Annotated in this window: 56 protein-coding genes and 2 riboswitches (2 of these 58 running past the window's edge); of the genes, 38 read left to right on the top strand and 18 right to left on the bottom strand. The window is 52.4% G+C overall.

Annotation, left to right across the window (positions count from 1 at the left end; all coding sequences use genetic code 11):
* On the top strand, positions 1-726 hold the 3' portion of the coding sequence (locus KP806_RS10900) for an SDR family oxidoreductase (protein ID WP_224723628.1). The gene continues 57 nt to the left of window position 1, outside the view; only the last 726 of its 783 coding nucleotides appear in the window; its start codon lies beyond the left edge, outside the window; the stop codon is at positions 724-726.
* A gap of 123 nt (positions 727-849) precedes the next feature.
* Here KP806_RS10900 and KP806_RS10895 read toward each other — a convergent pair whose 3' ends face one another.
* Entirely contained in the window at positions 850-1,095 is a 246-nt protein-coding gene (locus KP806_RS10895; RefSeq protein WP_224723627.1) for a NifU family protein, read from the bottom strand.
* A gap of 86 nt (positions 1,096-1,181) precedes the next feature.
* On the opposite strand from KP806_RS10895, the gene KP806_RS10890 reads away from it, so the two are divergent.
* Positions 1,182-1,454, top strand: a complete 273-nt coding sequence (locus tag KP806_RS10890) for a YuzB family protein (protein ID WP_224723626.1) — start codon at positions 1,182-1,184, stop codon at positions 1,452-1,454.
* 16 nt (positions 1,455-1,470) lie between these two features.
* On the opposite strand, the gene KP806_RS10885 is transcribed toward KP806_RS10890, so the two are convergent.
* Entirely contained in the window at positions 1,471-2,538 is a 1,068-nt protein-coding gene (locus KP806_RS10885; protein ID WP_224723625.1) for an NAD(P)/FAD-dependent oxidoreductase, read from the bottom strand.
* Positions 2,539-2,608: 70 nt separating this feature from the next.
* Positions 2,609-3,712 (bottom strand): aminofutalosine synthase MqnE, encoded by a 1,104-nt coding sequence (gene mqnE, locus KP806_RS10880; RefSeq protein WP_224723624.1) that lies wholly within the window; start codon positions 3,710-3,712, stop codon positions 2,609-2,611.
* A gap of 240 nt (positions 3,713-3,952) precedes the next feature.
* Here mqnE and erpA point away from each other — a divergent pair, with 240 nt between their 5' ends.
* The 3 genes from erpA to KP806_RS10865 all read left to right on the top strand — a co-directional run bounded on the left by erpA (position 3,953) and on the right by KP806_RS10865 (position 5,405).
* Positions 3,953-4,315, top strand: coding sequence for an iron-sulfur cluster insertion protein ErpA (gene erpA / locus KP806_RS10875; RefSeq protein ID WP_224723623.1), 363 nt, complete (start codon positions 3,953-3,955; stop codon positions 4,313-4,315).
* A 135-nt stretch (positions 4,316-4,450) separates the two neighbouring features.
* Positions 4,451-4,951 carry a response regulator transcription factor gene (locus tag KP806_RS27800; protein WP_397376383.1) on the top strand — a complete coding sequence of 167 codons (501 nt, stop codon included), beginning with the start codon at positions 4,451-4,453 and terminating at the stop codon, positions 4,949-4,951.
* Between the two features lie 25 nt (positions 4,952-4,976).
* Positions 4,977-5,405, top strand: coding sequence for a hypothetical protein (locus KP806_RS10865; protein ID WP_224723622.1), 429 nt, complete (start codon positions 4,977-4,979; stop codon positions 5,403-5,405).
* Positions 5,406-5,486: 81 nt separating this feature from the next.
* Here KP806_RS10865 and KP806_RS27960 read toward each other — a convergent pair whose 3' ends face one another.
* Positions 5,487-5,738 carry a transporter gene (locus KP806_RS27960; RefSeq protein WP_397376382.1) on the bottom strand — a complete coding sequence of 84 codons (252 nt, stop codon included), beginning with the start codon at positions 5,736-5,738 and terminating at the stop codon, positions 5,487-5,489.
* A gap of 300 nt (positions 5,739-6,038) precedes the next feature.
* Here KP806_RS27960 and KP806_RS10855 point away from each other — a divergent pair, with 300 nt between their 5' ends.
* Genes KP806_RS10855 through KP806_RS10845 form a run of 3 tightly spaced genes read left to right on the top strand, consistent with a single transcriptional unit; the run spans position 6,039 to position 9,716 of the window.
* Complete coding sequence (locus tag KP806_RS10855; protein ID WP_224723620.1) at positions 6,039-7,508, top strand: spore germination protein; 1,470 nt, start codon at positions 6,039-6,041, stop codon at positions 7,506-7,508.
* 10 nt (positions 7,509-7,518) lie between these two features.
* Positions 7,519-8,595, top strand: a complete 1,077-nt coding sequence (locus KP806_RS10850; protein ID WP_224723619.1) for a GerAB/ArcD/ProY family transporter — start codon at positions 7,519-7,521, stop codon at positions 8,593-8,595.
* Positions 8,592-9,716: a Ger(x)C family spore germination protein gene (locus KP806_RS10845; RefSeq protein ID WP_224723618.1), complete on the top strand. Its 1,125-nt coding sequence runs from the start codon at positions 8,592-8,594 to the stop codon at positions 9,714-9,716. Before KP806_RS10850 ends, KP806_RS10845 begins: the two co-directional genes overlap by 4 nt.
* A gap of 71 nt (positions 9,717-9,787) precedes the next feature.
* Here the strand turns inward: KP806_RS10845 and KP806_RS10840 are convergent, their stop codons facing one another.
* Positions 9,788-10,138 carry a hypothetical protein gene (locus tag KP806_RS10840; RefSeq protein ID WP_224723617.1) on the bottom strand — a complete coding sequence of 117 codons (351 nt, stop codon included), beginning with the start codon at positions 10,136-10,138 and terminating at the stop codon, positions 9,788-9,790.
* A gap of 131 nt (positions 10,139-10,269) precedes the next feature.
* Between KP806_RS10840 and KP806_RS10835 the strand changes: the two genes are divergently transcribed.
* Positions 10,270-10,530 (top strand): DUF7667 family protein, encoded by a 261-nt coding sequence (locus KP806_RS10835; protein WP_224723616.1) that lies wholly within the window; start codon positions 10,270-10,272, stop codon positions 10,528-10,530.
* Positions 10,531-10,648: 118 nt separating this feature from the next.
* A complete protein-coding gene (locus KP806_RS10830) occupies positions 10,649-11,764 on the top strand; it encodes a hypothetical protein (protein ID WP_224723615.1) in 1,116 nt (371 codons plus the stop codon).
* 254 nt (positions 11,765-12,018) lie between these two features.
* On the opposite strand, the gene KP806_RS10825 is transcribed toward KP806_RS10830, so the two are convergent.
* Together KP806_RS10825 and KP806_RS10820 are read right to left on the bottom strand one after the other, a co-directional pair.
* Entirely contained in the window at positions 12,019-13,227 is a 1,209-nt protein-coding gene (locus KP806_RS10825; protein WP_224723614.1) for an MFS transporter, read from the bottom strand.
* Positions 13,228-13,509: 282 nt separating this feature from the next.
* Positions 13,510-14,661 (bottom strand): metallophosphoesterase, encoded by a 1,152-nt coding sequence (locus tag KP806_RS10820; RefSeq protein WP_224723613.1) that lies wholly within the window; start codon positions 14,659-14,661, stop codon positions 13,510-13,512.
* Between the two features lie 220 nt (positions 14,662-14,881).
* On the opposite strand from KP806_RS10820, the gene KP806_RS10815 reads away from it, so the two are divergent.
* The 3 genes from KP806_RS10815 (at position 14,882) to sda (ending at position 18,338) form a co-directional block, all read left to right on the top strand.
* Positions 14,882-17,035, top strand: coding sequence for a DNA topoisomerase III (locus KP806_RS10815; protein ID WP_224723612.1), 2,154 nt, complete (start codon positions 14,882-14,884; stop codon positions 17,033-17,035).
* Positions 17,036-17,206: 171 nt separating this feature from the next.
* A complete protein-coding gene (locus KP806_RS10810) occupies positions 17,207-17,905 on the top strand; it encodes a YheC/YheD family protein (RefSeq protein WP_224723611.1) in 699 nt (232 codons plus the stop codon).
* Positions 17,906-18,194: 289 nt separating this feature from the next.
* Complete coding sequence (gene sda / locus KP806_RS10805) at positions 18,195-18,338, top strand: sporulation histidine kinase inhibitor Sda (protein ID WP_224723610.1); 144 nt, start codon at positions 18,195-18,197, stop codon at positions 18,336-18,338.
* 378 nt (positions 18,339-18,716) lie between these two features.
* On the opposite strand, the gene KP806_RS10800 is transcribed toward sda, so the two are convergent.
* A complete protein-coding gene (locus tag KP806_RS10800) occupies positions 18,717-19,718 on the bottom strand; it encodes an NAD(P)/FAD-dependent oxidoreductase (protein WP_224723609.1) in 1,002 nt (333 codons plus the stop codon).
* A 324-nt stretch (positions 19,719-20,042) separates the two neighbouring features.
* Between KP806_RS10800 and KP806_RS10795 the strand changes: the two genes are divergently transcribed.
* The gene (locus KP806_RS10795; RefSeq protein ID WP_224723608.1) at positions 20,043-21,236 is read left to right on the top strand and encodes an NAD(P)/FAD-dependent oxidoreductase; all 1,194 of its coding nucleotides are present in this window, start codon (positions 20,043-20,045) and stop codon (positions 21,234-21,236) included.
* The gene (locus KP806_RS10790; protein ID WP_224723607.1) at positions 21,236-21,502 is read left to right on the top strand and encodes a hypothetical protein; all 267 of its coding nucleotides are present in this window, start codon (positions 21,236-21,238) and stop codon (positions 21,500-21,502) included. Before KP806_RS10795 ends, KP806_RS10790 begins: the two co-directional genes overlap by 1 nt.
* Positions 21,503-21,565: 63 nt before the next feature.
* Here KP806_RS10790 and hemQ read toward each other — a convergent pair whose 3' ends face one another.
* Positions 21,566-22,312: a hydrogen peroxide-dependent heme synthase gene (gene hemQ, locus KP806_RS10785; RefSeq protein WP_224723606.1), complete on the bottom strand. Its 747-nt coding sequence runs from the start codon at positions 22,310-22,312 to the stop codon at positions 21,566-21,568.
* A gap of 165 nt (positions 22,313-22,477) precedes the next feature.
* Here hemQ and KP806_RS10780 point away from each other — a divergent pair, with 165 nt between their 5' ends.
* The 7 genes from KP806_RS10780 to KP806_RS10750 all read left to right on the top strand — a co-directional run bounded on the left by KP806_RS10780 (position 22,478) and on the right by KP806_RS10750 (position 28,814).
* Positions 22,478-22,768, top strand: a complete 291-nt coding sequence (locus KP806_RS10780; protein ID WP_224723605.1) for a YuiB family protein — start codon at positions 22,478-22,480, stop codon at positions 22,766-22,768.
* Between the two features lie 105 nt (positions 22,769-22,873).
* Positions 22,874-24,397 (top strand): replication initiation and membrane attachment family protein, encoded by a 1,524-nt coding sequence (locus tag KP806_RS10775; RefSeq protein WP_224723604.1) that lies wholly within the window; start codon positions 22,874-22,876, stop codon positions 24,395-24,397.
* Between the two features lie 20 nt (positions 24,398-24,417).
* Positions 24,418-25,374 (top strand): primosomal protein DnaI, encoded by a 957-nt coding sequence (dnaI, locus tag KP806_RS10770; protein WP_224723603.1) that lies wholly within the window; start codon positions 24,418-24,420, stop codon positions 25,372-25,374.
* A gap of 291 nt (positions 25,375-25,665) precedes the next feature.
* Positions 25,666-26,775, top strand: a complete 1,110-nt coding sequence (locus tag KP806_RS10765) for a sulfate ABC transporter substrate-binding protein (RefSeq protein ID WP_224723602.1) — start codon at positions 25,666-25,668, stop codon at positions 26,773-26,775.
* A 35-nt stretch (positions 26,776-26,810) separates the two neighbouring features.
* On the top strand, positions 26,811-27,644 hold the full coding sequence (gene cysT / locus KP806_RS10760) for a sulfate ABC transporter permease subunit CysT (RefSeq protein WP_224723601.1): 834 nt from the start codon (positions 26,811-26,813) through the stop codon (positions 27,642-27,644).
* A gap of 12 nt (positions 27,645-27,656) precedes the next feature.
* Positions 27,657-28,541, top strand: coding sequence for a sulfate ABC transporter permease subunit CysW (cysW, locus tag KP806_RS10755; protein ID WP_224723600.1), 885 nt, complete (start codon positions 27,657-27,659; stop codon positions 28,539-28,541).
* 36 nt (positions 28,542-28,577) lie between these two features.
* On the top strand, positions 28,578-28,814 hold the full coding sequence (locus KP806_RS10750; protein ID WP_224723599.1) for a YezD family protein: 237 nt from the start codon (positions 28,578-28,580) through the stop codon (positions 28,812-28,814).
* Between the two features lie 114 nt (positions 28,815-28,928).
* Here KP806_RS10750 and KP806_RS10745 read toward each other — a convergent pair whose 3' ends face one another.
* Positions 28,929-29,075 (bottom strand): YqzM family protein, encoded by a 147-nt coding sequence (locus KP806_RS10745; RefSeq protein ID WP_224723598.1) that lies wholly within the window; start codon positions 29,073-29,075, stop codon positions 28,929-28,931.
* Between the two features lie 205 nt (positions 29,076-29,280).
* Between KP806_RS10745 and uvrC the strand changes: the two genes are divergently transcribed.
* Positions 29,281-31,173 (top strand): excinuclease ABC subunit UvrC, encoded by a 1,893-nt coding sequence (gene uvrC / locus KP806_RS10740; protein WP_224723597.1) that lies wholly within the window; start codon positions 29,281-29,283, stop codon positions 31,171-31,173.
* Here uvrC and KP806_RS10735 read toward each other — a convergent pair.
* Positions 31,142-32,767: a CPBP family intramembrane glutamic endopeptidase gene (locus KP806_RS10735; protein ID WP_224723596.1), complete on the bottom strand. Its 1,626-nt coding sequence runs from the start codon at positions 32,765-32,767 to the stop codon at positions 31,142-31,144. The genes uvrC and KP806_RS10735 overlap by 32 nt on opposite strands.
* Positions 32,768-33,012: 245 nt before the next feature.
* A riboswitch (cyclic di-AMP (ydaO/yuaA leader) is annotated at positions 33,013-33,212 on the top strand.
* 93 nt (positions 33,213-33,305) lie between these two features.
* On the opposite strand from KP806_RS10735, the gene KP806_RS10730 reads away from it, so the two are divergent.
* Positions 33,306-34,646, top strand: coding sequence for a TrkH family potassium uptake protein (locus KP806_RS10730; protein ID WP_224723595.1), 1,341 nt, complete (start codon positions 33,306-33,308; stop codon positions 34,644-34,646).
* Positions 34,647-34,658: 12 nt separating this feature from the next.
* The gene (locus tag KP806_RS10725; protein WP_224723594.1) at positions 34,659-35,327 is read left to right on the top strand and encodes a potassium channel family protein; all 669 of its coding nucleotides are present in this window, start codon (positions 34,659-34,661) and stop codon (positions 35,325-35,327) included.
* 61 nt (positions 35,328-35,388) lie between these two features.
* Here the strand turns inward: KP806_RS10725 and KP806_RS10720 are convergent, their stop codons facing one another.
* Positions 35,389-36,297, bottom strand: a complete 909-nt coding sequence (locus tag KP806_RS10720; protein ID WP_224723593.1) for a LysR family transcriptional regulator — start codon at positions 36,295-36,297, stop codon at positions 35,389-35,391.
* 199 nt (positions 36,298-36,496) lie between these two features.
* On the opposite strand from KP806_RS10720, the gene KP806_RS10715 reads away from it, so the two are divergent.
* From KP806_RS10715 to KP806_RS10700, 4 genes are all read left to right on the top strand, one after another.
* A complete protein-coding gene (locus tag KP806_RS10715) occupies positions 36,497-37,168 on the top strand; it encodes a succinate dehydrogenase cytochrome b558 subunit (protein ID WP_224723592.1) in 672 nt (223 codons plus the stop codon).
* 23 nt (positions 37,169-37,191) lie between these two features.
* Positions 37,192-38,949, top strand: coding sequence for a succinate dehydrogenase flavoprotein subunit (sdhA, locus tag KP806_RS10710; protein WP_224723591.1), 1,758 nt, complete (start codon positions 37,192-37,194; stop codon positions 38,947-38,949).
* A gap of 2 nt (positions 38,950-38,951) precedes the next feature.
* Positions 38,952-39,716 (top strand): succinate dehydrogenase iron-sulfur subunit, encoded by a 765-nt coding sequence (gene sdhB / locus KP806_RS10705; protein WP_224723590.1) that lies wholly within the window; start codon positions 38,952-38,954, stop codon positions 39,714-39,716.
* A gap of 185 nt (positions 39,717-39,901) precedes the next feature.
* Positions 39,902-41,170: an endonuclease Q family protein gene (locus KP806_RS10700; protein ID WP_224723589.1), complete on the top strand. Its 1,269-nt coding sequence runs from the start codon at positions 39,902-39,904 to the stop codon at positions 41,168-41,170.
* A gap of 358 nt (positions 41,171-41,528) precedes the next feature.
* Here KP806_RS10700 and KP806_RS10695 read toward each other — a convergent pair whose 3' ends face one another.
* The 5 genes from KP806_RS10695 to corA all read right to left on the bottom strand — a co-directional run bounded on the left by KP806_RS10695 (position 41,529) and on the right by corA (position 45,743).
* Positions 41,529-41,837 carry a winged helix-turn-helix transcriptional regulator gene (locus KP806_RS10695; RefSeq protein WP_318153567.1) on the bottom strand — a complete coding sequence of 103 codons (309 nt, stop codon included), beginning with the start codon at positions 41,835-41,837 and terminating at the stop codon, positions 41,529-41,531.
* 80 nt (positions 41,838-41,917) lie between these two features.
* Positions 41,918-42,763 (bottom strand): DMT family transporter, encoded by an 846-nt coding sequence (locus KP806_RS10690; RefSeq protein WP_224723588.1) that lies wholly within the window; start codon positions 42,761-42,763, stop codon positions 41,918-41,920.
* Between the two features lie 153 nt (positions 42,764-42,916).
* Positions 42,917-43,726, bottom strand: coding sequence for a histidinol-phosphatase (locus tag KP806_RS10685; protein ID WP_224723587.1), 810 nt, complete (start codon positions 43,724-43,726; stop codon positions 42,917-42,919).
* Between the two features lie 26 nt (positions 43,727-43,752).
* Complete coding sequence (locus tag KP806_RS10680; RefSeq protein WP_224723586.1) at positions 43,753-44,655, bottom strand: LysR family transcriptional regulator; 903 nt, start codon at positions 44,653-44,655, stop codon at positions 43,753-43,755.
* 152 nt (positions 44,656-44,807) lie between these two features.
* A complete protein-coding gene (gene corA / locus KP806_RS10675) occupies positions 44,808-45,743 on the bottom strand; it encodes a magnesium/cobalt transporter CorA (protein WP_224723585.1) in 936 nt (311 codons plus the stop codon).
* 403 nt (positions 45,744-46,146) lie between these two features.
* Positions 46,147-46,256, top strand: a riboswitch (SAM riboswitch).
* A 140-nt stretch (positions 46,257-46,396) separates the two neighbouring features.
* On the opposite strand from corA, the gene metA reads away from it, so the two are divergent.
* The 9 genes from metA (at position 46,397) to KP806_RS10630 (ending at position 55,882) form a co-directional block, all read left to right on the top strand.
* Complete coding sequence (metA, locus tag KP806_RS10670; protein WP_224723584.1) at positions 46,397-47,314, top strand: homoserine O-acetyltransferase MetA; 918 nt, start codon at positions 46,397-46,399, stop codon at positions 47,312-47,314.
* A gap of 27 nt (positions 47,315-47,341) precedes the next feature.
* On the top strand, positions 47,342-48,502 hold the full coding sequence (locus KP806_RS10665; protein ID WP_224723583.1) for an aminotransferase class I/II-fold pyridoxal phosphate-dependent enzyme: 1,161 nt from the start codon (positions 47,342-47,344) through the stop codon (positions 48,500-48,502).
* A gap of 5 nt (positions 48,503-48,507) precedes the next feature.
* A complete protein-coding gene (locus KP806_RS10660) occupies positions 48,508-49,680 on the top strand; it encodes a trans-sulfuration enzyme family protein (protein WP_224723582.1) in 1,173 nt (390 codons plus the stop codon).
* Between the two features lie 168 nt (positions 49,681-49,848).
* Positions 49,849-50,985, top strand: a complete 1,137-nt coding sequence (mqnC, locus tag KP806_RS10655; RefSeq protein WP_224723581.1) for a cyclic dehypoxanthinyl futalosine synthase — start codon at positions 49,849-49,851, stop codon at positions 50,983-50,985.
* 187 nt (positions 50,986-51,172) lie between these two features.
* Positions 51,173-52,096, top strand: a complete 924-nt coding sequence (locus KP806_RS10650; RefSeq protein ID WP_224723580.1) for a putative sporulation protein YtxC — start codon at positions 51,173-51,175, stop codon at positions 52,094-52,096.
* Between the two features lie 409 nt (positions 52,097-52,505).
* A complete protein-coding gene (gene thrS, locus KP806_RS10645; protein WP_224723579.1) occupies positions 52,506-54,443 on the top strand; it encodes a threonine--tRNA ligase in 1,938 nt (645 codons plus the stop codon).
* 62 nt (positions 54,444-54,505) lie between these two features.
* A complete protein-coding gene (locus KP806_RS10640; RefSeq protein ID WP_318153565.1) occupies positions 54,506-55,105 on the top strand; it encodes a 3D domain-containing protein in 600 nt (199 codons plus the stop codon).
* A 62-nt stretch (positions 55,106-55,167) separates the two neighbouring features.
* Positions 55,168-55,305 (top strand): hypothetical protein, encoded by a 138-nt coding sequence (locus KP806_RS10635; protein ID WP_224723578.1) that lies wholly within the window; start codon positions 55,168-55,170, stop codon positions 55,303-55,305.
* A 187-nt stretch (positions 55,306-55,492) separates the two neighbouring features.
* Positions 55,493-55,882, top strand: a complete 390-nt coding sequence (locus tag KP806_RS10630) for a hypothetical protein (protein WP_224723577.1) — start codon at positions 55,493-55,495, stop codon at positions 55,880-55,882.
* A 137-nt stretch (positions 55,883-56,019) separates the two neighbouring features.
* Here the strand turns inward: KP806_RS10630 and KP806_RS10625 are convergent, their stop codons facing one another.
* Positions 56,020-57,126, bottom strand: the 3' portion of a protein-coding gene (locus KP806_RS10625) for an ammonium transporter (RefSeq protein ID WP_224723576.1). 192 nt of this gene lie beyond the right edge of the window; 1,107 of the gene's 1,299 nt are visible here — the last part of the coding sequence; its start codon lies beyond the right edge, outside the window; the stop codon is at positions 56,020-56,022.

The raw sequence follows: 57,126 nt of genomic DNA, 5'->3' as shown, positions 1-57,126 counted from the left end.
CGGACGGCGCTGCAGCTGGCGGAGAATGGCTGCAATGTGATCATCAATTACCAGGAGAGCGTGCTCGAGGCGGAGCAGGTGAAGCGGCAGATCGAAGCGCTTGGCTGCAAGTCGATTGCCGTCCAGGCGGATATTACGACGACCGCCGGCGTGGATAAGCTCGCCCAAACGGCGGAAAACTGGGCCGGCGGGGTGGATATATTGGTGAACAATGCCGGTCCATTCGTCCGTAAACGCCGTCTCTTCAGCGAATACGACGAAGAGACGATCGTTAGTCTGCTGCACGGAAATCTGTTAAGCGTCATGCTGCTTGATCACAGGCTGCTGCCGAGGATGCGCGAGCGCAAATGGGGGCGCATTATCCATTTCGGCTTCGGGCATGCCGGAGAAGCGAGAGCTTGGCCGCACCGGGCGGTCTATGCGGCTGCGAAGACCGGTCTCGTGTCCTTTACGAAATCCTTGGCCGTCGAAGAAGCTCCGTACGGCATTACGGTAAATTTGATCGGGCCGGGAGACATTCGAGGCGTCAACAAAGAGAGGTCCATCGACGAGGTGGAGGACGAGTACGATTCGGAATCCCCGATCGGCAGGCCCGGAGCGGGGGAAGACGTCGCACGTGTCATCCTGTTTCTGTGCGAGCGGAAATCCGCATTTCTGACGGGCAATGTGATCGACGTGACCGGCGGCTTTGATCCGATCCGCGCGAATATTAAAGGCATGTTCTAGGCGAAAACCTATATTGCGATTGCCAAACTATCCGGAAACAACAAAAAGAGTCTTAACGGTCTTCAAGAAGCTGAGCGTCCTTGAAGCCGGTAAGACTCTTTGTTAATAGCAGGTTAGCCGTGATTAGAATACTTGAACAACCTCGACTACGCCGTCAACTTCCTCGAGAAGCGCGCGTTCGATGCCTGCTTTAAGCGTGATCGTCGAGCTTGGGCAGCTACCGCAAGCGCCCATTAGGCGAAGCTTGACGATGCCGTCTTCCACGTCAACCAATTCCACGTCTCCTCCGTCGCGCTGCAAAAACGGACGAAGCTTATCTAATACGTCGAGCACTTCATCGTACATCGTGTCTTGTGCTTGTTCACTCATTGCAATCAGCTCCTTTCTCCCCTATTATAGTACAAAGTGAAGCAATTGAAAATGGATAGTAACTGAGTAAAGTTAGGTGATGCGAAATGTTTAAGCCGATGATCGAATTTTGCGCAAGCAATATGCATCATGGCACGGATAAAATCATGAAAAAATTTGAACAGGACGATGCCTACGAGGTCACTGAGTACGGTTGTCTCGGTAATTGCGGCGAATGCTATCTCAGTCCGTTCGCGCTCGTCGACGGCACAATCGTGTCTGCTGAAACGGTGGAAGAGCTGTACGACAATATCCTGAAGTCGCTAGACCAGCAGCAAGCGGACCGCGAAGCGCTCGACAAGCTGCTGGAGGATTTATAGCTTCAAGTCCTAATCGTTAGCCCAAATGGCGCTTGGAGCGCCATAGCACACCGCTCTTCACCAGGCGCGGCACGCGACCGAGAATCGGCGTCCCGCCCATAATGCCGAAACCGCTTTTTTTGCCCAGCGAGCCGAGCACGCCTTTAAGCTTGATTTTGCCAAGTCTCGGGGTTTTATTCTGCCAAGCGGCTTGAAGCACCTCCGCGATTTGTTTGCCTTGCGCGCCTGCGGCCTGACCGCTTGGCGACAACGGCAGGGAAGCGCAATCCCCGACAATGAACACCTCGTTATAGTCCGGAAGCTGATGGTACTCATTGATGATCAGACGGCCCTGATTATCCTTTGGCAAATCGATTCGCTGTACAAGCTCAACCGGCTGAATGCCAGCCGTCCACACCGTCACGTCGGTGTAAATCGGGTCGGGCGAATTGCCGTCGTGCAAAATGCCGCCTTCCAGCCGGGTTAAGCCGACATGTCCACACATTTCCACTTGATGCTCCTGGAACCATTCCGTTACAAACCTTTGAAGCTTGCCGGGGAAGGCGGACAGCACGCTAGGCCCGCGGTCCAAAATGCGGATATTCAAATCCTGCCTGCTTTCCCTAAGTTCGGCGGCAACCTCGACTCCGCTTAGACCTCCGCCCACGATCGTCACTTGTCCGTAAGGCTTAATGTCGTTCAGAAGCGCATATGTTTTTCTTGCGGCGGAAAACGTCTGGATGCTGGTCGAATACTGCTCGGCCCCTTCGATGCCGTGATATTTGTCGGTGCAGCCAAGTCCGATAACGAGCCAATCGTAGGCGATCGGATCCTGCCCCTCCAGATGAACAAGGCGAAACTCCATATCGATATCCGTTACTTCGCCATAAGTCAGCTCAACACGCGGATCGTTCGGAAATTTGACGCGCAGCTCCAAATCCGATACGGTGCCGGCGGCTAATGCGTAATATTCGGTTTTCAGTCCTTGAAACGGCATGCGGTCGACGAGAACGATCGATACATCATGCGGGATTTGCTCCTCAAGCAGCTCGTTGACGATGGCAAGTCCGCCGTAACCGCCGCCAAGAATAACTAATTTTCTCATATGATCTCCAACTCCAACCCAATGTTTCTATATGATGTCTATATTGTATGTTACCCGCATTGCGGGATTGTCACTCATATACTTTGATTTCGTTGTAGAACGTGTCGCGCTCGACCGGAATGCGGCCTGCGCCTTTGATCAGCCAGATGAGATCCTCTCTCGTAATGCCTTCCGGCGTGAGAGCGCCCGCAGCGTGGCTGATCTTCTCCTTCACGATGGTGCCGTGTGCGTCCGATGCGCCCATTGTAAGCGCAACCTGCGTCAGCTGCACCCCGATGTTGATGAAATACGCCTTGATATGCTGGAAGTTATCGAGCATCAGGCGGCTGATCGCGATCGTCTTCAAATCCTCGAAAGCGGAATTGCGGCGGCGGATGCCTGCTTTCGGATTGATCGGCTGCATGGACAGCGGGATGAACACGAGGAAGCCGTTTGTCTCGTCCTGCAGCTCGCGAAGCTGCATCAGGTGACGGATGCGGTCCTCCTTCGATTCGATGGAGCCGTACAGCATCGTCGTATGAGTCCGCAGACCAAGCTCGTGCGCGGTCCGGTGAACCTGCAGGTACTGGGTCACGTCGGCTTTATCGACGCGCATTTTTTTGCGGTAATGGTCGGATAAAATTTCGGCCCCGCCGCCCGTCAAGGACTGCAAGCCGGCTTTTATCAGCTCCTGAAGCACCTCCTTGTAGCTAAGTCCGCTGATGCGCGAGAAAAAGTCGATTTCAGCTGCGGTATACGCTTTAAGCGTAACTTCCGGAAAGCGCTCCTTCAGAGCTTTCAGCGAATCGACATAATATTGGAACGGCACATGAGGATTGTGTCCGCCTACGATATGAAACTCGCGTACGCCAGGATGGTAATGCTGCTCCACATATTCGATCATTTGCTGGCCGCTGAGCGTATAGGCGCCTTCGTCGCCTTCGTCCTTGCGGAAATTGCAAAACGCGCAGTGAGCTTCGCAGACATTCGTGAAATAAAGGCTCATGTTTTCGATAAAATAAACCTTTTTGCCGTTTTTGCGGAGCGCGACCTCGTTAGCCAGCTGTCCGATCGTCAGCAGATCATCCGATTGGTATAAAAAATTGCCGTCTTCCAGCGATAAGCGCTGACCATGACGTACTTTTTCGATAATGTGCTGCATCTGTGAATCTTCTGTCGGTATTACGACGTTCATGGGGTGAGCCTCCTTGAGTGCATAGATTGTGAAAAAAATAACTTGCTGTTCCGATTAAGAAGCTGTAACTATTATAATCCTCATACGTAGCATGGGCAATAAGAAAAGTATTTGCATGGAATTTATTGGATGGAACGGCATAGTAGGCACGCTTCTCTTGAGCGTCCGGTGAAACTGGAGTATACTATAAACAAGTAAGTGAACTTTATTTGATCAGACGGATAAATGGAGGGATGTATCATGATCACGATCAGTGATATTGCATCTGACAAAATAAAAGAAATGCTTGAACAGGAAGGAACGCCGGGCCTATTTCTCCGCATCGGAGTGAAGGAAGGCGGCTGCAGCGGTTTCTCCTACGGCATGGGCTTTGACGATGAGCAGCACGAGGGAGACCGGGCGATGGAGATGCAAGGGCTCAAGGTCGTAGTCGATGAGGACAGCGTCAAATATTTGAACGGACTTGTCATCGACTTCAAGGAATCGGCAATGGGCGGCGGCTTCACGATCGAGAATCCGAACGCCAGCGCTACATGCGGCTGCGGCAGCTCGTTCCGTACCGCTACGGATGCAGGGAAGCCGGCGGCTGCGGGCGAGTGCTGATCGCGTAAGAGTAAATCGGTTTTGACTGAAATCTTCCGTGCCGGTGAATGGACACATTTGCCGGTACGGGAGGTTTTTTTGCATTTCTGCAGATTTGAAGCGGGCCTATTCACCGTTAGACGGGAGGACAAGCGATTGTACCGGGTATTTATCGTCGAGGGCGACGCGAAAATTGCAGCTATTCTGAAGAGCAGCATGGAAAAATACGGCTTCGAAGCCGCCGCCGCCTCCGAATTCCGACAGCTCATGCCCGAGCTTGAGCGGTTTGCTCCGCAGCTGGTGCTGCTGGATATTAATTTGTCGTATTATGACGGCTACTACTGGTGCCGGCAAATCCGCGTCCGTTCGAGCATGCCGATCATCTTTATTTCGGCCCGGGCCGGCGAAATGGACCAGGTCATGGCGATCGAAAACGGGGGAGACGATTACATAACGAAGCCGATTCATCTTGATTTGCTGATGGCGAAGGTGAAGGGCGTGTTACGGCGGGCGTACGGGGAATACGCTTCGGCGGCAGCTGCGGGTTTGCGGCAGGAAGGCGGCGGAGGGCAGGGCACCGCAGAGCTGGCCGCTTCGGGGCTGCGCTGCATTGGAACCGGAATGAGCTTGAATGGCAGGGAAGACGCATCGAGCTGACCAAAAACGAACAGCTGCTCGCCGAATGCTTTATCCGGAGCGCCGGAGAGGTGGCGACGCGCGAGCATCGATCGCAATTGCGGTCGGCATCGGACTCGGCATGCTGTTCAGCAAGCTGTTTTTTATGGCGCTGGCCGTTCTTCTGAATATGGATGAAACGATCCGCTTCACTGTACCGTTGAAGGCGGTATGGATGACAGCGGCAGGCTTCTTTGCGCTGTTCCTGGCGATATCGGGCTGGACGGCGCTGCGGATCGGCCGTGCTGTTGTTCCCGTCGTCGTTGCCATTTACCATGCTTTGTTCGCGATGGCGGCATTGGATAACATGATGGAGTCATCCAATTGGATCTATTCGTCCGTCATTATCGGCATCTTCATCGTGATGCAGACGCTTTATTTCTTTATTGCATGGGGCAGCTATATGAAAAGCATGCTCCGCGGCGCGGCCGTCTGAAAGGCGGTCCCGTACGTCGAATAAAAAACGAACCGCCAAGCGAATCGCCGGCGGTTCGTTTTTTCTTTTCGGGAGTAAATGTCAGAAGCAGGTAAACGAGCTGATTTGCCGTAAATCCATGCCGCTGTACATCCAGAAAAATCCGTTCCATCTAAAGCCGGAGACGGATGTCCGGCCTACGAAAACGGGATAAAACCAAAAGCCCGGCCCCCTCACGGGCCATATATACGTGTTGCGGAACAAACAGCCTGAAATTGAACCCGGATCAACGGCAAAGAGAGAAGCCTGCTGCTGCGGAATGAATTGCGGCGGAGGCGCTGTCGGAGCTTGCAAGCCTTGCGGCCCTCCTGGAGGTCCACCTGGAACTCCTCCCGGAGGTCCTCCTGGAAATCCTCCTGGAGGTCCACCCGGAGGTCCTCCTGGAGGTCCACCCGGAGGTCCTCCTGGAGGTCCTGGAGGTCCAAACGGGCTAAACGGGCCTAACGGCGGCATAAATGCCATTTCATATCACTCCTTATAGAATAGGCTAGAGCATTGTATGCCGTCGTCTATGAGGAGGATTGGGCGGCGGAATAAATCCATCCATATTGACCACATTAAGGAGTATAAAGGCAGAAAGGGCGAGGTGGCATAATGTCCCTGTTTAAACGTGTGCGGCATGGTAAGAACAAGCCGATAGGTCAACCGGATAAGCCTGACGTACTGCCCTCGCTCCAACAAACGCTGGACGAATTCAAGGACTGCATCGATCTTGTTCATCGAACGATGCCGGAAATCCAGGTGGAATTCGTCTATTTCGGCCATTTGGTCGGCAGCGATCCGTTTACGAGAGAAATAGCTGTTCCTTTTTCCAGCATAAGCGCCGATGAGGTACCGAGTCTGCTTGCTCGTACGCAATACGTCGAAACGCAATCCGCCAAGCATCTGATTAAGGAAATACTGGACGGCGCGGTTGCTATTTTTTATGGCGGCAAATGCTATGTCGTTAATGTATACAAACCGGATAACCGCTCCATCGAGCAGTCGGAAACGGAGGCCGTCATTACCGGTCCGCATGATTCGTTTATCGAAACGGCAGAGGTCAATTTATCCCTGATTCGGCAGAGAGTCAAGAGCTCGCATCTGAAGGTGATGAAGTATGAAGTAGGAGAGGTTACAAAAACCGACGTGTACGTGTTATACATAGACCGTATTACGAATATGGGCTATGTCCGGGAGCTGTCCAGACGCATTCAGAACATCGAGATCGATGCTGTCCATGACGGGAATATGCTCGTTCAATATATCGATGATCATCCGAATTCGGTGTTTCCGCTGTTTCCGACAACGGAGAGAACGGATGCGGCCGTCTCGAAGCTGGTATCCGGAAGAGTGCTTGCTATCGTTGACGGCAGCCCTTCCGTTATCTCCGCACCTGCTTCGTTTTTTGAATTTTTCTCGTCGCCGGACGATTATTACCAGCGGTGGATGCTTGGCACCGCGACAAGACTGCTGCGGTTTAGCGCGTTTATCATCACAATTGCGTTTACGGCTTTGTACGTATCCGTTACGACTTTTCACTATGAAATGATACCGGAGGATTTGCTGCTAACTTTAACGGAATCGCGAAGCAGAGTGCCTTTTCCTCCCATTTACGAAGCATTGCTTCTTGAAACGACGATCGAGCTGCTGAGGGAAGCGGGAGCCAGGCTGCCGACCAAAATCGGCCAGACCATCGGCATCGTCGGCGGTATCGTAATCGGGCAAGCAGCCGTACAGGCAGGCCTGACCAGCAATATTCTTATTATCGCGGTCGCTTCCTCGGCCATAGCCTCCTTTGTCATTCCCAGCTACGTAATGAGCGCTTCCATCCGGCTGATCCGCTTCGCTCTGATTATACTGGCGGGTATGCTGGGCAATATGGGACTTATAATGGGAATGGCCCTCGTCGTGATTCATCTCTCCGGGCTAACGAGCCTGCAAAGCTCTTATTTGACGCCGGTAGCGCCGGGTCGGTTCAAGGATTGGCGGGACGTGTTCATCAGGGCTCCTTTTTGGATGCTGAAGGAGAGGCCGACACAATCGAAATCTCCGAACGAAATGAAAAACAAAATGAAAGAATAAGGGGAAGCCAATGGTAAAAGAAAAACTGTACCCCTTTCATATCGGAATTCTGATCTATATGACCCAAACGGGGGTACTCGTTCTCAGTCTCCCGCGCATGCTGGCCGAAACCTTCGGCTATAACGGCTGGCTGGCTCTCCCCATCCTCGCGGCCGTCGCGAGCCTGAATATCGGCTTAATCGCAATCGTTCATCGGATGGGGAAAGGCAAATCGATTTTCTCCATATTGGAGAGCGCGCTGCACAAAGCCGTCTTATTTCCTTTATACGCGGCATTAAGTGCCGTATGGGCGCTGACGGGCTGTATGACAGCGAAAAACTACGTGTATATTTTTCAGATGCTGTCTTTTAATACGACGCATCCGATGCTGTTTAAGGCTTTGCTGGACATTCTGATCTACTTGTTGATGATTAAAGGAATCTACAACATATCAAAGGCGTCGACCAGTTTTTTCTGGATGATCCAGTGGATGCTGCTCCTGCTCATTTTTTTCGTTAAGGATTTCAGCTGGGTTAGAATGACGCCTTTTTTTTTCAAGGGAGGAACGGATGTGCTGAAGGGCGGTATGTCCGTATTTACCGCTTTTCTGGGGTACGAGCTGTCCATCCTGCTTTTTCCGTACAGCGACTCAAACAAAAAAGTGATGCGCGCCGTATTTGCCGGACATTTGTTTACAACGTTCAATTATATTGTGCTCAGCTTCATTTGTTTCGGCTTTTTCAGCTTCGAACAGTTGAAGAAATTAATGTATCCGGTCATTGATTTATTATCTTATATTCAGCTGCCGTTTATCGAACGGGTTGAAAATCTGCTGTTTGCCTTCTTTTTATTTTCGACAGTCGCTACTGTCGTGATGTATTTGTGGGCTGCGCAGGAATCGATGCGGCAAATGATGCCCGGCGTTCCACAAAAGCTTCTCGCCTTCATCATCGTCACGGCTTCCTTCATCGTGTCCTGGGTGCCGGATACGCTCGTAGAAGTCGGTAAATGGCTGGAGTATTTGGGGAATGCCAGTTCCGGTATCGCTTTCGCTCTGCCGATGTTGTTGATTCTCATCCTTTTGATCAAAAAAGGAGCAAAATTATGATGCGGCTACTGAAGGCAATCGTCACGCTGCTGCTGGCCGGCTTGCTTGCCGCAGGGTGCGGCCAACAGAGAATATTGGAGAAGCTCGGTTTTATCCAGGCTACCGGCTATGATCTGCCATCGGAACAAGAGCGGGAGAAAGGGCGCGAGCTGCTCGTCACGATCAATGTTCCGAAAGCCGATCCGCAAGGCAAGATGAAGCTGGAAACGTTAAGCGCATCCGTCAAATCAAGCAAGGAGGCCCGCATTGAATTTGCGAGGCAAACGGAATTATCGCTCGTAAGCGGACAGCTTCGGAATACGTTGTACGGTGTCTCGCTGGCCAAAATCGGGTTTATGAATCACATCGACACGCTCGTACGGGACCCCTCCATTTCGCAGCTGGTGAAGGTCAGTGTCGTAAACGGCAGCGCGCATGATTTATTGATCAAGCGTTATCCCGAGCATCCCAATACAGGCCAATATGTGGACCGACTGCTCGAAAAGGAGTCGATCTCCATGGCGATTCCCCGGATCACCGTATATGATTTTACGCGCGATTATTACGATGACGGGATTGATCCCATTGCCCCCATCCTGAAGCAAAATGCGAAAAACATAGCGGTTGACGGCATCGCTTTATTCCATAACGATCAATACAAGACGCGCATTGAGCCCGACAAGACCCTTATCTTCGCGATTATAAGACAAAATTTCAAATATGGCGAGATGAGCATTAATTTAGCGGAGGATAAAGGGGAAGAAGGTCAAGTTATATTCAGCTCCGTCATCAATCACCGGAAAATCCGCGTGACCCGCGAACAAACGGATCGCTTTTCAGTAGTCATCGAGATCGTGACAAGAGGCTCAGTTCATGAGTATACAGGCAATCTAAAGCTAAGCGACGACGCGGACCGTAAAAAGGTGGAAAGCCTCATCGCCGGACATATAGAGCGTGAGGCGGGGGACATGCTCGTCTTGATGCAAAAAAACAAAGTCGACAGTATAGGTATCGGACAATATGTAAGGAACAGCATGAGCTACTCCGAGTGGAAAAAGCTGAATTGGGAAGAGGTATACCCGAGGATCAGCATTGCCTGCAAAGCCAAAGTCATTATTCAGGATTACGGCAAGTTCAAGTGACGGCTCGGAAGCCCGCCAATGGCTGCAAGCCGGACAGCGATCGCGGCTGTCCGGCTTTGTTATTCCTGCCCTCAACGGTCATACCCGGGGTAATTGTAATCGGTATCCTGAAGCTTGCCGAGAATATTCATTTGGCGGATATGCTCTCTGGTCTTATAGGTGCCCAATTGATAGATCGCCTGGTAGACCTTCCGGATATCCTCGTTGAATTGGTCGGTCGCCTTATCGTGATCTGCGGACTTATAAGGAATAGGCGCTCTTAGATGGGTAATCTCGTCGTCCTTTTGGATGCGATCCAGCAGCTGCTGAAGCTGCCCGATCTCCTCCTCCGTCCCCAGCACCTCCAGCTGTTCATTCACGGAAAAATCGGATTCAATGCTTTTCCCGGAAACGGATACGTAATACGTTTGTTTGTTTTCCATGTCGTTCACTCCCCGTTTTTTTGGTTAATACTCTTATAACACCTTGCAGCGATGCCGAAACAAGGGCTAAAGCGGATGAAACCGGGCGATAATGGGAAAGAATGCAATCATAATCGAATGGGGCGATAGACATGATGCATATTCACTGGAGACTTGCCGAGCTGTGGCTGCTGCAGCAGAAGCGGGCGCTTACGGAGCTGGAAAAGTCTGAAATGGACAGTTGCCTAAAATTGAACGCCAAATACGCGCAAAGGCTTGCCGAGCAGTACAATTTCGGGCAGCTGGCCAGCTTGACGAACGATACGGAGTGGCTCCGGGAGATTTCCGGAGAAATCGATAAACTGGAGCGTTTTTATGAGAGCAAGAGGCCTTCTTATTTTGAGATTGAATGAGGCTGAGAAAGCGCAAAAAATAGAATAGAAACATAGAACTCTATGACGCGGCTGGTATAATAGGCTTATATTGCCAGCGAGAACATCGCAGGACGACAGGCGCATGGAGGGATGGCTGATGGAGAGGCAGCGACAAATAATAGAGATTTTACACGAGATTAGTTTGCTTGATGAGAAGAACAGGGGGCAAGTGAGTCGGATTCTGGAATCCCAATTCGGATTTAAAGGCGAATTGACCCGCGAGGAGCTTGCGGAATGGAACGACGAAAACTTCGGCATGCTTTACGGAATGACGTCGGGAATGAAGCTGACCCGTGAATTTGTACCGGACATATTGAAGGTGCATGGCCATACGGAGCCGTTGTCCTCGAAGGTGTCGTTTGGCCGACCTAAGGCAGCGGAGAATGAGGAGAGAGGCGTTCACCACATTCATCGGCAATACGGCCGGTACGCCGTTCCTAAGACGATAGAAAGGCTGTACGAACTGGAGGCGGAGCTTGGCGATCAAATGCGCTTGAAGCTTGGTTTGATGCTGGATAAGCAAGGAGACCGATATCCGTGTACGCCGCCTGATTTTATTCCCTTCGCATGGCCGGGCATGGACGGCATCCATTACTGTTTCGTAACCGATTTCGGCACTGTCCCGGATTTGGAGGACGCTTATATCGCCGTCGTGTCCCCGATGGATTTCGGATCGAGAATTTGGCTGGCAGCCAGAAACATCAACGATTTCCTTCGTATCGTTTGTACGGAGCGCTCTGTGCTGTTCAATCATTTTCCGGATGCAGGCGTTTATTTAGAGCATTTGGACAAAACAAGAAGGGACCGCGCGGATGACCGGGATCCCGAACGGATGGAAGCGATCCGGAGGCTAAAGGATGCGTTTGCGCTGACGGAGATCGACGACATGGCCGTTTACATACGCAAGCTCCGTGAAGAGAGGGATCGTGCCATTTGCATCCGCACCTTCGATACGGTTGGCGTCGTTCTGCTTTCAGAGTCAGGCGGCGTTCGTGACGCTGCAAGTTATTTGCCCTTTCAGCTTGAGGATGCTGAGGTGCTTGAGCAAATGCTCCGACATGCTTCGCCGGAGGTGAAGCTTGCCGTTATCCGAGAATTGCAGCATAGGAACGCAGTTCCCGATGACAGCGAATTTTTCCGGCTGTGCGACGACATTCTGACGGAGCTAGAGCTTTACCACGAACGCTTTAATTTGCGGGAGCTGCTCTTTTGAAAGCGGCCGGTCTCGTTGAACGCTTTAACTTTCGGCTAATCAACTGTGCTAACTGTAATTGATACATTTATTTTTTAAAGAAAATTAGGTTTTTGAAAAATAACGGGATTCACTACATTTAAATCGGGTGTCTTCATCAAAATCGGTTGAATTCTACCTTTTAGATGTACCCAATCCAGCTATTTCATGAATAAGCATCATTTTGCTGGAATTAGCTGTATGAAATCCATTTAACTTCGCCGACCGCCGCAAAATTACTGCTGCTTCAACAGAGCCGCCTCCCGCCGTCTCCGCGCGACCGTTTCGCTGCCGAAGAAAACGATGGCGGCAATCAGCGATACGACCGAAGCGAATACGTACATGCTCGAGCCGCCGTAACGGTCCTCCAGCCAGCCCCCGATGCTTCCGCCCGAAATGCCGGCAAAGCCGAGAAATACCATGGCCAGCAAGGACTGCCCGGTAGAGGTAAGCTGCTTCGGAAGAATGTTCACCGTATAATGAACGACCGTTATCCAGAATACCGCAAAAGTGACGGCAGCGCCGGCCTGCAGGGCGAACAGGATCCACGGGTCCTTTGCTATGGCATAGGCGAGCCACCTGACCGCATACAAGAGACATACGAGTCCGATTAAGTTGAATTCGCGCACCCGGTGCAGGTATCTGCTAAGCAGGGCGAATGCGGGAATTTCCGCCGCAGCCGCCAGCGCCCAGGACCAGCCGACGAGTGAATCCGACCCTCCGGCCTCGGTCAAATACAAGCTGAACATGACGTCATGCATCCGATGAGGGACCGATATGATAAAGACCAGCAGGAGGAACCACAGGAACGATTTATTTTTCAGGATGGGCTTAAGCGACTGCAGGGACATCCGTTCGCCGGACGCCGGCTCGTCGCGAAGTTTGAAAAGAAGTACGAGAGGGACGACCCAGGCCGCCCAGAAAATAAAAGACAGATTCGAGATGCCGAGCCACTTGCCGAGCAGGATGCCGCCAACGATGAGCACGACCGTATAGCCGATCGAACCGAACACGCGAACGGAGCCGAAGGATTTCCCTCTCCTCTCGGTCGCCCGGATCGTAATGCTGTCCATGAGCGGAAGCGACGGAAGCCAGAAAAAGTATAGCAGCGTCACAAAAACCAATGTTGTACCGTAACCGTTCGCGGCAAACAGCCCGATGCTGCTTAAAATGCTTAAGCTCCAGAGAAGAAAAACGATTTTTTTCACCGTACCCAGACGGTCGCTCAAATAGCCCCATACCGGCTGAAAAAAGACGGCCAGCAGCGGTCCGAGCATCATCATAAAGCCGATTTGGCCGGAGGAATATCCCTTTGTCTGAAAGTAGACCGGAAGAAACGGGGACAGCACGTTCGTGGCGTAAAGCCAAAACTGCAGTCCGCGTAAAGTGGTCAGTTGAGTATCCGTTTTCAAGCTCATGTCGAGAAGGGCTTCTTTTTGTGTCATATCCGGATTCCACCTTGCCTGGATTACAGGCGCCGCACGCCTGCGCTGATTCTCAGTATAGTGATTTCCGGGTATTCGGAATAGGCTCGATTCTGTTATTTTTTTATCCAATCATGCTTTGTTTTGCGGGTCGGAAAACGAATTCAAGCAAAAGGCCGCGCAGGCTGAAAACCTGCGCGGCCTCTTATTGTTTCATGCGGAATTTGCGGTACGCCGTCTTTGTTCATTTTATTGATAAACGTTTGCTGCCCGGTCTCGCTTAAGGCAAATTGTTCGCTGGAGTTACACCGGCGAGCCGAACTCAACGTCGATCTGGACGACTTCCGAGCGGCTGCCGATCCTGACGGGCGGTCCCCACGTTCCGAAGCCGGACGAAACGACGGCGTGAAGCCCGCCTTTTTTCAAATACCCCCAATCCAGCTCGAACAGCCTTCTCGTAATCAAATGGTTCGGCATCATTTGTCCGCGGTGCGTGTGGCCGGAAACGGAAATATCGATGCCGTTCTCGGCTGCTTTGGCGATGTCCGAGGGCTGATGGTCGAGCAGAATAAGCGGGAGGGAGAGGTCAAGCGGCGCGGTCAGCTCTTCGATTGAAAGTCTGCGGTCCCCCGCGAAGCCGCCGGAAGCTTTGTCCTTGCGGCCGACAACGTAAAAGCTGTCCGCCACCAGCGCGGTCTCGTCCAAGAGCACCCTGATTCCGATCGCATCCATGGCGGCAACGAATTCGGGAACTTTTCCGCCGATATATTCGTGGTTGCCCGTCACGGCGTACACGCCGAGCGGCGCCTTCAACTTGCCCAGGACGGCGGACATGTTTTTGCGCAGGTAAGGATCGATGTCATCGTCCAAAATATCGCCCGGAAGCAGGATCAGGTCCGGGTTTATTTGTTCCACCTTCGCTATCAGCCGCTCCAGATGCCTGTTGCCGACGATGCTGCCCAAATGCAGATCGGACGCCATCGCGATTCGCAGCCGCTGCAGCTTTCCGGACTGCTTCGGCACATGGACGCGGTAGGTTCGGATAACGGGACTCCATGCATTGCGGCTGCCGCGGAGGAGCAGCGCCGCCATTACGGCAAGAGCGGATAATCCCACCCCTGCGATATAGACGGTTTTGCCGACCCCGGCTGATTTGAGCACGAGAGAAATCGCATTAGCGGCAGGCAAAATCAGTACGGAATATTCCAATACGGCAAACCAGTACGAACCGATTACCTTCAGCGCTTCGGCCGCAGGACGGAGCGGCGTGCTGTAGGCGGCTCTGCCGATCAAATATGCGTAGGCGAAGACGGCTATGACGATCGCGTAAACGCCTGTATTTTTGAAATCGAATAAATAAGACAGCAGCAGCCACCCGTTCCAGCCAATATAAAACGACAGGCCGCTGTAAATAAGCAGAATCACGAAAAAAATAACGAGAAAACGCGGTTTCATTAGCAACGCTCCTTAAGGCGGAATCTGGGAAATTAGATTGCACACAATCTACTATAGCATATGGAATCCTCCCGTCCAAATGGAAGCGATATGGCAGTTCTCGGGGCCGGAGCGTTGCGAAGACGGAAAGCCTATGGTATCGTTTCAGTCATAGAATAAGAGATGGACGGGCTTTGCGGGACGCAGGCCCTGCATCGGACGAAATGGAGCGAACAACAGCATGAAATCGCTTGTACTTGCGGAGAAGCCGAGCGTAGCCAAGGAGATTGCGCGCGTTCTCGGCTGCGGCCAAAAGCATAAAAGCCATATGGAAGGACCTAAATACGTAGTTACGTGGGCGCTGGGGCATTTGGTGACGCTGGCGGAGCCGGAGGAGTACGATCCGAAATATAAAACCTGGAACCTGGAGGACTTGCCGCTGCTCCCCCGCAAAATGAATCTGAAGGTGATGAAGGAAACCTCCCACCAGTTCCGCGCGGTCGCGCAGCTTTGCAAGCGCCAGGATATTGGCGAGCTGATCATCGCTACGGATGCCGGGCGGGAAGGGGAGCTGGTTGCCCGCTGGATTATGGAGCTGGTTCACTGGCGCAAGCCGTTCAAGCGGCTGTGGATCTCCTCGCAGACCGACAAAGCGATTAAAGACGGCTTTGGACAGCTGAAGCCCGGCAAGGACTACGATAATTTGTACGCATCCGCCGTTTGCCGCGCGGAAGCGGACTGGCTGATCGGCTTGAACGTAACCAGGGCGCTGACGACCAAATACAACGCACAGCTGGCGGCCGGCCGCGTACAGACCCCTACACTGTCAATGCTTATGGCACGCGAGGAGGACATTCAAAAATTCGTCTCGCAGCCGTATTGGAACGTATTCGCGGACTTCGGCGGCTTCTCGGCTGTCTGGCGGGAGCAGGAACAGCATGACGGAAGGCTGTGGGACGGGGCTGAGGCCGAGAAGGTGGCCGGCAGGCTGAAAGGCGAGGCGCGCGTCGAGAAGCTGAAGACGGCGGAGAAGCAGGAGCCGCATCCGCAGGCTTACGACCTGACCGAGCTGCAGCGCGATGCGAACAAGCGTCTCGGGTTCTCGGCCAAGCAGACGTCGAACGTTTTGCAGAAGCTTTACGAGCAGCACAAGCTCGTCACGTATCCGCGCACGGATTCGCGGTATTTATCGAGCGATATGACAGGAACGCTAAAGGGCAGGCTTGAAAGCATCGCCGTCGGCCCTTATGCGGCAGCGGCCCGCAAGCTGCTGAGAGCGCCCCTCAATGTGACGAAGCGCATCGTTGACGACAGCAAGGTTACCGATCACCATGCGATTATCCCGACGGATCAGTTCGTGAATTTGTCCGCCCTAAGCAGCGACGAGCGGAAGCTTTACGATTTGATCGTGAAACGGTTTATCGCTTTGTTCTACGGCCCTTACCGTTATGATGAGACCAGCGTCGTGCTCACGGCCGGCAAGGACCGGCTTTATGCAAAAGGCAAGATCGAGAAGGACAAAGGCTGGAGGGAAGTCTATCAATCCGATCAGGCATTCGTCTCCGATGAAGAGGAAGACGAGGACGGCTCCGGACAGAAGGCCGACCGTCAGCCCGCTCAGCTGCTTCCGCCACTGAACGTAGGCCAGACGCTGCCGATCAGGCAATCCAAGCTGCGGGAGCTTCGCACGCTTCCACCGGCCCGATTCACGGAAGCGACGCTGCTTACCCAAATGGAGAAGCACGGACTCGGTACGCCGGCCACACGGGCCGATATTATCGAGAAGCTGCTGTCAACCGACACCATTACCCGTACGCAAAACCGGCTTATGCCGACCGGGAAAGGAAAGCAGCTGGTCGAGCTTGTGGTGGACGAGCTGAAAAGCCCGGCATTGACCGCCAAATGGGAGCAGGAGCTGGAACGTATCGCCAAAGGGAAGGGAGACCCGGCCTCCTTCATGAAAAATATCCGCGAGCAGGCGGCGAAATGGGTATCGGAGGTAATCGCGGTCACGAAGGAATACAAGCCGCATAATGTGACGCATTCCCGCTGCCCCGAATGCCAGAAGCCTCTGCTTGAAGTCAAAGGCAAACGCGGCAAATCGCTCGTATGCCAGGACCGGGAGTGCGGCTACCGCCGCGCGGCCGAGCCGGTGCTCTCGAACAAGCGCTGTCCGCAATGCCATAAGAAGATGGAAATCCGCGACGGCAAAGCAGGCAAATTCGCGCAGTGCAGACCTTGCAACGTAATCGAGATGCTGGGGGACAAGCAGGGCGGCCGCGCCGGCGGCAGGCAGAACAAAAAGCTGATTGAGCAATACAGCGACAATGCCGTGCTTTCGAACAGCTTGGCCGACAAGCTGAAGGCGGCGCTTGAGAAGCAATCGGGCAAATAACCGCATCGCAGCAACAAACCGGCAGGCAGCCCGCAGGCAGCTTGCCTGTTTTTTATTGTCCAGACTAGTTGCCCGTCAAGAAAGGCTATTAACCTCGGTCATTCATCCAAGAGATAGATAGTCCTCCGTCATATGCTATGAAGGAAGAAAAAGGAAAGGGGATGAAGAGCATTGGGAGGACATAAGGGCAGGCAGCTGGCTAGCAAATGGGTAAAAACAGAGGCATTGCTGTCTCATATAGACATTGCTCCGCATATACCGCCGACGAAGCGCTTTACCGCCGAAAATCTAAGAAGCATGCTGGATGCCCACCATATGGTTGTTGTGAAGCCGGTTGTGGGAGCCGGAGGGCATGGCGTTATTAAAGTGACGAAACGCTCTAGAGGCTCCAAGAGCGCAAGCGGAGCGGAGAGCTACGCCTTTACCTATTATGCGCAGACGAAACGATTTGCTAGTTTTGCGGCTTTAATAGGCGCCCTGAACAAAAAGCGGAAAGGCCGCGCCTATTTGATTCAGAAGGGGATCGACCTGGCTACGGTTGACGGCAGGCCGATCGATTACCGCGTCAAGTATGTGAAAACGGAAAAAGGCTGGGTATATCGCGCGATCGTGGGCAGAATAGCGAAGCCGGGGCTGTTCGTCACGAATTTGTGCCGCGGCGGCACGCTCGTGAAATCGGCCTTTGGCATCAGCCGTTCTATCTCTCCCGCTGAAGTGGCTGAGAAAAAATCGAAGATGAGAGAATTAACCGTTTTATCGACCGGCGTGCTGGAGAAGAAGTATCCGGGAATCGGACAGCTTGGCTTTGATTACGGCATAGATAAGCAGGGGAAAATATGGATTTTCGAAGTGAATACCCGTCCGCAATAAGCCCTTCACCGGGCTTTTTCCCCGCTTGAGAACCCTTTTGCAATATATTCCTTTAATAGATTTATAGATTTCAATTAAAGTTTTTTATAGCTTTTTGGATATCCACGCCTGTGGATAAGTGTATCCACATTATACATACTGGTAATCCTACCCAAAGCATACAATATACACATGCTGTTAACATCGTATCCACAATATGGTGTGTATAAGGGGCACCGTTGTCCATCCGATAGGGCTATGCTACTATGAAAAAGCAGTAACCAAAGGATGGAAGAAAGGGTGTGTAGTAATGGAACTACTATCCGATGAAATGCTTGTAGAAACCTATTACGCCGCGATTCAATACGAGCTGGAGCCGGAATTTATCCGTATGCTGGTGCTGGAACTGAAGCGTAGAAGGCTTAACCCCGAAACGGACAAAATAACCGCTTAACAGCCGCTTAACCGCACGAAGGCGATCGTTAATCATACTCTGCGACTACTGTCTCGGACGTTTGCCCGCAAGAAGGGCAAAACAGGAGATGCTTGCATACAAATTGATTTTGCATATTGGAGCTGGTTTGATGTTGATCAAACTCTATCTGCTCATAAGGAGCATACGGACCTGCAAAATCCGACGATCGGCCGTAATCCTGCACGGAGCCTCCGCAAGAGGGGCAGCTTTCCTGCAGCAGTTGCATTCCATTGCAAACCGGACAAAACATAAGGGTATCCTCCTGGGCTCACCTTGCATATTGATGCAATAGGTGTTTGTTAATGATTTTGCCCAGACGGGGATACCCTTATGTTTATTTTTTGCATCACGTTACATTTAAAGCTTCATATTGCTGCTGTGCCCAGGCGACAGCTTAGCCCCCGGATCGACATATACCTTTGCGTTGTTGACAGCGGTAGGGGCCTCCCCGAAGCCGACGGCAATCAGCTTAAGCTTGCCGGGGTAGGTCGTAACGTCGCCTGCTGCAAAGATGCCGGCGATATTCGTTTCCATGCGCGTATCGACGGCGATGGAGCCGTTCTCGATACGTATGCCCCAGTCGGCGATCGGCCCGAGCGACGAGACGAAGCCGAAATTGATGATGACGGCGTCTACGTCAAGCTCCGCGGTTTGCTTTGTTTTGACATCGCTCAACGTTACTTTACGAATAAATTCGTCCCCGTGCAGAGCTGTAATTTCTTTAGGGGTTAGAATCTGTACTTTTGATTTCATCAGCGTGTCGACGCTGTGCTCATGGGCTCTGAACTTATCCCGGCGGTGAATGAGCGTTACGCTTTCGGCGATCGGCTCGAGCATAAGCGCCCAATCGACTGCGGAATCTCCGCCTCCGCTGACCAGAACCTTTTGACCCTTGAAACGCTGCAAATCCCCAACGAAATAATGAAGATTTTTTTTCTCATATTTGTCCGCGCCAGGCAGTTCCAGACGGCGGGGCTCAAAAGCCCCGACGCCTGCCGTTATAATGACGGCTTTCGCGTAATGGACGGATTTGTCCGTCATGACTTCGAACAGCCGCTCATCGCGCTTGACGACGTTCGTCACCTTTTCCTCCAAACATATTTCCGGCTTGAAAAGCTCAAGCTGCTCCTTCAAGCGGTCGACCAATTCCTGTGCGGTAACCTTCGGAAAGCCGGCGACGTCATAAATGTATTTTTCCGGATAAAGGGCTGCCAGCTGTCCGCCCAGCTGCGGCATGCTCTCGATGAGCTTAACCGACGCTTGGCGCATGCCGCCGTAGAAAGCGGCGAACAAGCCGGCGGGGCCTCCCCCGATAATGACGAGATCGACTGGATCGAGCGATGTTTCAGGTTTGAACATAGACGACACCTCCGCGATATGGGCGATTCCTTTTCATTATAAGCATACGTGCCAAAAGAAGGAAATGATTAATTTGTATAGACTTCTAAACAATTTCGTACATTTTGCCCTTGAACTTTTCATGAAAACTATGTAATAATTCTGATGTATGTTAATCATGGGACTGGCTGCATTCTGATGGCGATTCACGCCCTCTGACAGCCGCAGCTTCATAGATAAAACAGCATCAACAGGACACACTGAACATAAAATCCTTATTTTACGCATCAGCTTGTGTAATATTTCACAATATAAATAGACAAGAAGAATGGATGGGATTATTCGATGAGTAACATACCTAAAATTGTTATTCTTGGAGCGGGTTACGGAGGCATTTTGACTGCCCTGCGCCTGCAAAAGGAATTGAATTACAATGAAGCCGACGTCACTTTGGTCAATAAACATGACTATCATTATATTACGACTCATCTGCATATGCCGGCTGCCGGCACCGACAACCCGGAAAATGCCCGCGTCAGCATTTCGAAGCTGATCGATGAGTTCAAAATCGATTTCGTCAAATCCACCGTCGTACAAATCCGCCCTCAAGACAAAAAGGTTATCCTCGAGGACGGCACGCTTTCCTATGATTATCTCGTGATCGGACTTGGCGGCGAGCCTGAAACGTTCGGCATCCCGGGCCTTGGCGAGTATGCGATGAATATTCGCAGCATTAACTCGGTTCGCCTTATCCGCGAACATATCGAATACCAGTTCGCGCGTTACAAGCGCGAGCCGCACCGTACGGACTACCTGACATTTGTTGTCGGCGGGGCAGGCTTTACCGGCATTGAATTCGTCGGCGAGCTGTCCGACCGCATCCCGGAGCTTTGCAAGCAATTCGACGTTGATCCGTCTCTAGTAAAAATTTACAATATCGAAGCAGCTCCTACTGCGCTGCCTGGCTTTGATCCGGAGCTGGTCGAATACGGCATGGACGTCCTGACGAAGAAGGGCGTTACGTTCCGCATCGGTACGGCCATCAAGGAATGCTCGCCGGAAGGCGTTATCGTAGGCGAAGGCGAGGAAATCAAATCTTCGACCGTTATTTGGACCGGCGGCATCCGCGGCAACCGCCTGATCGAGGAAGCCGGCTTCGAAACGATGCGCGGCCGCGTGAAGGTGGACGAATTCCTTCGTTCGCCGGGCAACGAGAACATCTATATCGTCGGCGACAATTCGCTGATGTTTAATCCGGAAGGCCGCCCTTACCCGCCTACTGCGCAAATCGCAATGCAGCAGGGCGTCGTATGCGCGCACAACCTGGTGGCTTCGATCCGCAATCAGCCGCTGAAGGGCTTTACGTTCCACAACAAAGGCACCGTGGCGTCGCTTGGCAAGGGCGAAGCGATCGGGATCGCCTTCGGCAAGAAATATAAGGGCCGTACGGCTGCTTGGCTGAAGAAGCTGATCGACCTGCGTTACCTCTTTATTATCGGCGGCATTCCGCTCGTCCTCCGCAAAGGGAAGTTCCTGTAATGCGGCACTGCAGCGTTCAAGTCCGGGGGCTGCTGACCAGAGATGAGCTGGACCGGTACAATGCCTTAATGGAAGTCGGTACATTTCTGGAATCGCAGACCCGCTACGATCTGGCTTACACGGTGCAAAAGGAAGTAGATCTGCTTATTCAGCCCGCTATCGAGCGGCTCAAGGATAAAAGCCGCGCCCGCGATAAGGCGACCCAGGAGTATTTGGAAGCAAAGCGGCATGTTACGGAAGAGGACGAAGCGGAAGAGGAAGATTAAGTAAAAAGGCTTACGCCGCGTGCAGCATCGCTGCCCGGGCGTAAGCCCTTTTTATTGGGGTTTTTACAGCTTAAGCAAAGCGGTAAATTTGTCGCCGTCCAAAATATTGCCGACGTAAAAGTCGCCGAAATCCGCGAAGCGCGCGCTGACCTCGTCAAAACGCATTTCGTAGATGAGCTTTTTGAATTGAAGGGCGTCGTCCGCGAACAGCGTCACTCCCCATTCCCAGTTGTCGAAGCCGACGGATCCGGTAATGATCTGCTTGACCTTGCCGGCGTACGAACGTCCGATCATGCCGTGGCTGCGCATCATGGCGCGGCGGTCGTCCATGCTCAGCATGTACCAGTTGTCGTTGCCTGCGCGGCGCTTGTTCATCGGATAGAAGCAAATATGCTTCGCTTTCGGAAGGGCCGGCTTCAGCCTTGCGACAACCTCCGGATTTTCCATCGGATCCGAATCCGGTTTGGCCATGTAATTGCTCAGCTCGACGACGCTTACGTACGAATGAACGGGATATGTAAAGCTTGCGAATGAGGTTTTGTTGAAGGCCGTCTCGATAGCGTTCAGCTCCTCAAGCGTCTCGCGCAGATGCATAAAGACGAAATCGGCTTTTTGGCCTACGATCGAATAAACGGCTGTGCTGCCTTGCTTGCTCTCGCCGGTTTGCTCCCAATCCTTCAGGAACGATTGAAGCTCGTCCAGGGCGCGCGTACGCTCGCTCTCGTCGGCCAGGCGCCATGCCGTCCAGTCGATGCTTCTGAAATCATGCAGGGCATACCAGCCCTCTAATGTTTGTGCTGCTTCACTCATTGATTGAATGCTCCTCTCAAAGCTCCTTTTTGATGCTGCAATTATTGTATCGTAACGAGGCGATGGGGAGCAAATGGCGGTCTTGTGACATTTGATCCGCGCCGATTGACTTCCTGGGCACCATTCTTTAAACTAGGAAACGAGAGTCTGAAAGGAGAAGTTTGGATGCTTCAATTAATTATAGCGACGGTGCTGTTTCTGGTAATGATGTTTGGAATAGGCTTTATTTTGAACATGCTTCTCAAAACCACATGGTTTCCTATATATTTGTTCATTGTCGTTCTTATTCCGCTAGGCATCTGGGCTCCGTGGGACAATAACGCGACGGCTTCGATTGAAAACTTCGCTCATTACACAATTGTCGATTATGTTCCCGTATTGGGAGCGCTCGTCGGCGCTTATGTGAGCGGCTGGGCGATACGGGCGCTGCGCAAAGGCGGCTATAAAATGTTTTAACATGCAAATCCCTCATTCGGGGGATTTTTCTATTTTTCGACCGGACCCTAACAGGATGTTTTATGCTAGAATGATAGAGAGAAAGCAAGGGATGGAGTCGATGCAATGCGCATCAGTAATATATGGCAGTTTACGGAGCATCACCGCTATTACATATTCCGTGACTTTTCGCTAAGCAGTCTTGACTATAAAATGCTGTCGCTAATCTATCAGCCGATGATTGGCGCTTTTGCCGTCGCATTTTATCAGCAGCTGTATCATGGCATCGCGGAAGGCTGCTCCGGTTATTCGTCTTTGGAGCCGCAGCGGAAGCTGTTTCTCGGGCTTGGGCTGGAAATGAACGAGAAAGGCCGCAAATATTTAATCGAGCAGGCATCGAGGCTGGAAGCGGTCGGCTTGCTTCAGACCTCGAGGCTGGGTTTGACGGACAATGCGGACGTCATATACGAGTACGAGCTGGCAGAGCCGCTTTCGCCGGCCGAGTTTTTCCGCAACATGCATTTGACGATGCTGCTTCGCGACAAGGTTGGCAAGTATGCGGTCATTTCACTGCGGGAATCGTTTGGAGCGGTCGAGCCGGACGAGCTTGCGGGCGCTCAGCTGAACAAGGAAAATATTTCAACGCCTTTCTACGAGCTATTTAAGCTGAATATGCAGTCGGTTGACGATGAGTTCGAGCAGGCGCTGACGGAGGTGGCTCCCTCCAGACAGGCCTCGGCGCGCCCGGCGCTTGCGACGGCAGGCATTCCGTACGGCGAAATGATTTTGAGATTTCCGCGCAACTCGGCCAACCGGCGGTACATTGAAAGGCTGCGGAGCGACGAAGGGCAGCTAGCCCAAATTAATTATGTTGCTTATAAGTACAGCCTGACCGTCACGGATGTGTGCCGGCTGTTGGACGAGGACGGCATATTCGGGGAAGGCGGCGTCTTGAACGTCGACGAGCTGCAGCTTCGGGCGAACCAGTTTTACCGTCAGGATAAGAAGCGGGACGAGGAACGGCAGCGCACGTTAGCAAAAACGCAGCTGACGGCGGACGAAGAAACCGGCGGTCCGGAAGAGCCGGACGAGGAATTCGAGGTGCTGGAGCAGCATTATTTGCAGGTGCCGGGCAGGCTTCAGGGCCGCTGCGATATCCGGCAGTACAACATGCTTATGCGCAACGAGCCGCATACCCGGTTTTTGCAGCGGTTTTTTCCCGGCGCGGTGCCGGATTGGATCGAGCGCTCATTCGAACGCATCGATTTGAATTATAAGCTTGCGGCGCCGGTAATTAACGTGCTGGTCCATTACGTAATAGGAATGAATGATGCGCATCGGGTAACAAAAACGTTTCTCGAAGCCGTTGCGTCCAACATGCTTGTGAAGCAGATCGATACGTTCGAGAAAGCCGTTCTATACGTCAGGGAGCAAATGCAGGTCGAGAAGGACAAGGAACGGCGAAAGGAGACGGCGCAAGGATATCCGGCAGCAGGCAAAGGCACCTATTCCGGAAGGGGAGCCCGCGGCCGCGGAAGCTCCGGGAAGCCGTCTATTCCAATTGTGCAGGATGGGACATCCGGCTCGGCTGTTTCGGCGGATGAGCTGGAGGAGCTGCTGAAGCTTGCTCGCAAGCTGGACGGGAAATAAATGAAGCGGGGTGAGAGGCAATGGAGTCGTTGGGCGAAATGCTGAAAGCTTGGCCGGCGGGCCGGTCCATTACGGAACAGGCGGAGCGTAAGCTAGCGGAGCTGCTGGCCGATCCGCTTGTCGGCAAGCTGAGGGACAAATATCCGGAGCTGGACGAGCATACGATAAAAATCAACCTAAGCCGTGTTTACCAGTACGTGAAGGAATACCGAAGCTGCTCTAATTGTCCCGGACTGGACGATTGCCCGAATGATTTCGAAGGCCATTATACGCTGATAAGCTGCGATTCGGCGTATGGTTATCCGCAGCTTTACGACCGGAAGGTCGCGTGCAAGAAGTTTGTCGCGCGCCAGAAGGAGGAGCAGGTGCGCAGCCGGATCCGCAGCTTCTATATCGATGAGAAAGCTCTGCAGCGCGGTTATTCTTCGGATGAGATCTTAACGAACGATTTGGAGCGCGCGAAGGCGGTTGGCCAGCTGCTGCGGTACATCGACCGGACGAAGGAGCAGGGCTTGCAGGAGGAAGGTCTATTTTTGGCCGGGCGCTTCGGTACGGGCAAGACGTTCCTTATGTGCTATATGCTCCACGAGCTGGCGAAGGCCGGATATTCCGGCGTGATCGTCTACATGCCCGACTTCGTCGAGGATTTGAAGTCTCTGATGCATGAGCCGGGCAAGCTGAAGGAAACGGTCGACATGATGAAAGAAACGGATCTTTTAATATTTGACGACATCGGCGCGGAAAATTTGAATCCGTGGGTTCGCGATCATGTGCTGGGTGCGATTTTGAATTACCGTATGCAGCGGAAGCCGACCTTTTATACGTCCAATTATGAGCTGGATGCGCTTGAACAGCATTTCAGCTTCACGAGCAAAGACGGCGACGATCTGCACAAGGGACAGCGTATTATGGACCGGATCAGGCCGTACGTTGAGGTTGTCATGGTGACGGGCGAAAACAAACGCGGACGAAAATAACCAATGTTAGCTCCGGCTGGCAGATTCTTTCTTAAGAATCCGCCGGCCGGAGCTTTTATTTTTCTGCAGTATAACGCTTTCTTATCAGACTTATTATTTTTTCGAAATTATGTATTGACAGAACATAGGGTGCGCTGGTAAGATTCTCCCATAACCAACTAAACAGGTAGGAATAATGGTTTTCGACCGGTCGAACCGGAGCAAACCCCATTTTGACAAAGGAACGATGTCTACAAATAAACGATACGTTCCCGAGAAACCTGTCAACATTTTAAAGGGGTGTAAGGAATCATGAAGAAAATTGCACAAGTTCGTTCCGTATTTATTATTTTGGCATTGGCGCTCGTACTGGCCGCTTGCGGTCAAGGAGGCAATGCTCCGGCAAACGTCACGAATGAACCGGCGTCGTCCGGCAATGCGGCAAACGCAGCAACGAATGATCCGGCCAAGGATGAGCCGAAGCCGCCAGTTGAACTGCTTAATGTATCTTATGATCCGACTCGTGAGCTTTACGTAGACTTTAATGAAGCATTCTCGAAGCACTGGAAAGCAGAAACGGGCCAGGAAGTGACGATCAAGCAGTCGCATGGCGGTTCGGGCAAGCAGGGCCGCGCCGTTATCGACGGGTTGAAGGCCGATGTCGTTACGCTGGCGCTCGGTTACGACATCGACGCCATTGTGGAACCTGGTTTGATCCAAGCGGATTGGCAAAAGAAATTCGAGCACAACAGCTCGCCTTATACATCTACGATCGTGTTTCTGGTACGAAAAGGCAACCCGAAGGGCATTAAAGATTGGAATGATCTTGTGAAGGAAGGCGTCGAAGTTATTACGCCGAATCCGAAGACGTCCGGCGGCGCACGCTGGAACTACCTGGCGGCATGGGGCTACGCTTTGAAGCAAAACGGGGGAGACGAAGCAAAAGCGCAAGAGTTTGTAGCGGAGCTGTTCAAGCATGTACCGGTTCTTGATTCCGGGGCGCGCGGATCAACGACGACGTTCGTAGAGCGCGGAATCGGCGATGTCCTGCTGGCATGGGAAAATGAAGCGTTCCTGTCGATCAACGAGCTTGGTCCGGATAAATTCGAAATCGTCTATCCTTCGCTCAGCATTTTGGCAGAGCCGCCGGTAGCCGTAGTAGACAAAGTTGTTGACGATCGGGGCACTCGCGAAGTAGCGGAAGCGTATCTGAAATACCTGTACACGGAAGAAGGGCAAGAAATCGCGGCTAAAAACTACTACCGGCCGATTTCGGAAACGGTAGCGGCCAAATATGCCGACCAATTCAAAGCGCTTGAGCTGCTTACGATCGACGGTGATTTTGGCGGCTGGAAGGAAGCCCAAACGAAGCATTTCGCAGACGGCGGCATTTTCGACAAAATCTATACGCCAGGATCATAATTAGGCGAGATTGAGAAGATTGGAGCTGACTTCACATGAAAGGTTCCAAGTCCCGTAACATACTACCGGGTTTTGGTTTATCACTGGGCTTCACCTTGTTTTACTTGAGCGTTATCGTTTTAATCCCGCTGGCCGCCGTTTTTTTCAGAACGGCAGAGCTCAGCTGGTCCGAGTTCTGGAGTACGGTTACGAGTGCAAGGGTGATCGCGTCTTATAAGGTCAGCTTTTTAACCTCCTTTTTTGCCGGTTTCATCAACGCTGTATTCGGTTTATTGATCGCTTGGGTGCTCGTCCGCTACCGGTTCCCGGGCAAAAAGCTGATCGACAGCCTTGTAGATTTGCCGTTCGCGCTGCCTACGGCCGTAGCGGGGATCGCGTTAACCGCGATCTACGCTCCGAACGGCTGGATCGGTTCGCTGCTCGAGCCGCTAGGCGTAAAGGTTGCCTATTCGCCGATCGGGATTACGATTGCACTTATCTTTATCGGTCTTCCGTTTGTCGTGCGAACCGTACAGCCGGTGCTGCAGGATATGGAGAAGGAGACGGAGGAAGCGGCGGTCATGCTTGGTGCTTACCGCCTGCGGACCTTCTGGAAGGTCGTCCTGCCGGAGCTTGCGCCCGCGCTGTTAACAGGGTTTGCGCTCGCTTTTGCGAGAGGCATCGGGGAGTATGGCTCGGTTGTCTTCATATCCGGTAACATGCCTCTGAAGACGGAGATTACTCCGCTCCTCATTATGACGAAGCTGGAGCAATACGATTACGCCGGCGCTACGGCGATCGCGTTAGTCATGCTTATCGTTTCCTTCCTCATGCTGCTTATCATCAACCTGCTGCAGTGGCGGATGAACCGCCGCACAGTATCGGATTAAGGAGGAAAAGCAATGGCTGGAGCCATCACCGTACACACTTCCGAAGAGACATCCAAACGGCCAAGGCACATCACGGAATCGCGCCCCGTTCAATGGCTTCTTATCGGACTCGCGCTGTTGTTTCTCGGATTCATCGTTCTGCTGCCGCTCGTATCGGTATTCGTAGAAGCGTTTAAGAAGGGGATCGGCGTTTACTTCGATTCCATTACGGAGCCGGACGCCTTATCGGCGCTCAGGCTGACACTGATCGTTGCTTTGATCGCCGTCCCCGTCAATACGATTTTCGGCATAGCGGCTGCCTGGGCAATCAGCAAGTTCAAGTTCCGCGGCAAAAATATTTTGATCACATTGATCGATTTGCCGTTCGCCGTATCGCCTGTCATTTCCGGTCTCATCTATGTGCTGCTCTTCGGGGCGCAGGGCTTTTTCGGTCCATGGCTGGACGAACGCGGCATACAGATCATCTTCGCCGTACCGGGTATGGTGCTTGCAACGGTATTCGTAACCGTGCCGTTTGTCGCCCGCGAGCTGATTCCGCTCATGCAGGCGCAGGGAGTACAGGAGGAAGAAGCTGCGGCAAGCCTTGGCGCGAAGGGCTGGCAAATTTTTTGGAAGGTCACGCTGCCTAATATCAAATGGGGATTGTTATACGGCGTTATTTTGTGTAATGCACGTGCAATGGGAGAGTTTGGAGCGGTATCTGTCGTATCCGGGCATATCCGCGGAGAAACGAACACGCTGCCGCTGCATATCGAAATTTTGTACAATGAATATCAGTTTTCCGCATCGTTCGCTGTGGCTTCGCTCCTTGTGATGCTGGCTGTAGTGACGCTGATTGCAAAAAGCATAGTGGAATGGAAGTCGGGCCAGCAGAAGCGGGCCCATCAAACGGATTGAAATCCGACTAAAACACTTTAAATGGAGGGATTTAAAATGGCTAAACCGTTGGAATTGGATCAGCAGTGGCTTCAAAAAATTGCAGAGCAGGTGGACGGCATCCAATACGGGCAGGTTACGATCACTGTCCATGACGGAAGAATCGTTCAGATTGACCGGACGGAAAGAACTCGTTACGACAACCCCTCTCAGAAGCAGGTTCCGGGAAATACCAAGCAGCAATCGAAGCCGCGCGAGGCGCAGACAGCTGATGCGCTTCGCATCGTCCAATAGGGAGACACTTGCGCTCTACCAAAACGAAAAGACTCCGTCCGCCGGTGTTAAGCCGGTTGAACGGAGTCTTTTTTTGGGGGAAATAAAAAAAGAGCAGCACGCTGCTCCTTTTCCTTACGAAATGACGAATTTCACGATAACGGCGATGGCGAAAATGACGGTCATAAAACCGAGCATGCCGCCGAAGCCGAACATGACATCCATCAAGTCGTGGCGAGGCTCTTCATTGATATGCTCGCGCGGATCTCTTACGTTCTCCATGGTTGACGTCCTCCTTGAAAAAGACCGAAGCTCAAGCGACAACCTGTACAGATCGTCAATATGTAGTATCGGTTTAATCAGCTTATAATAGTATACCCAAACTCCCGAACAATTGTAAAGCCAGTACCGGTGACAATTCTAAAACAAAATGGCCCGTGACTGTGCTAAAATGTGTACATAGGTTATGGAAGCCGGAGGCGAGAGGATGACAGAACAGCATACGGAGAAGCAAGCTGAGCTGAAGCTTGCGGAAGCCAGGGAAACGATCAGAAACAAGCTCGCCTTGCTGCCGGATCAGCCGGGCTGCTATTTAATGAAAAACGGCGACGGCGTCATTATTTATGTCGGCAAGGCCAAGGTGCTCAAAAATCGGGTCCGCTCCTATTTCAACGGAAGCCACAACGGAAAGACGCAGCGGCTCGTTTCGGAAATCCGCGATTTTGAGTTTATCGTTACTTCGAGCAACATGGAGGCGCTCATTTTGGAGTGCAACCTGATCAAGCAGCATCATCCGAGATACAACGTGCTGCTGAAGGACGACAAAAGCTTTCCTTATATTAAAATTACAAACGAGAAGCATCCCAAGCTGGAAATTACCAGGCGTATCGTAAAAGACAAAGGCAGGTATTTTGGCCCGTATCCGAACGCATTCGCCGCCCAGCAGACGAAGAAGCTGCTCGACCGGTTATATCCGCTGCGCAAATGCAAGACGCTTCCGGATAAAGTATGTCTTTATTATCATCTCGGCCAATGCGTCGCACCGTGCGAATACGATGTGGAGCAGTCCGAGTACGACAGGATGATCCAGGAAATTACCCGCTTCCTGAACGGGGGGCAGGATGTCGTGAAGGCGGAGCTGCAGCGCAAAATGGAGGAAGCAGCCGAAAATCTCGAGTTCGAGCGGGCGAAGGAGTTCCGCGATCAGCTGGTTGCGATCGACGAGGTGATGGAGAAGCAGAAAATTACGATGTCCGATGCGCTGGACCGCGATATTTTCGGCTATGCCGTCGATAAAGGCTGGATGTGCGTGCAAATCCTGTATATGCGCCAAGGGAAGCTGATCGAGAGGCACGGAACGACCTTTCCTTATTACGGGGAAGCCTACGACGATTTTATGACTTTTGTGACGCAGTATTACAGCGACAACCCGGCGCTGCCGAAGCAAATTTTGCTGCCGCTGCCGCCCGAATCGGAACCGGAAGAAGGGCAGGATAAGCAAGCGGAAGAGCAGGGTGCCGGGCGGGCCGACGAGGTGATCGCATCGCTGCACAGCTGGCTGAAGGTCAAGGTGCTCATGCCGCAGCGCGGCCGCAAAAGCGAGGTCGTGTCGATGGCGGCGAACAACGCCAAGGTGATGCTGGACGAGAAGTTCAGGCTGATCGAGCGCGATGAGGAGCGCAGCGTGCGGGCATCGGAATCGCTGGCCGACTGGCTCGGACTGCCGCAGGTGCGCAGAATCGAGGCATTTGACAATTCAAATATTCAAGGGACCAACCCGGTATCCGCCATGGTCGTCTTCACGGACGGCAAGCCGGACCGCAAGGAATACCGCAAATACAAGGTGAAAACCGTGCAAGGTCCGGACGACTATGAGACGATGCGCGAAGTGATCCGCAGGCGTTATGAGCGCGTCCTGAAGGAAGAATTAACGCCGCCTGATCTGATCGTCGTCGACGGAGGCAAAGGGCAAATCTCGGCTGCGATTGACGTGCTGGAGAACGAGCTCGGCTTATACGTTCCCGTCTGCGGTCTCGTCAAGGATGCGAAACATAAAACCGCTCAGCTGATGACCGGCGACCCGGCGGAAATCGTACCGCTGCCCCGGGACAGCCAGGAGTTTTATTTGCTCCAGCGCATACAGGAGGAGGTGCACCGCTTCGCGATCACGTTCCACCGCGAGCAGCGCGCCAAATCGATGGTCGAATCGAAGCTGGATTCGATTCCCGGCATCGGCGAGAAGCGGCGCAAGCTGCTGCTCAAGCATTTTGGCTCCGTCAAAAAAATTAAAGAGGCCTCAGTCGAAGACTTCCGGCCTCTATCTATAGGAGAAAAGCTGGCATCGCAAATTATTGCGGCATTAAGGGAGGAGTCGTCCTGACGGGCGGTCTCTTCTCTTTTTTACTGCTCAGATATTGGATCATATAGGCGATCGGCACCGGCAGTACGGTGAAAAATACCGCGGAAACGATGTTAGGGGCCGAACCGACCGCCAGCAGCGACATGCCCACCGCAGCGCTGTTGAAGATGGCATGTGTGAACATCGACGTAATAAAGCCGTACCTGACAAAGATAAAGCTGAATACAAGACCGACGATCATAAGCTCGATCAGCCTGGTGGAGGACGGGTAGAACGGATACATCACATGCCCGAGCGCCCAGAACAGAGTAGGCAGCAGCGCAGCTGCAAACGTGTTTTTAAACCATTTGCGGAACAAACCGATTCCGAAAAAGCGGAACACCGCCTCCTCCGAAATGGCCGCCGCCCAGGCAAGCACCGGCATCAGCCAGAGGAACGCCATATTATAAGGTGACTGCGTGACGTCGGTTGTGCTCCACGTACCAATCGTGAATTCGAGGCCAATGAAGATGACCGATTGCAGGGCGAATAAAATGACCGCAAACAAATAGGACAGCCCCACGCTGCGCCAAACGTACTTTCCATAGCCCTGATCGCCGAAGCGGGGCCACAGGCGGCGCCCTTGAGCTTTCCATAAGCCGTCGCCCGCAACCATTGAAATATAGACGGAGGCAGCCATCGGAACGGTCATGAATACCGTAAACACAGCCGTAATCAGAACGGTTTCATCTGAACCGCCGGTTTCCCCCAGGGAGGCCCTTATGCCGTCCAACACGTTCAGGTTCATAATGATATATGTAATCAGAAAGACGACGGTCAAAATAATGCCGTATTTAAACGAAGTAAATTTACGATACAGGATCGCATACACAACGGCTAAGACGAACAGGACGAAGCTCATGAATAAATATCCGAAACCGGTAAGAAAGCCGGCGATTTTGTCCTGACCTTCAACGTAGCGGATATAGCCGGATGGTGCAGCGAAGGCGGCTTTATATTTCGTAATAACCGTTTTGCCGTTCAGCGATTCGGCTTGTACCGTCACTCCCAGCTTCGCATCCTTGATGCTGAATCCGGCCGGCTCTGCTTGCCATTCCCCGCTCTCGTTCAGCTTGCCTCCGCTAATTTCCTCTGCGCGGAACGATTGCTTAACCATAAAATCGCGGATTGCCGCGGTTTTGTCCGTATCGGACAGCTGCCCGCCATCAACTTTGAAGTTCCAATTGACGACCTCTCCGCTTTGCATATGTACGTAGACGTAACCGCTCCCGGACTGCTGAAGCTCCAAATCGACCTGGAACGTGTCGGAAGGGAACCGGGCGTCATACTGCTCGCCGTAAGTAGAAATAAGATCTTCCTTCGAAAGGTAGCCGTTCAACACCTTATCGCTTTGATGGACGGCTTTTGCATTCCGGACCTGTTGCCCGGTCAGCTCTTCGGCAAATGCGGCAGCCTTGCTCTCCGCCTCCGATTTGTCAATAACGGCGCCATAATATTCGTCCGACTCAGCGGAAGTAAACATAGGCATGACCTCAATGCCTAAATAAATGATCAGGCAGGCAAGCGCCGCCCAGAAAAAACGTTTCCATTCGTAAGGTCTTATAAATTCATTCATCGGTTCACCTCTGCAGTCTGAATGTTGGACTTCTTTCCCCATTACCTTATCATATTAATCCCTGATTTATCCAATGATAATATAAGATTTCATTCAAAAACGAGCGAAATAAAGACGCCGGACAAGCATGGAGCATACTTCTTCGGACCATTGCCCTATTTTGCTCTAAAATCGCCCGTTTCGTCCATCTTGCAAGCTTTATATATAGGCGTAATTGGGATTATAATCGTTATCGTCATGCAAACTGAATCATACAGCCGAATTTCCTATGGAAAACGGGGGAACCATAAAGCTGTCCTAACGATCCGGCAAGCTGTTATCAGCACGGAGCATTAGGCGGCATGGGGTGAATTTTAGCGGAGACGACCGTCTTTCTTGCTAAATAGGGCCGCCTGTCCAGGCCCGAATCCGTCAGCTAACCTCGTAGGCGTTATTGGAACAGGACTCACAGCACTGAGCGCCTTACGTTTCCAGTGCTTTTTTTTATGCCCGCATGCAGCTCCGCGGACCGAAGACATAGCAAAAAGAAGGCTGATTGATGAAAATTAACGTAAAAGTATGGAAATGGTCTCCACCCAGGATTTTGGTGAGCGGCTTTGCAATCATCATATTCATTGGAGCTTTTCTGCTGTCGATGCCATTTGCAAGCGCGAGCGGCGAAAGACTGCCGTTTCTTGATGCTCTATTTACTGCAACCTCGGCAACGTGCGTGACCGGTCTCGTCGTGGTCGATACAGGGACATATTTCTCTATTTGGGGTCAAATTATTCTGCTCGCTTTAATTCAGCTCGGGGGCCTCGGCTTTATGACGATGGCGACTCTCGTCGCTCTGGTGCTCCGGAAAAAAATCTCTCTGCGCGAACGGCTCATTCTGCAAGAGGCGATGAATCAGTCCAGCATGGAAGGCATCGTCAGACTGATCCGCAAAGTAATCTTTTATTCCTTAACGATCGAGCTCGCGGGAGCCGCGCTGCTGGCCGGGCGCTTTGCAGCCGATATGCCGCTCGGCAAGGCTGTGTATTATGGTATTTTCCATTCCATATCCTCGTTTAATAATGCCGGCTTTGACATATTCGGAGATTACCGCAGCCTGACGCTGTACGTGTCCGATCCCGTTGTGAACATAACCGCAATTCTGCTTGTTGTGCTTGGCGGTCTTGGTTTTGTCGTGATGTCCGATCTGCTTGAGCTCCGCAAAAACCGCAAGCTGTCTCTGCACAGTAAGGTGGTGCTCAGCATGACGGGGGCGCTCATTGCGGTCGGCTTTCTGGTCGTATTCGTATTCGAATTTACGAATCATTTGACGCTTGGAGCGCTTGATTGGGGCGGCAAGCTGTTGGCCTCTCTCTTTCAGAGCGTCATGCCGCGAACGGCCGGCTACAATTCGCTGGATTTGACGGTGCTTCGTCAGGCTACTCAGTTTTTTATCATTCTGCTGATGTTTATCGGCGCATCGCCCGGATCGACCGGCGGCGGCATCAAAACAACGACGTTTGCCGTTCTGGTCGGCTCCGTAATCGCGATGGTCAGGGGGCGCGAGGATATTGTGCTGTTCCGCTACCGGCTGGGTAAGGACCGGATTTTTAAGGCGCTGACGATTACGCTATTCGCAATGGCGCTGGTTATTTCCGTTACGATGCTGCTGTCGATGCTGGAGGACCAAAGCTTCATCAAGCTGCTGTTCGAAGCGACATCGGCGTTTGGAACCGTCGGGCTTTCGTTAGGCGTAACGCCGGAATTGTCGGAGGGCGGAAAAATCATTATAGCATTAACCATGTTTGTGGGACGGCTAGGTTTGCTGACGCTGGCATACGCCCTCGGACCTGGCGCCGATAAAGAGCTGTTCCGGTATCCGGAAGGCAAAATTACGATTGGATAGGGGATAAGGCAAGTGGGGACGAAGAAAAACCAGTTTGTTATCGTCGGCTTGGGCCGGTTTGGCTCCAGCCTCGGAAGGGAGCTCATCGCGCTCGGCAACGAGGTGCTTGGCATCGACAAGGACGAGGAAGCCGTTCAGGAGATGAGCGGCGTGCTCACGTTCGCCGTGTCGGCCGACAGCACGGATGAAGAAACGCTGCGTTCACTGGGCGTGCGAAATTTTGATTGCGGCGTCATCGCAATCGGAGACGATATTCAGGCCAGCATTCTGACAACGATTCTGCTCAAGGATTTGGGGGTCAAGAAAGTGGTGGCGAAAGCGATGAGCGAGCTTCACGGGCGTGTGCTGGAGAAAATCGGCGTAGACCGCGTCGTTTACCCGGAGCGGGATATGGGCATCCGGGTGGCGCATCAGCTGGTATCTCCCAATTTGCTTGATTATATCGAGCTGTCAAAGGATTATACGATCGCGGAGCTTGCCGTTCCGAAGTGCCTGAACGGAAAATCGCTGCACGACCTGAATCCGAGAGCGAGGTTCGGCTGCAGCATCGTGGCTATCAATAAGCCGGGCGGCATTATTATTGCGCCTACGGCCGATGACGTGCTCTCCGAGCGCGATGTGATGGTCGTGATCGGGACAAACGATCAGATCGAGGATTTCGAAGCGACGGTTATCAAGTAAGCGGCCGGTATATGGATTTTGAAGCGCTAGAATGGAAATGATGAAGGACAGCGGCCTTATTTTAGAAGGTGCTGTCCTTTTGTTTGGCAAAGCGCGCGGCCAGCTCGTTGATCCACAGCCGCACGGACGGGCTTAAAGCGGCGGAATCGGCATGGATGAGCGACGTGGTGCGCTTCGTCTCCTCCAGCTCTCTGATCGGAACGACAAGCAGTTCATTGTCTTCGAGCAGCTGGTGGCGCATATAGGAATGGGGCAGAAGCGTTCCCGCCCGGCATGTGTGCAGCAGCCGGAGAATCGCTTCGAATGAATCGATTTCCATCCGGACGTCGGGCTGCAGATGGTATTTGTCGAACAGCTCGTCCGTAAGCAGCCTGTACCAGGTGCCTTTGGAGAACAGAATCATCGGCATGCCGGTCAAGTCTTGAATGCTCAGGCTCCCCTTGTCCGTGATGATCTGATTTCGGGGCATCACAAGCGAAAGATGGTCCTCGAACAAAGGGATGCAGCGGAGCGTCGAATCTTCGATGCTTGAGGCCACGATGCCGATATCGGCTTTATGGTCGCGGACGAGCGATACGATTTCGTGCGTCTTGCCGGTAATCGCTTTAATATCGATTTCCGGATGCGCCGCGGTAAGCGTGCGGATCAGGTCCGGCAGCGTCGTCTGAAGCGTCGTCAAGCTGGCGCCAATGGTGAGCGTAGAGTGCCCGGTGGACGTAAACTCCGAAACTGTCTGCAAATATTTGCGGTGCAGCCGGCGGAGCTCCAACGCGTATTCGTACGTCAGCTGGCCGATCCGGGTCAGCTCCAGTCTTTTGCCGATTCTCCGGAACAGCGGCGCCCCGATCTCCTGCTCAAGCTTCGCTATTTTTCGCGAAAGGGCCGGCTGGGACAGATTGAGCAAGGCGGATGCCTTGTTCATGCTCGATTGTTCCACGATCACCGTAAAAACATGCATCTCTTCATTCATGGAAGATGCTCCTTATGTCGATAAGTTATAAGAAATTATAAAAAATAAGCAATTCCATTATAAGCTTAAAAGGAGTAGGATGGGAAGTGTGACTAATGTGTGTCGAGATTTGTTGACGGAGGAACATGCTGGGGTTACAATGTAGAATGATTTGTTCACAAAAGAGAGCACTTACAGTTTTGAAAGGAGAAGGAAGGACATGAAAGGAAATTCGTATTTCTCGCGCAAGCTTCACTCGCTGCTCGGGATCATTCCGCTAGGCGGCTTTATCGTCGTTCACGGTTTGACCAACTATCAGGCGTTTGAACGCGGGCCGGAGGGCTTCAGCAAGGGCGTGCATTTCATTAACAGCTTGCCGGTGCTGCCGCTGCTCGAGATTTTCGGCATTTACCTCCCGTTATTGTTCCATGGCATTTACGGCTTGTATGTCGCATACCAATCGAACTCGAATACGGGACGCTTCAAATACGGCCGCAACTGGGCGTTCACCGCACAGCGCGTTACGGGGGTTATCACCTTCGTATTCGTGTTCTGGCACGTATACCAAACGAGGATCCAGGTCTACCTCGGCAACATTACGCATGAGGAGCTTGGCTCGACGATGCATCTGATCGCAAGCAGCCCGGCCTACTTCGTTCTTTACGTGATCGGCGTGCTTGCCGCAGTCTTCCATTTCAGCAACGGCCTTTGGGCGTTCCTGATCAGCTGGGGCATCACGGTTAACCCGCGGGCTCAGCGTATTTCTTCTTATATTTGCATGTGCATTTTTGTGCTGGTTTCCGCACTGTTCATTCTTTCGCTTGTCGCTTTCAACGGCGATGAATTCAAGGAAGCAGCAAATGCCGCGCTGGCATTTGCGAATATCGGTTAGTTTCAGACAAGGAGCGAAGCGTTATGGCTAAAAATAAAATCATTATCGTTGGCGGCGGCCTTGCCGGCTTGATGGCGACCATCAAAGCGGCGGAAGCGGGCGTACACGTTGATCTGTTTTCCCTCGTGCCGGTAAAGCGGTCTCACTCCGTGTGCGCACAGGGCGGCATTAACGGCGCCGTTAACACGAAGGGCGAAGGCGACTCCCCTTGGGAGCATTTCGACGATACCGTATACGGCGGGGACTTTCTCGCAAATCAGCCGCCGGTAAAAGCAATGTGCGACGCCGCGCCTGGCATTATTCACTTGATGGACCGGATGGGCGTCATGTTCAGCCGTACTTCCGAAGGCTTGCTCGACTTCCGCCGTTTCGGCGGCACGAAGCATTCCCGTACGGCATTCGCGGGCGCTACGACCGGACAGCAACTGCTGTACGCGCTGGACGAGCAAGTTCGCCGCTGGGAAGCTGCCGGCCTGGTCAACAAATTCGAGCACTGGGAGTTCCTGGGCTCCGTAATTGACGACGACGGCGTATGCCGCGGCGTATCCGCACAGGATCTTCGTTCGATGGAAGTGCATACGGTTCGCGCAGATGCGGTAATTTTGGCATCGGGCGGTCCCGGCATTATTTTCGGTAAAACGACGAACTCCGTTATCAACACCGGAACGGCTGCAAGCGCGGTGTACCAACAGGGCGTTAACTATGCGAACGGCGAGTTCATCCAAATCCACCCGACGGCGATTCCGGGCGACGACAAGCTGCGCTTGATGTCCGAATCCGCGCGCGGCGAAGGCGGACGGATCTGGACTTACAAGGACGGCAAGCCTTGGTACTTCCTTGAAGAGAAATATCCGGCTTACGGCAACCTGGTTCCGCGCGATATCGCAACGCGTGAAATTTTCAGCGTCTGCGTCGACCAGAAGCTCGGTATTAACGGCGAGAATATGGTTTACCTGGACCTGTCGCATAAGGATCCGAAGGAGCTTGACGTTAAGCTCGGCGGCATTATCGAGATTTACGAGAAATTTATGGGCGACGACCCGCGTAAAATCCCGATGAAAATTTTCCCTGCGGTTCACTATTCGATGGGCGGCATGTGGGTTGACTACAATCAGATGACGAACATTCCGGGTCTGTTCGCGGCAGGCGAATGCGAATACCAGTATCACGGTGCGAACCGTCTGGGCGCAAACTCGCTGCTTTCGGCCATTTACGGCGGAATGGTGGCCGGACCGAAGGCTGTCGAATATATTAAAGGCTTGAAGAAATCGGCTGAAGACATTTCGTCCTCCGTGTTCGATCGGGATACGAAGCGTCACACCGACAAATATAACAGCATTCTCAAAATGAACGGCAACGAAAATGCGTACGTTATCCATAAAGAGCTAGGCGAATGGATGACGAACAATATGACGGTTGTACGCTTCAACGACAAGCTGGAAGCGACCATCAACAAAATTAAAGAGCTGAAGCAGCGTTATGCAAAAATTAACATTAACGATTCCGCAGGCTGGAACAATGCCGGTGTGGCATTCACCCGCCAATTGTGGAACATGCTTGAGCTTTCCGAAGCGATGACGCTGGGCGCTCTTATGAGGAACGAAAGCCGCGGCGCTCACTATAAGCCGGAATTCCCTGATCGCGACGACGATCAATTCATGAAATCGACTATCGCGAAATGGACGAAGGAAGGGCCGCAAATTTCTTACGAGGATATCGACGTCAGCCTGATCAAGCCTCGTAAACGCGACTACTCCAGCGATAAGAAGAAAGGAGAATAACGATGGCCCAATCTAATGTCGCTACCAAAACGGTCAAATTTATTATCACGCGTCAAGATACGCCTGATTCGAAACCTTATACGGAAGAGTTTGAAATTCCATACCGTGCCAACATGAACGTTATCAGCGGCTTGATGGAAATTCAGCGTAATCCGAAAAAAGCGGACGGCTCCAGCACGGCTCCTGTATGCTGGGATTCCAACTGCCTTGAGGAAGTGTGCGGCGCATGCTCCATGGTCATTAACGGCAAGCCCCGCCAAGCATGCAGCGCGCTTATCGATAAGCTGGAGCAGCCGATCCGTCTTGAGCCGATGAGCACCTTCCCGGTCGTTCGCGACCTGGTCATTAACCGCGAGCGCATGTTCGGTGCGCTGAAGCGTGTGAAAGCATGGATTCCGATCGACGGCACATATGACCTGGGACCCGGTCCGAGAATGGCGGAGACGAAGCGTCAATGGGCTTACGAGCTTTCGAAGTGCATGACCTGCGGCGTCTGCCTGGAAGCTTGCCCGAATGTCAACGACAGGAACAGCTTCATCGGTCCGGCGGCGATTTCTCAAGTGCGCCTGTTCAATGCCCATCCGACGGGAGAGATGAACAAGGAAGAGCGTCTGGATGCGCTGATGACCGACGGAGGCATCGAAGGCTGCGGCAACTCGCAAAACTGCGTGCGCGCATGTCCGAAAGGTATTCCGCTTACAACCTCGATCGCTGCGATCAATAAGGATACGACAAAACATCTGTTCAAAAAATGGCTTGGCGTATAGAAGCCCAAATATCGTACCGGCATTGCTTGCCGGGTTGACGCAAGGACTGCCGGCATCGCGAACGACTGCGATGCGGCAGTCCTTTGCTTCTATTAAATTGACTGGTTTATTTGATATTGATAATTATTATCAATGATAAACGATCAAAAAATGATTGTCAATGTCAACAAGGGGGAGGCGCCAGCATGTTGAATCAGCAAACGGAAGCAGGCGGCTCAGCGTCCGCGCTGCCTTTGCAATCTATTTTCGCAGATTTGCACGTGCATATCGGAAGCAGCGCCAGCGGCCTGCCAGTTAAGATCAGCGCAAGCCGGGGACTGACGTTCCGGTCCATCGCGCATGAGGCGTCAATCCGTAAAGGGGTACGCCTCATCGGCGTCATCGACTGCCATTCTCCGGCCGTTCAGGACGACATTATGAAGCTGCTTGATGCAGGGGAAATGGAAGAGGCGGAGGGCGGCGGCATCCGATACCGTGATACGGTTATCCTGCTGGGGGCGGAAATGGAAATCCGCGAGCCGGGAGGCGGACCGTTTCATTTGCTCGGCTATTTGCCGAATCTGCAAGCCATGCAGAGCTGGACGGAATGGATGAAGCCGCGGATGAAAAACGTCCAGCTTAGCTCGCAGCGAATCCATAGCACGGCAAGGGAGCTTCAGAATGAGCTTCTCGCAAGGGGCGGATTACTCGCTCCGGCGCATGTTTTCACACCGCATCGCGGATTGTTGGGCTGCTCGGCGGACCGTTTGGAGGAGCGCCTTGATCCCGGCGGTATCGCGGCAGTAGAGCTTGGGCTAAGCGCTGATACGGAAATGGCGGAGCGGTTGTCGCAGCTGGATCGTTATCCGTTTCTGACAAACTCGGATGCCCATTCGACCGGCATGATCGCGAGGGAGTGCAACGAGCTGCTGCTCAGGGAGCCGTCATTCGCTGAGTTCGCCAAGGCACTGCGCGGGGAAGAGGGTCGCGGTATCGCCGCAAATTACGGGCTGCATCCGAGGCTGGGGAAATATCATACGACCTGGTGCCTTAATTGTCATAAGGCGGTGCCCGAAGGTTTGCAGACAGAGTCCGAGGCGATGAAAGCTTGCCCTGCCTGCGGCAGCCTAAAGCTCGTACGCGGCGTTGCGGAAAGAATCGATCAGCTTGCGGATAGGGGGAGCAAAGCTGCTGACAGTATCATGCAGCAGCCCTCTGACGGAAGCAGGCTGCAGCGGCCACCTTACTGGCGACAGGTCCCGCTATCTTTTTTTCCCGGTGTAGGTCCGAAAATGCGCGATCGGCTGCTAACTGAGGTGGGCACAGAAATGGAAATTTTGTTTCGTGTAACGTATGAGCAGCTATCCGCCGTGACAGGCGAGAAAATTGCAGGGCTCATTCTGGCCGCAAGAGAACAACGCGTCGATTTCATCGCGGGGAGCGGCGGGACATACGGCAAGCTGACCGAAGCTTAATATATCCACTTAACAAAAAAACCGCTCGCGCGGTTTTTTTGTTAAGTGGAAATAGTTTAGAGACGACGAGTCAGTCTCAAAAGGATGACCCGTCTGTTAAATAGCTGTATTCTGATCTTAATTCCGTTTCGAATCCACCATATCTTTAAAATAACTGTATTTCATGTATTTAGATCGGCCGAAACTCAATGCTCCGCCAATTATGAGCAAAATAGGTACACCATTTACTGTTATATGAAGGAATTCAAATCAAGCGTATATAATATACACACAAAATCCAGTTATTCAAGTTCAATCAGCTTGTTCGCCCTCAACCTGAAATGGCAAAGTGTATATGGCAGCATGCTTCATTGCAAAGCTACATCCACTGCTCTCCCCATTTTTGGATGGATTCGATAACCGGTTCGAGCTCACGGCCCTTGGCGGTCAGTTCGTATTCGATCCGTACCGGCATTTCGGGATATACCTGACGCTTAATAATCGTTATATTCTCGAGCTCTTTCATCCGGTCCGTCAGCATTTTGTCGCTCATTTCGGGAATTTGCTCCTTAATTTCTTTGAACCGTTTCGGCCCGCCAAGCAGCACCCGAATGATTCTGCCCGTCCACTTTTTTCCTAAAATATCGGCCGCAGCTTCATACTTTGGGCACATTGTCGAATAATCCAACCCTATCACCCCGCTTTTTGTTATTCTATTGTAGCACACGTACAAACTAAAAGTAAGTTCATTTCACTGGCAACTGCTGATCATAATCGAATAATGATTAAACCTGCTATTGTAAAAACAAAAGCCGTCCACTGCATAATCGACAGCCTTTCTTTGTATATCGCAATAGCTCCTGCCGCCACAACGAGACTGTTTGTCGCAAAGATAGGTGCGGCGAGATTGGCCTGACCGGTTGCCAGAGCCATTGCGTACAACTGAAGGCCTCCGTATGAGAAAAGGCCCGCAATGATGCCGAGCCGCAATCCGGTACGACTGGAGGCACGAGTACCTTTGCTTTGCCCCGGAAGAAAGAACCATGCCAGCGAAAGCGCATAGGCGATAAACAAAATCGGCGCGCTGGACAGTCCAAGCTCGTCCGTCACCTTCAGGCCCCCGTTGCGGAGCGCGAACAATACGATTGCCGCCCCTACAAGCACGAACCATCGTTTTTCGGTAATCGTAAGCGGTTCCTTTCGTTTGTGGGCAACAAATACGACGGCAAGCAGCAGGAGAGTGATCCCGGCCGCCTCGGAGGCGCTTAACGGCTCATGATATATCCAAGTTGCGAGCGCTACGACCAGAACGATATTCATATTGGTCAGGGGGGAGGTGAGGCTGGCGGGGCCGTAATTCAATGCTTTCATGAACAGCGCGTTGCCCCAGGCGGAGCCCGCGCCGATTGCTGCGCCAGCGGCCCAAACGCGAGGATCCGCAAGCATGTGAAACGTTCCTTCAAGCAGAGCGTGCACGCCGAAGCCGGCCGTACCTGAAGCGTATAATCCAAGCAGCAGCATCCTGGAAGAGCCGCCGCGCATTTGCGATACTTTCATCCACCAACCTGCGAGTCCGAACAAAATAGCGCTGCCGATGGCTGTAATGAGCCACATTGCTGTCCACTCCTCAAATTTGTTACACAAATGAAATCATTCTGTTATCGTCTCATTACATTGGCGGGCTATTATAATAAACAAGACCCCCTTTTTTAATATATCGATTGGGACCTGCAGCGTGCAGGTCCACTTTTTTTGTCCCGACAGTTGTTACAGAGGCACGGCCACCTGTTTGCGCTGGCGGTAGAACACCCACTGAGAAAAGCCGATTTCCTTTAATCTGTTTCGCACGAGCTCCCATTCGTCGCCAACGCGGCTCGGAATGTGAGCATCGGAGCCGAAGGTGACGTTCACGCCGAAATGCAGTGCGCGCTCCAGGATATCGTCCGACGGGTACCAGCCGCCGACATCCTTCGTGCTGCCCGATGTATTTATTTCAATGGATACGCCGCTTTCCGCTATCGCTTTCAACGTTTCATCCACTTGCTCGTGAGCAGGAATATCGGAGAAAGCAGGGTAATATCCCTTCATCGCATCGATATGGCCAAGAATATCGAACATGCCGCTTTGGGCCGATTGCCGGATCAGCTCGTAATAGCTTTTTTTCTCCGCAACATGCTGCTTTTCGTTCAGTTTTTTCCAGCGGTTGCGGTTAAAAATGCTGACTCCGCTTACCTGATGCACGGAGCCGATCAAATAATCGAACGGCACGCCGGCATAAGCTTTCCTGTAGCTCTCGATATGCTCGGGGAAAAAGTCCGATTCCATGCCAAGCAGCACTTCAATTTTACCTTCATACTTCGCTTTCAGGCGGAGAACCTCTTCCACGTAATTCGCAAAATCGCTTCTGGCCATGGCAATGCCGGGCGACGGCTGATCCAGCTCGTGGTAAAAATAAGGGGAGTGGTCGGAAATGCCGATGACCTGCAGGCCCGCCTCCATGCCCGCGATAATATAATCCTCGATCGTGCCGTTTGCATGACCGCATCTCACATGGTGGGTATGTAGATCAAATTTCATCGGAATCTCTCCTTTATCTCTATCTCTTATTCACTGCTTATGAACTGATGCTCGGGCATTCCCTTCAGGTCGCTTAAAAACTGCTGCATAGCGGTGTTCAAATAACGGCCCGATTTGTAGACGACGCCTACCGGATGGCTTGTTTCAAGCTCGTTCACCTTGATCATCTTGAGCGTGCCGAGACGGAGCTCGCCCGCGATCGACAGCTTGGACACGACGGCGGCGCCAAGATCGATTTCGACCATGCGCTTCACTTCTTCGCTGCTGGAAACCTCCATCACGATGTTAGGCTGGATATTGTACTTTTGGAATATCTGGTCGACGAATCTTCGGCCGAGCGTATCCGGAGCCAGCATGATCATGGGGATGTCCTTTAGTTTGTCCACTGTCGTATGAGTCCATTTACTCATAGGGTGGGAGGGAGAAACGACGAGCTCAAACGTATCGTAATAAAGGACGGAAGCCGTTACGTTAGGATTTTTTTCGTACAGGTATGTAATGCCGATGTCGACGGAGCCGTTCTCAACGCTGGCCATTACTTGGGAAGAGGGCATCGAATGAATCGTAGTTTTAATTAATGGGAACTGGTTCTGAAAATACGACAGCACGCGAGGCAAAATTTGAATGGCGATCGAAGCCGTCGTACCAAGCACAATATGTCCCTGAGGCGTTATATTGAGATCGGAGAGCTTCTGCTTTAATTCCTCGACGATGAATAAAATTTTCTCAGCATGCTGTAGAAATACTTGTCCGTGATCCGTTAAAGTGACGGGCTGGTTGCGATCGATCAGGAGCGTCTTGAATTCATCCTCCAAGCTTTTGATTTGCGCCGATACGGCAGGCTGCGTCAGATTCAGCAGTTCTCCGGCCTTCCGGAAGCTCATCGTCTTGGATATGGTTAGGAGCGTTTCGAGCTGGCTGATGTTCACGTCAATCCCCCTTTCAATATGGGCGGCCCCATAATAAATTCGCTTATCTTATCTATTATAAAGGATAGCATTTCTCCCGGCAAAAAAGGCAGCGACGCAGGAGGCATCGTTTGCCCGTGCGGTAGCTGCCTTCAAGATCGTTTGAGGTAAGCTTACAGCCATTCTTTCTTGCGGAAAATATAGAACATGCTTATGCCAAGCAGCAGCATAATGCCGAGCAAAACATAGGAGCCGGCCTTAAAATGCAGCCCCGGGATAAAATCGAAGTTCATTCCGTAAATGCCGGTAATAAAGGTCAGCGGCATGAAAATCGTTGTGATGGCGGTGAAGACGCGCATAATTTCGTTGGCGCGGTTCGCTACGCTGGACTGGTACGCCTCGCGCAAGTTGCCCATCAGATCGCGGTACGTATCGAAGGATTCTGCGATTTTCAGCGCGTTTTCGTAAATGTCGCTGAAATATTTTTGCAGCTGGTCGTCAATGAGCTTCAAGTCCCTCTTGTTCAAAGTTGCGATGACGTCGCGCTGCGGTCCGAGCACTTTTCTCAGCCACAAAATTTCGCCGCGCAAGCCGATAATTTGGTTGAGGTGCGTCTTTTTGGTATGCATAAGAATATCCTCTTCGAGCGATTCGATCCGGCTGTCGATCCTGTCGCCGACGAGGAAGTAATTATCGACCACGATGTCGACGAGATGGTAAAGGAAATAATCGGGACGGCTCACTTCCTGCTCCCACAGCAAAGGCTTCAAAGAGCGGAGTTCGTTAATCTTCTGCTTCGTCACCGTAATAATGAAATGCCGGCCTAGAAAAATATTCAGCGCCCGCAAAAAGATTTCTTCGTCGTCAAACCGGATGCTGTTAATGACGATAAAATAATGGCTTTCATAAATTTCAATCTTCGGCCGCTGCTCCTCTTCGCTGAGGCAGTCCTCGACGGCCAGATCGTGCATGCCGAACAGAGGCTGCAGGACAGTCAGGTCCTCGACATCGGCGTCAATCCAATAAAACCCGGCCGGAGCAGGGACGAGCGTTTGCTCGATATTTTCCACAGGTGTAAAAATGCCATTGTTAACAAGACGGATTTTCATCCGCAGTCACTCCTTTCTTAAAATATAAGAAAGTATAAGTTTGAGCTTATAACTGACTTATATTTCTACGCGTTAGCGAGCTTTAGCCGCCAAAGGACGGCGACAGCCGTTTACGCTTGCATTAAAGGAAACTGCCGGCTGAACGGGATGCAACCGGCAGTAACCGTATTCGACTGTTTTCAGGCTTCGGCCCTTCGCCTTCCATATCCGTTTGCACCCCTTTATCCGCTAGTGTGAAATAATTCTTGTCTAGTATACTCCCGCTTAAGCTTAACATACAAGCATAAAAACTCGCTTTAATATCCCTAGGCTACAGCATATGCAAAGTGGGTTCTTGACGTCATTAACAGAATGCATTAAAGTAAAAAATGAAATATAACCGCTAAAAATTGAATAGACTACTTTCTTATCAAGAGCAGGCGGAGGGACTAGCCCGATGAAGCCCGGCAACCGGCGTAATGAGCACGGTGCTAATTCTTGCGGAAACGTTTTACGGTTTCTGAGAGATGAGAGAGGCGGATGGCTTCTTAATTGAGCATGCGACCTTTTCTCACGCGGAAAGGGTCTTTTTTGATGCTCTAGCGGTCATCCCGCCCAAGCTTATGCCACAAAACCGTAAGTTTTGGCGACAAAACTTTTTGGGAGTGATTGACATGCCGATCAAAGTGCCAGACAACCTGCCGGCCAAAGAGATTTTAAGCAACGAGAACATTTTTGTGATGGACGAAAGCACCGCATATCACCAGGACATCCGGCCGCTGCGGATCGCAATATTGAACCTGATGCCGACGAAGGAAACGACGGAGACGCAGCTGCTGCGGCTCATCGGGAACACCCCGCTGCAGGTCGAGGCGGTGCTGCTGCATCCTAAGACCCATACGTCCAAAAACACGCCGGCGGAGCATTTGGAAGCTTTTTACAAAACGTTCGACGATATAGCGCACGAATATTATGACGGCCTCATTATAACGGGAGCGCCGGTCGAGCATATGCCGTTCGAGGAAGTTAATTATTGGGAAGAGCTCAAGGAGATCATGGACTGGAGCACGAAGCACGTGACCTCGACCTTCCATATCTGTTGGGCCGCACAAGCGGGTCTTTATCACCACTACAACGTACCGAAGTATAATCTCGACAGCAAAATGTTCGGCGTGTTCCCTCATACGGTCGAGAAGCGCAACGTGAGCCTGCTGCGGGGCTTTGACGAAATGTTTTATGTTCCGCAGTCGAGACATACGGAGGTTCGAGCCGAAGACATCGAGCCGATCGGGGATTTGGAAATCTTATCCTCCTCTGAGGATTCCGGCGTATACATCGTAGCGTCGAAGAACGGACGCCAAATTTTCGTTACCGGGCATTCGGAATACGATCCGACGTCGCTCAAATTCGAGTACGACCGGGATCAGGCGAAAGGTCTCCGAATAGGCGTTCCGAAGAACTATTTCCCGGGCGATAATCCGAAAGCAATGCCGCTTTCGACTTGGCGGGCGCACGCCAATCTGTTGTTTTCGAATTGGCTCAACTATTACGTCTATCAGCAAACGCCGTTTGATTTGGGCGCTGGCATTTAACAATAAACGAGGGAGTGCAATTTCAATATGAAAATCGAAAGTCAGTTGGCTCAGATCGGTTCGGTCAAGGAGCCCGTTACGGGTGCGGTAAGCTTCCCGGTATACCAGGCGACGGCATTCCGTCATCCTAAGCTCGGACAGAGCACGGGATTTGACTACGCGCGCACGAAGAGCCCGACAAGATCCGTGCTGGAAGAAGCGGTTGCCGGCCTGGAAGGCGGAGACGCGGCTTTTGCCTGTAGTTCAGGCATGGCGGCGCTGCAAACGATCTTTGCGCTGTTCAGCCAAGGCGACCATTTGATCGTATCGCTTGATCTGTATGGAGGAACCTACCGCCTGCTCGAGAAAATCATGTCCAGGTTCGGCGTTACCGCATCGTACGTGGATACGAACGACATCGATGCGATGGCTTCCTTGTACACGCCGAACACAAAAGCGGTGCTGATCGAGACGCCGACGAATCCGCTCATGATGATCACCGATCTGGAACGGGTTGCCTCATGGGCGAAATCGAAGGGCCTGCTGACGATCGTCGACAATACGCTGCTGACGCCATTTTTCCAGCGGCCGCTGGAGCTTGGCTGCGATATTATTATCCACAGCGCGACCAAATATTTGGGCGGCCACAACGACGTGCTGGCCGGTCTAATTGTAACGAAGGGCAAGGAGCTTTCCGCCGAAATGGCGTTTCTTCATAACTCGATCGGCGCGGTGCTCGGTCCGCAGGACTCGTGGCTTCTGATGAGGGGGATGAAGACGCTCGCGCTGCGTATGGAGCGCCATCAGTTCAATGCAACGGCGATCGCCAATTATTTAATGAAGCATGAGGCGGTCGAGGACGTTTATTACCCGGCGCTTCCGCATCATCCAGGTCATGAAATTCAGAACAGGCAGTCCTCCGGCAACACCGGCATTTTCTCGTTCCGTCTGAAGGACGCCCGTTACGTGGAGCCGATTTTGCGTCATATCAAGCTGATTGCATTCGCCGAAAGCCTTGGCGGCGTGGAATCGCTGATGACCTACCCGGCGGTACAAACACATGCGGACATTCCTCTCGAAATCCGTCAAGCCATCGGCGTAGACGACAGGCTGCTGCGCTTCTCGGTCGGCATTGAGCACGCCGACGATCTGATCGCCGACTTGGAGCAGGCATTCGCCGCAGCCAAAAACGAAATCGGGGAGGAGTAATCTTCATGGGTAAAGACAACAACAAGATCAGTCCTTCCGAGCGGAAGTTTGCAACCAAGCTGCTTCATTTCGGAAGCGAAATCGATGACAATACCGGCGCCTCCAGCGTGCCGATCTTTCAAGCGTCGACGTTCCATCATCATGATATTTTCAACCCGCCGGAATATGATTACAGCCGCTCGGGCAACCCGACCAGGCAGGCGCTTGAGGATTACATCGCGCTGCTCGAGGGCGGAGCCAGAGGTTTTGCGTTCGCTTCCGGAATGGCGGCCATTTCTACCGCTTTTCTGCTGCTGTCGGCCGGCGAGCATGTCATTGTGACCGAGGATGTTTACGGGGGAACGTACCGCCTTCTGACATCGATTTTGGATCGCCTCGGCATCGAGTCGACTTTTGTCGATATGACGGATTTTGAAGCGGTAAAAGCCGCATTGAAGCCGAATACGAAAGCGGTGTTCATGGAGACTCCTTCGAACCCGACGCTGAAAATTACGAATATCGCGGAGACGACGGCATGGGCGAAGGAGCACGGGTTGCTGACGATGCTCGATAACACGTTCATGACTCCGTACCATCAGCGTCCGATCGAGCATGGTGTCGATATCGTGCTCCATAGCGCTACGAAATTTTTGAGCGGCCACAGCGACGTGCTGGCAGGGCTGGCCGTAACGGCTGACGAAAGCTTGGGCAGACGCCTGAAGCAGCTGCAGAACGGGCTTGGCACCGTGCTTAGCGCTCAGGAATCCTGGCTGCTTATGCGCGGTATGAAGACACTCCAAGCAAGAATGGAGCACAGCGAGCGCAGTGCCAGAAGGCTGGCGGAGTGGCTTTCGGGTCACAAGGAAGTCAGCGCGGTTTATTATCCGGGCTTGGAAGGTCATCCGGGACGAGCGGTACACGAGAAGCAATCGCTCGGCTACGGCGCCGTCGTCTCGTTCGACGTAGGCAGCGGCGAGCGTGCCAAAACGCTGCTCAGCAAGGTGCAGCTGCCGCTAGTTGCAGTAAGCTTGGGCGCGGTCGAGAGCATTCTTTCCTACCCGGCGATGATGTCGCATGCGGCTATGCCGAAGGAAGTCCGGCATGCCCGCGGCATCACCGACGGACTGGTCCGCTACTCGGTCGGCCTTGAAGATATCGAGGATTTGATCGGCGATCTGGATCAGGCGCTCCGCGCATAAAGTGCCGCAATAACATGAAGAAGCACGGGTTGTCCGCAGGGGCATGCCGTGTTTTTTCGTTATTTTGACACAGAGGGAAGCTTATGGCGGATGACTTGCAGCGCCGAAATATGATAGGATGAAGTGATCGCTAGTTAAAAATAGGACGGATTAAGGAGGTCTTGCGGAATGGGAGCGTTAGACCAGATTTTGGATAAAGCACTGCGGGGAGACCGGATCGGGCTGGAGGAAGGCATGGAGCTGCTTGCTTCGGACCAGATCGAGAAGATGGGGCATGTGGCGAATCAGATCATGCTCCGGCATCACCCTGAGCCGGTTACGACCTTCGTGGTCGGCCGGAATGTCAATTATACGAATGTTTGCGACGTCTACTGCAGATTTTGCGCCTTTTACCGGGCTCCTGGCTCGAAAGAGGGTTATGTGCTTCCTGACGAGACGATTTTGAGCAAAATCCAGGAGACGGTCGACGTAGGCGGAACGGAAATATTGATGCAGGGCGGCACGAACCCGAACCTGCCGTTCACTTACTATCTGGACTTATTGCGGAAAATCAAGCAGCACTTTCCTGGCATTACGATGCACTCGTTCTCGCCGGCAGAAATCCAGAAGATGAAGGTAGTGTCGGACGGCCTTTCTCTGGATGAAGTCATCAGGCAGCTGCATGAAGCGGGACTTGACTCGCTGCCGGGCGGAGGCGCGGAAATACTGGACGATCGCACCCGCCGCAAGATCAGCCGCATGAAGGGCTCCTGGACGGACTGGATGGACGTTATGAAATCCGCTCACCGCCACGGCATGAACACGACGGCTACAATGGTGTACGGGCTAGGTGAGACGATCGAGGAGCGCGCGCTCCATATGCTTCGCATCCGGGACGCTCAAGATGAATGCATTGCGAACAATTATAATTCGACCGGCTTTCTTGCGTTTATTTCTTGGCCGTTCCAGCCTGACAATACGAATTTGAAGCTGGAGAAAGCTAAGCCTGAGGAGTATTTGCGCATCGTGGCCGTAAGCCGTATTATGCTTGACAATATTAAGAACTTCCAGTCCTCCTGGGTTACGATGGGGCCGGAGATGGGCAAGCTTTCTCTTTCTTACGGCTGTAACGATTTCGGCAGTACGATGATTGAGGAGAACGTTGTTTCGGCCGCAGGCACCACGCATAAGGTCAACATTGAACTTATTCTTAAGCTCATCCGCGAAGCCGGCAAAATTCCGGCTCAGCGTGATACGAAATATAACATCCTGAAGATGTACAACGAATCCGATAAAGCGGATGCGGACTTTATTATGCAGAACTAGTAGGGAATTGAGCCATATCAGGAAAAATAACCGCATTGCCGGTATCTGATTTCAGATGCCGGAATGCGGTTATTTTTTATATATAGAGCTTTTGACAATTATGACCGATCCCTTACATTCCAAACTCTTCATCGTATATCCCCGTTGATGGGACCATATACTGATAAGGAAGGAAGGGGTGAGCTTTATGGTGCTGTTTACGATATCTTTACCGGTCGGCCTTCAGCATTCGGCGCAAAAGCTGACTGAACGTCTTACCGATGAAGCGAGCGTTCATTTACATAAGGATGGTCAGCCGGCTGTCGTTCAATTTACCCGGGAATCTGAATTGGAAATCAGGTGTTTGGCCGTTTTGCCGCATTTTCAGCTGCAGGCGCATGGTCCGGTCGTGTTTAAAGTTGCTGCCGGCAGTATTGCAGAATTCGTAATTGCCGAGATGGAGACGGAGATTCTCGCGTCCATCGTCCGCAAAAAATACCGTGCGCAATCGCCTGCCGATTCCGCCGCCGTAGAGCGGTACTGCCATGACCTTCTTCACGGCAAGGAATGGGATGGGCTTGGCAGCAAATTTCTGGATGCGGACCGTTTGAGAAGGAAGTCGAAGATTGCAGCCGAGGTTGAGGAATATTTGCAGGAAAATACGGAGCTTCATTTGACCGGATTAACGACGTTCAGGCTGAAGATTTACCGCAAAGAACTGGCGGAGGTCGTCGATTATGCGCTGGATGAGTATGTGCTCGACAAGCAGTATCAGGAGTTTATTTCCTTATTGAAATATTTCGTATTCCTGCAGGATACGAAGGTGCCGATGGTTCATTTGCTTCATAAAGGCGGCCACGAATTTCTAATGTACGACGCAGGCTTTCAGCCGCTTGACCATACACCGCCGGCCGACAAGATCGTAGCCGAGATGCTCGAGACGGAAATGAATATCGAAGACATGGTCGTAAGCTCGCTTATATCCGTGTCCCCCAAGCACATTACGATTCATACCCGCCAGCCGGAAATGCAGGTGATTCGCACGATCGAAACGATTTTCGACCAGCGCGTAACCGTATGCGAGCGCTGCGCCTCATGCAGCGGGAGCCTCGACGAGCTCGTACAGCCATAGTCCGGGTAGGCCGGTACCGCCATAGTCTTGACCAGGAGCCACATCTCGCGTTATAATGACACACATATACTTTAAAAAGGCTTTGACAAAGACATGTATCCGCTTATGATGCCCGGTCCAGAGAGAGGAAACCCGGCTGCAATTTCCTTCCATGGCGCTTGCGGATGTACCCCTTTGTAGCTGTGCGGTTGAACCTGTTCCACAATGGAAGTAAGCCGCGCCGGAATTTCACCGTTATCGGAACATACAAGGACTGTACGCCGCGGGCGCAAGCCGAAAGCTGCAGTTGAAGTAGGGTGGAACCACGAGACGCAAGCACTCGTCCCTTTGGGGATGCGTGCTTTTTTTTGCGTTCCCATAAGCCTGTAACCAGTCAAATTAGTTGTACAAATCAGGAGGATGAACGAACATGGCTATTCAAGTTACTTTGCCGGACGGAGCGGTAAGAGAGTACGCTGCGGGCACAACGATCGAGGAAGTTGCGGGTTCCATAAGCACCGGGCTGCGCAAAAACGCAATTGCGGGAAAAATGAATGGGAAGGTCGTCGACGTCTATACGCCTATCGAGGCCGATGCCGCAGTCGAAATCGTGACGGTGGACACGGCAGACGGGCTTGAAGTATACCGCCATAGTACGGCTCACTTGCTGGCGCAGGCGATCAAGCGCCTGTACGGCGATACAAACGTAAAGCTCGGAATCGGTCCCGTCATTGAAGACGGTTTCTATTATGATATTGACATGGAGCAATCGCTTACTCCTGAAGATCTCGTAAAGATCGAGAAGGAAATGGACAAAATTACTCAGCAAAATCTGGACATCCGCCGCCGTGAGGTTAGCCGCGAAGAGGCATTGGCGATTTTCACCGAGCTCGGCGATAACCTGAAGCTGGAGCTGATCCGCGATCTGCCGGAGGATTCCGTAATTACAATGTACGATCAAGGCGAGTTTTTCGACCTGTGCCGCGGACCTCACCTTCCTTCGACGGGCCGGATCAAGGCCTTCAAGCTGCTCAGCGTCGCAGGGGCGTACTGGCGGGGAGATTCGAAAAACAAAATGCTGCAGCGCATTTACGGCACGGCTTTTCCGAAAAAAGCACAGCTGGATGAGCATTTGCACTTCCTGGAGGAAGCGAAGAAGCGCGATCACCGCAAGCTGGGACGCGAGCTCAAAATGTTCACGTTCTCGCGCGAGGTAGGCCAAGGGCTGCCGCTGTGGCTTCCGAACGGCGCCAAGCTCCGGAGAACGATGGAGCGCTATATCGTCGACCTCGAGGAAAGACTCGGCTACGAGCATGTGTATACGCCGGTGCTTGCGAATGTCGAGCTTTACAAAACATCGGGTCACTGGGAGCATTACAGCGAAGATATGTTCCCGAAAATGGTCATGGACAACGAGGAGCTTGTTCTGCGTCCGATGAACTGTCCTCACCATATGATGGTGTTCAAAAGCGACATGAGAAGCTACCGCGACCTGCCGGTCCGCATCGCCGAGCTCGGAACGATGCACCGCTATGAAATGTCGGGTGCGCTGACAGGCCTTCACCGCGTACGCGCTATGACGCTTAACGACGCCCACATTTTCTGCCGTCCGGATCAAATCAAGGAAGAGTTCGCCCGTGTCGTGAACCTGATCCGTAAAGTATACGAGGATTTCGGCATCAAGGAATACCGCTTCCGCCTGTCCTACCGCGATCCTCAGGATACGGAGAAGTACTTCCAGAACGACGAGATGTGGGAAATGTCGCAGCGCATGCTCCGCGAGGTCGTCGAGGAACTTGAGCTTCCGTTTTTCGAAGCGGAGGGCGAAGCGGCGTTCTACGGTCCGAAGCTTGACGTGCAGATCAAGACGGCACTCGGCAAGGAAGAGACGCTGTCGACTGCTCAGCTCGACTTCCTGCTTCCTGAGCGGTTCGAGCTGGAATACATCGGCGACGACGGCAAGAAGCACCGGCCGGTCGTTATCCACCGCGGCATCATCAGCACAATGGAAAGAATGACGGCATTCCTGCTCGAAAATTTTGCAGGTGCGCTGCCATTGTGGCTGTCGCCTGTTCAGGCGAAGGTTATTCCGGTATCGACCGCTTACGAGGCATATGCACGCAAGGTGACCGAGGAGCTGCAGGCCGCCGGCATCCGTGTGGAAAGCGATCTCCGCAACGAGAAGCTGGGCTACAAAATCCGCGAGGCTCAGCTGGAGAAGGCGCCTTACATGCTGGTTGTGGGCGAGAACGAAATGCAGGCGGAAGCCGTATCCGTCCGCAAGCGCGGCGAGGGAGACCTTGGCGCAATGCCTGTGAAGGAGCTTATCTCGCTGCTTCAGAAGCAAATCGCGGACAAAGAACAATAAGCGCCTTTGCATAAAGCTTGTGCCATCTGGGCATGATTTTCTCTGAGGAGGAAGCAATCCAGATGGTTACAAGCTTTTTTAATAGGAAAAAAGGAATCTTCGCGTTGCTGCTTCTTTTCGTTATGGCCAACGCCTTAACGATCTGGAACGGCCCGGCATCGGCCGATGCGGCGGATAGGCATCGGAAGGCGGCCAAAGGCGACGCCCTGGCAAGCGGAAATATGGAGCCTCTGCTTCGGCATAAGGAAGGCCTTGGCGAAACCGTTGAAGTCATCGCGACCGGCTATACGGCCGGAGTGGAATCGACGGGCAAGCGGCCCGGCCACCCCCAGTACGGCATCACCTACTCGGGTGTGAGGGTTCGCAGGGACCAGGTATCGACGATCGCAGCCGATACGAAGCTGTTTCCGATCGGCACGCTGCTATATATTCCCGGCTATGGCTATGGGGTTGTGGCGGATACGGGGTCGGCGATCAAAGGCAAACGGATCGATCTGTATTTTGAAACGATAAAGCAAGTATACGAGCAGTGGGGCAAGCGAACGGTCCATGTCGAGGTACTGCGCATGGGCACAGGCAAGCTTACGCAAGCATGGCTGAATAAAATCAATCTGGCCGTGGAAGCCGGAAAACCAATCCCTCAAACGTACCTGGAGTCGTAAATATTGCCAGCATAATCACCCTTAACCGAGCCATACTAACAATGAAACGGGAGGTGATTACAATGGCTAAAAACAAAGCTAATAAAGCCGCTCAAAACCAAAACAACAAGTTCAATGCTGAATTTGCTGAAGAATTTAACCAAAACAACGCTGCAGGCAAACAAGCGGCAAACAATGCCCAACAACAAGCTCAAAAGTAATTTCCTTTACATGAATAAAGCGAACGAAGAGGAGCCGCGAGGCTCCTCTTTTTAGATAGGGCGCTTCACTCCCGATTTCCAGTAATATCCGGCTTTTCATTAGAAAAAAAATTGTTTTCATCCGGCTTCGTTTGTTGTATGATTACCTATGTAAATAATAATCACATGACAAGACAGGTGAATTCTCATGGTTGATCCGATCATTCATAACGGCTTTTCTTTTTCTGCAGTTGCCGAGCATCGAAAAGCGGCAGAAGTTTATCCGTTTATAGAAGCATATGTCGCGAAGAAGGAACAGGAAATTGCCGAAATCGAGCAAATGGTGGAACGATATGAGAAGCGCAGGCTAATGGAAGAAAGGGCCTACCAGTCGATGTCTACTTTGCGCAGAATGTTAACGGGCAAGAAGCCTGACCATCACCTAGCGGTTGAATACATTCATTTTGTAAGAAAGCCGATGGAGAAGGTACGCATGCTTCGCCAGGAAATTGAGAAAGCTCGTTCGATTCAGAATAGTTCTGCTCCAACCGACATTGTGTCCGTTCCTTTTGAGCTTGTGAGCGATATGAACAATTAAATTTAATCAAAACATTGATAAATCGGCCGCCGGGCATGCACCCGGACGGTTTTTTTGTATTTATACGCAAAAAAAGAGCCGACCGGCACTCAGTAACGGACCAGGTACAGCTCTTTAGGGCGGGGAAGTCCGCCAATTTAGGATTTTCGGTTCGTCAGACGCTCGAGATCGAGGAAATCATGCTCCTGGCTGTATGCGGGCACCCCGTGAATGCCGACGTCGAGGCCGACGAGCTCTTCATCCTTTGACACGCGTACAGGCATCACTTTGCGGACGAGCCATAACACGCCCCAGGACATGGCGAAGCCCCATACCGAAACGATTGCCAATCCTAGCGCTTGAACGCCCAGCAGATTCCATCCGCCGCCGTAAAACAACCCGTAATAGCCTTGGCCGACTTCACCGGACAGCTCCGGCACAGCGAACAGGCCGACAGCGAGCGTTCCGATGCTGCCGCTGATGCCGTGTACGGCGAACGCTCCGACCGGATCGTCGATTTGTTTGCTTTCCAGCCATTCGGTTACAAGCACCATCGCAATGCCGGACACGGCCCCGATTCCGATTGCCGCTCCGTCGGAGACGAAAGCGCAGCCGGCCGTAATGCCGACAAGTCCGGCGAGCGAGCCGTTAATGACCATAGGAGGATCCGCTTTCTTGTACCTGAACATCGTAAACAGAATGCAGGCTGCTCCTCCCGCCGAAGCCGACAGCATCGTCGTCAGGGCGATATGGCCGATCGAGCTGTTCGTAGCGCTGAGCGTGCTGCCTGCGTTAAAGCCGAACCAGCCGAACCATAGAATGAACGCGCCTACGGAAGCAAGCGGCAGATTGGACGGGGGAACGATGTTAACTTTCCCGTCGGCACTGAATTTACCGATCCGCGGACCGATGAATATAGCGGCTGCCAGCGCCGAAAATCCGCCCAAAGCGTGGATAACGGCCGATCCCGCAAAATCGATCATTCCGAGCTTGCCGATGAAGCCGCTGCCCGACCAAACCCAGTGCCCGGCAAGCGGATAAATGAGGCCTGTCATTGCAATCGTTAACAAAATATAAGCTCTGAAATGAATGCGTTCCGCAACCGCTCCGGATACGATCGAAATGACGGCGATGACGAAAGCGCATTGGAAAAGCCAGTATGTTTCGTTCGAAATGTTCAGCGCGATATGAGACAAATCGCCGTTTATGAGAAAGCCCGTCGTACCGATGATGCCTCCGGCATCCTTTCCGTACATGAAAGCGAA

Source organism: Paenibacillus vietnamensis (assembly GCF_020169515.1).
Classification (GTDB): Bacteria; Bacillota; Bacilli; order Paenibacillales; family Paenibacillaceae; genus Pristimantibacillus; species Pristimantibacillus vietnamensis.
This window is presented reverse-complemented; position numbering and strand designations above follow the sequence as displayed.

Coding starts and splice junctions, on each gene's coding strand:
- KP806_RS10895 (WP_224723627.1), bottom strand. CDS start 1,095: ATGAGTGAACAAGCACAAGACACGATGTACGATGAAGTGCTCGACGTA.
- KP806_RS10890 (WP_224723626.1), top strand. CDS start 1,182: ATGTTTAAGCCGATGATCGAATTTTGCGCAAGCAATATGCATCATGGC.
- KP806_RS10885 (WP_224723625.1), bottom strand. CDS start 2,538: ATGAGAAAATTAGTTATTCTTGGCGGCGGTTACGGCGGACTTGCCATC.
- mqnE (WP_224723624.1), bottom strand. CDS start 3,712: ATGAACGTCGTAATACCGACAGAAGATTCACAGATGCAGCACATTATC.
- erpA (WP_224723623.1), top strand. CDS start 3,953: ATGATCACGATCAGTGATATTGCATCTGACAAAATAAAAGAAATGCTT.
- KP806_RS10865 (WP_224723622.1), top strand. CDS start 4,977: ATGCTTTATCCGGAGCGCCGGAGAGGTGGCGACGCGCGAGCATCGATC.
- KP806_RS10855 (WP_224723620.1), top strand. CDS start 6,039: ATGTCCCTGTTTAAACGTGTGCGGCATGGTAAGAACAAGCCGATAGGT.
- KP806_RS10850 (WP_224723619.1), top strand. CDS start 7,519: ATGGTAAAAGAAAAACTGTACCCCTTTCATATCGGAATTCTGATCTAT.
- KP806_RS10845 (WP_224723618.1), top strand. CDS start 8,592: ATGATGCGGCTACTGAAGGCAATCGTCACGCTGCTGCTGGCCGGCTTG.
- KP806_RS10840 (WP_224723617.1), bottom strand. CDS start 10,138: ATGGAAAACAAACAAACGTATTACGTATCCGTTTCCGGGAAAAGCATT.
- KP806_RS10835 (WP_224723616.1), top strand. CDS start 10,270: ATGATGCATATTCACTGGAGACTTGCCGAGCTGTGGCTGCTGCAGCAG.
- KP806_RS10830 (WP_224723615.1), top strand. CDS start 10,649: ATGGAGAGGCAGCGACAAATAATAGAGATTTTACACGAGATTAGTTTG.
- KP806_RS10825 (WP_224723614.1), bottom strand. CDS start 13,227: ATGACACAAAAAGAAGCCCTTCTCGACATGAGCTTGAAAACGGATACT.
- KP806_RS10820 (WP_224723613.1), bottom strand. CDS start 14,661: ATGAAACCGCGTTTTCTCGTTATTTTTTTCGTGATTCTGCTTATTTAC.
- KP806_RS10815 (WP_224723612.1), top strand. CDS start 14,882: ATGAAATCGCTTGTACTTGCGGAGAAGCCGAGCGTAGCCAAGGAGATT.
- sda (WP_224723610.1), top strand. CDS start 18,195: ATGGAACTACTATCCGATGAAATGCTTGTAGAAACCTATTACGCCGCG.
- KP806_RS10800 (WP_224723609.1), bottom strand. CDS start 19,718: ATGTTCAAACCTGAAACATCGCTCGATCCAGTCGATCTCGTCATTATC.
- KP806_RS10795 (WP_224723608.1), top strand. CDS start 20,043: ATGAGTAACATACCTAAAATTGTTATTCTTGGAGCGGGTTACGGAGGC.
- KP806_RS10790 (WP_224723607.1), top strand. CDS start 21,236: ATGCGGCACTGCAGCGTTCAAGTCCGGGGGCTGCTGACCAGAGATGAG.
- hemQ (WP_224723606.1), bottom strand. CDS start 22,312: ATGAGTGAAGCAGCACAAACATTAGAGGGCTGGTATGCCCTGCATGAT.
- KP806_RS10780 (WP_224723605.1), top strand. CDS start 22,478: ATGCTTCAATTAATTATAGCGACGGTGCTGTTTCTGGTAATGATGTTT.
- KP806_RS10775 (WP_224723604.1), top strand. CDS start 22,874: ATGCGCATCAGTAATATATGGCAGTTTACGGAGCATCACCGCTATTAC.
- dnaI (WP_224723603.1), top strand. CDS start 24,418: ATGGAGTCGTTGGGCGAAATGCTGAAAGCTTGGCCGGCGGGCCGGTCC.
- KP806_RS10765 (WP_224723602.1), top strand. CDS start 25,666: ATGAAGAAAATTGCACAAGTTCGTTCCGTATTTATTATTTTGGCATTG.
- cysT (WP_224723601.1), top strand. CDS start 26,811: ATGAAAGGTTCCAAGTCCCGTAACATACTACCGGGTTTTGGTTTATCA.
- cysW (WP_224723600.1), top strand. CDS start 27,657: ATGGCTGGAGCCATCACCGTACACACTTCCGAAGAGACATCCAAACGG.
- KP806_RS10750 (WP_224723599.1), top strand. CDS start 28,578: ATGGCTAAACCGTTGGAATTGGATCAGCAGTGGCTTCAAAAAATTGCA.
- KP806_RS10745 (WP_224723598.1), bottom strand. CDS start 29,075: ATGGAGAACGTAAGAGATCCGCGCGAGCATATCAATGAAGAGCCTCGC.
- uvrC (WP_224723597.1), top strand. CDS start 29,281: ATGACAGAACAGCATACGGAGAAGCAAGCTGAGCTGAAGCTTGCGGAA.
- KP806_RS10735 (WP_224723596.1), bottom strand. CDS start 32,767: ATGAATGAATTTATAAGACCTTACGAATGGAAACGTTTTTTCTGGGCG.
- KP806_RS10730 (WP_224723595.1), top strand. CDS start 33,306: ATGAAAATTAACGTAAAAGTATGGAAATGGTCTCCACCCAGGATTTTG.
- KP806_RS10720 (WP_224723593.1), bottom strand. CDS start 36,297: ATGAATGAAGAGATGCATGTTTTTACGGTGATCGTGGAACAATCGAGC.
- KP806_RS10715 (WP_224723592.1), top strand. CDS start 36,497: ATGAAAGGAAATTCGTATTTCTCGCGCAAGCTTCACTCGCTGCTCGGG.
- sdhA (WP_224723591.1), top strand. CDS start 37,192: ATGGCTAAAAATAAAATCATTATCGTTGGCGGCGGCCTTGCCGGCTTG.
- sdhB (WP_224723590.1), top strand. CDS start 38,952: ATGGCCCAATCTAATGTCGCTACCAAAACGGTCAAATTTATTATCACG.
- KP806_RS10700 (WP_224723589.1), top strand. CDS start 39,902: ATGTTGAATCAGCAAACGGAAGCAGGCGGCTCAGCGTCCGCGCTGCCT.
- KP806_RS10690 (WP_224723588.1), bottom strand. CDS start 42,763: ATGTGGCTCATTACAGCCATCGGCAGCGCTATTTTGTTCGGACTCGCA.
- KP806_RS10685 (WP_224723587.1), bottom strand. CDS start 43,726: ATGAAATTTGATCTACATACCCACCATGTGAGATGCGGTCATGCAAAC.
- corA (WP_224723585.1), bottom strand. CDS start 45,743: ATGAAAATCCGTCTTGTTAACAATGGCATTTTTACACCTGTGGAAAAT.
- metA (WP_224723584.1), top strand. CDS start 46,397: ATGCCGATCAAAGTGCCAGACAACCTGCCGGCCAAAGAGATTTTAAGC.
- KP806_RS10665 (WP_224723583.1), top strand. CDS start 47,342: ATGAAAATCGAAAGTCAGTTGGCTCAGATCGGTTCGGTCAAGGAGCCC.
- KP806_RS10660 (WP_224723582.1), top strand. CDS start 48,508: ATGGGTAAAGACAACAACAAGATCAGTCCTTCCGAGCGGAAGTTTGCA.
- mqnC (WP_224723581.1), top strand. CDS start 49,849: ATGGGAGCGTTAGACCAGATTTTGGATAAAGCACTGCGGGGAGACCGG.
- KP806_RS10650 (WP_224723580.1), top strand. CDS start 51,173: ATGGTGCTGTTTACGATATCTTTACCGGTCGGCCTTCAGCATTCGGCG.
- thrS (WP_224723579.1), top strand. CDS start 52,506: ATGGCTATTCAAGTTACTTTGCCGGACGGAGCGGTAAGAGAGTACGCT.
- KP806_RS10640 (WP_318153565.1), top strand. CDS start 54,506: ATGGTTACAAGCTTTTTTAATAGGAAAAAAGGAATCTTCGCGTTGCTG.
- KP806_RS10635 (WP_224723578.1), top strand. CDS start 55,168: ATGGCTAAAAACAAAGCTAATAAAGCCGCTCAAAACCAAAACAACAAG.
- KP806_RS10630 (WP_224723577.1), top strand. CDS start 55,493: ATGGTTGATCCGATCATTCATAACGGCTTTTCTTTTTCTGCAGTTGCC.